Here is a 55,845-nt window from a genome sequence, read left to right as displayed (position 1 = left end):
CCGTCGCGATCGGGCCGCTCGCCCAGCTCTTCCTGCGTGTGTTCGCCGTCCGCCCGGCACCGGGCGGAAGCACCGTCGTCGCCGTCGGTCAACCGGAGCGAGCGATACTTCCAGGGTGAGCCCGCGCATACGCCACCCGTACCTCGACCACCCCGGCCCGATCGCCTTCGCCCACCGGGGCGGCGCGGCGGACGGTCTGGAGAACACCGTCGTCCAGTTCCGCCGCGCCGTGGAAACGGGCTACCGCTACATCGAGACGGATGTGCACGCGACGTCGGACGGCAAGCTCGTCGCCTTCCACGACGCGACCCTGGACCGGGTGACCGACGGCGCGGGCCGGATCGCGGACCTCCCCTGGGCGGACATACGCCACGCGCGCGTGGCGGGCAAGGAACCGGTCCCCCTCTTCGAGGAGCTCCTCGAAACCTTCCCCGACGTCCGCTGGAACGTCGACGTCAAGACCGAGCCCGCCCTGCACCCCCTGCTGAACCTCATCGGCCGTCTCGACGCCTGGGACCGCGTCTGCGTCGGCTCGTTCTCCGAGGCGCGGGTCTTCCGCGCCCAGCGTCTGGCCGGACCTCGTCTGGCGACCTCGTACGGCACCAAGGGTGTCGTGGGGCTGCGGCTGCGCTCATACGGCATCCCGGCCGCGCTGCGCGACTCGGCGATCGCCGCCCAGGTGCCCGAGTCCCAGTCGGGCGTGCCGGTGGTCGACCGGCGCTTCGTGCGCGCCGCCCACGCGCGCGGCCTGCAGGTCCACGTGTGGACGGTCAACGAAGCCGATCGGATGCACCGGCTCCTGGACCTGGGCGTCGATGGCATCATGACCGATCACATCGACACGCTGCGCAGGGTCCTGGAGGACCGGGGCACCTGGGTCTGAGCCCTCTCGCGCGGTCCGTTCAGCGGGAAGCGAGGGGGCACGGGTGGGCACCGAAACCGTGCGGGCACGGGCGACCGACGAGGTCACCGAACGGCGGCGCGAGCAGCGCGGCTGGTACTTCTACGACTGGGCGTGCTCCGTCTACTCGACGAGCGTGCTCACCGTGTTCCTGGGCCCCTATCTCACGTCCGTCGCCAAGCACGCGGCGGACGCGGACGGCTTCGTCCATCCTCTGGGCATCCCGGTCCGCGCCGGCTCCTTCTTCGCCTACGCGGTCTCGGCGTCCGTCATTCTGTCGATCTTCGTGATGCCGATGGCCGGCGCGGCCGCCGACCGCACCGGCCGCAAGAAGCCCCTGCTCGCGCTCTGCGCCTATCTGGGCGCCGCGGCCACCACCGGCATGTTCTTCCTGGACGGCGACCGCTATCTGCTCGGCGGTCTGCTGCTGATCGTCGCCAATGCCTCGGTGGCCGTGTCGATGGTGCTGTACAACTCCTACCTGCCGCAGATCGCCCCGCCCGAGGAGCGTGACGCGGTCTCGTCCCGCGGCTGGGCCTTCGGCTACGCGGCGGGCTCGCTCATGCTGGTCGTGAACCTGGTCCTGTACTCGGCCCACGACTCCTTCGGTGTCTCCGAGTCCACGGCCGTCCGCATCTGTCTGGCCTCGGCGGGCATCTGGTGGGGCGCCTTCACCCTCGTACCGCTGAAGCGACTGCGGGACCGGCCCACGGCAGCCGCGGGTCAGGCGCCGGGGCACGGATGGCGGCAGTTGGCGGCCACCGTTCGCGACATGCGGGGCAAACCGCTCACCCTCGCCTTCCTGTTCGCCTACCTCGTCTACAACGACGGCATCCAGACGGTCATCTCGCAGGCGTCGGTGTACGGATCGGAGGAGCTCGATCTGAGCCAGTCGACCCTGATCGTCGCCGTGCTGCTGGTGCAGGTGCTCGCGGTCGGGGGCGCCCTGGGGATGGGACGGCTCGCACGGACGTACGGCGCGAAGCGCACGATCCTCGGCTCGCTCGTCGCCTGGACCGTGACGCTGGGCGCCGGGTACTTCCTGCCGGCGGGCGCGCCCGTCTGGTTCTTCGTCCTGGCCGCCGGGATCGGCCTGGTCCTGGGCGGCAGCCAGGCGCTCTCGCGCTCGCTGTTCTCCCATCTGGTTCCGAGCGGGAAGGAGGCCGAGTACTTCTCCGCGTACGAGATGAGCGACCGGGGGATGAGCTGGCTCGGCCCGCTTCTGTTCGGTTTGACCTACCAGCTGACGGGAAGTTATCGGGACGCGATCATCTCGCTCGTGGCCTTCTTCGTCATCGGATTCGTGCTGCTGGCGAGGGTTCCGGTGCGGCAGGCCGTGCACGACGCGGGTAATCCCGTACCGGACAGGATTTAGCACCTGAGGCCAAAGGCCGGTAGTGTACGCGTTTGGCCTGCCAGGCGTACCGTTACTGCGCGTCAAAGATACTGAAGCGTTGGGTGACATCTGCTGCCAGATGTGACAAACCGGGCGCCGGTGGGTACAACAAGGGGCGGCTACGACGGCGACGCATGACCCGGAACGGGAATCTTTACCGCCGACCGGACGTTGACCGGATGACGACGACAGCGACACCTGTCCTGTGGGCGACAAGCCCGGGAGGCACGATTCATGAGTGAGCGAGCTCTTCGCGGCACGCGCCTCGTGGTGACCAGCTACGAGACGGACCGCGGCATCGACCTGGCCCCGCGCCAGGCCGTGGAGTACGCATGCGAGAAGGGGCACCGGTTTGAGATGCCCTTCTCGGTCGAGGCGGAGATTCCGCCGGAGTGGGAGTGCAAGGTCTGCGGGGCCCAGGCACTCCTGGTGGACGGCGACGGCCCTGAGGAAAAGAAGGCCAAGCCCGCGCGTACGCATTGGGACATGCTGATGGAGCGGCGCACCCGAGAGGAGCTCGAAGAGGTCCTCGAGGAGCGCCTGGCTGTTCTGCGCTCCGGCGCGATGAACATCGCGGTGCATCCGCGGGACAGCCGCAAGTCCGCGTAACCCCTCCGGGGGTTGGGCGGCATACCACGCACGCAGCCGCGAGCCCCGTACGCAAGTCGTACGGGGCCCGCGGCTCTGTGCGTTGTGCGCGTGACGGTGCCCCCGTCCGAGCCCGTGGGTCTCACCCGCGGGCCGGTGGGGGCTGGTCGCGCGGTTCCCCGCGCCCCTGAAGGGGCGCGATGGCCGGCGCCGGTCAGCGATTCAGCGGCGGACGCGGGCCCGGGTCCGCCGTCGGGTGCTCTTCCCTGATGACCTCGCCCTGGACGACCTTGCCGTCGGGGCGATGGATACGGGCCTGCTGGAAGGCGTCACCGACGCTGCCCGGCGCGGCCTCACGGATCTTGCGGTCGATGGTGCGCTCGGCGTAACGGCTCAGGGCCTTCTGGACGGGCGGGATCAGCAGGAGCAGGCCCAGCGCGTCGGAGATGAGCCCGGGGATCATCAGGAGCAGACCGCCGAGCATCATCAGCCCGTTGCCGTTGCCGCCCCCGCTCGTGGGGGCGGCCCCGCTCTGCTGCTGTTGCAGCGTCTCAGTGAGGTTGCGGAAGGCACGGCGGCCGGCCCGCTTGATGACCACGGAACCGAGGATGAAACCGGCGACCAGCAGCAGGAAGACCGCGAAACCGCTCGCCGCGCCCGCGACCACGGTCAGGAGCCAGATCTCCAGCACCAGCCAGACGGCGATGCCGAGCGGCAGGTAGCTGCGCAGCCGGGATCGCCGCGGCCGCGCGGGGTATGTGGGAGTCGGTGCGCCAGTCGTCATGCACCCAGTGTGCCTGGGCACAGCTCAGTATGGGATAAGCGGATGATCAGCCGTAGCTGTGGAGTGAAGTGAGGGCGAAGTGGGAGTGGGGGGCGGGCCCACCCGGGCCGCCCCCCACTCCACAAGCGCTCCTACGACATGCGCTTCCGGCCGGTGATCCGGCCGACCCGCTCCCCCACGCCCCACGTGGTGACCCGCCACAGCGCCTCCACGAGGATGTCGCGGCTCATCTTGGAGTCGCCGAGCTCGCGCTCGACGAAGGTGATGGGCACCTCGACGACGTGGAAACCGGACTTGACCGCGCGCCGGGCCAGGTCCACCTGAAAGCAGTACCCCTGGGACGCGACCTCACCGAGTCCGAGACCTTCGAGGGTCTCGCGGCGGAAGGCGCGGAAGCCTCCGGTGACGTCCCGGATCGGCACGTCGAGCATGAGCCGGGAGTACATGCTGCCGCCGCGCGAGATGAACTCGCGGGACTTGGGCCAGTTCACGACCCGCCCGCCCGGCACCCAGCGCGACCCCAGCACGAGGTCGGCGCCCTTGAGCGCGGTCAGCAGCCGGGGCAGTTCCTCGGGCTGGTGCGAGCCGTCCGCGTCCATCTCCACGAGGACGCCGTAGCCGTGCTCCATGCCCCAGGCGAAGCCCGCGAGATACGCGGCGCCCAGGCCTTCCTTGCCCTTGCGGTGCAGCACCTGGACGTGGTCGTCCTCGGCGGCCAGCTCGTCGGCGAGCTTGCCCGTGCCGTCCGGGCTGTTGTCGTCCGCCACGAGAACGTGTGCATCGGGCACCGAGGCTCGTACCCGGCCGACGATCTTCTTGATGTTCTCCGCCTCGTTGTAGGTCGGGATGATCACCAAGGCCGTGCCGAGCGGGCCGAACTGCCTCCCCTTGGCTCCTGCCGCGAGGGTCCCGTCGCCGTCGTTCACTACTGCCCCTTCATGTCCGTACGCAGGGGTCCACCATAGTGGCCGCAGCCTGCACTGACGCGTCGGCGCGTTAGTACGGGGGTGTCGATTCGGCAAGAGCCGGGTAAGAGTGAGCCCGTCGCGCCGGAGCACCGTACTGCGGATCGGGGCCCGGCGCCCTTCGGGCCGACCTGGGACCCGCTGGCTGCGGGTCGACCGAAAGCCGTTGTCTACTGGACGTCCGGGCCCCACCCGGGTCACACCCTTCCGACAGGCATGAACGTTCCCTCGCCGTCGCACTGGCGCTGAGCCTGGCTCCCAGTGGTGGTGCGCCGGTGCGGCACACCACCCCTGACCCAGCGGCGCTCCGGCGACTGCGTGGAAGTTCTCCGGTCGGACGTCCGGTGGTGGACCCGGCCGAACCTACCGGCCCCCCGAGGCCAGCTGTCAACACTCGTCTGACCTGCTGGTTTTCCCTCAATTACCTGGTCAGCGCAGAGGATGCGCAGGTCGCGCGACGGAGCGGCGGCGGATGATCACCGCAGCGCCACCCCGGGAGATCACTCGCCCGGCCGTACGTAGACCATCCGCCCGCCGACGACCGTACGCAGGCATACCGGCAGGTCGCCGCCGGGGCTCAGATCGGGCAGTCCAGGAGTACCCGAACGAGGGTCGGTCGACCAGCGGGCGACCCTGTCGTCGGGGGCTTGCACGACCAGTTCCTCGGTGCGCCACACGGCGTAGTCGGCGGGTGCGCCCGGCACCAGGACTCCCGCGTCGTCCCGTCCGATCGCCCGCCACCCGCCACGCGTATGCGCCGTGAACGCGGCACGCACGGAGACCCGGTGCTCCGGCGTGCGGTGGAAGGCGGCGGCGCGTACGGTGCCCCACGGGTCGAGGGGGGTGACGGGGCTGTCGGAACCGAAGGCCAGTGGCACGCCGGTGCGCAGCAGGGCCGCGAACGGGTTGAGGGCGCGGGCCCGCTCGGCACCCAGGCGCTGGGCGTACATGCCGTCCTCGCCGCCCCACAGCGCGTCGAAGGCGGGCTGCACGGAGGCGGTGAGGCCGAGCTCGGCGAAGCCTGCGATGGTCTCAGGGGTGAGCATCTCGGCGTGCTCGACGCGGTGCCGGGCGGCGCGCACGCGGGTCAGACCGACCTTCTCGGCGGCTGCGCGGACTCCCTCCACCACGGCGGTCACGGCTGCGTCCCCGATGGCGTGGAAGCCCGCCTGGAGGCCCGCTTCGGTACAGGCGACCACATGCGCGCAGACGGCGGCGGCGTCCAGGTAGGCGGTGCCGGTGTGGTCGGCGTCGGCGTACGGCTGGTGCAGGCAGGCGGTGTAAGAACCCAGGGACCCGTCGACGAAGAGGTCGCCCGCGGCGCCGATCGCACCCAGCGCCAGGGCCCTTTCGACATCCTGTTCGGCCCAGTAGCCGATGACCCGGGGCCCGGCTTCCTCTGCGGCGAGGCGCAGCAGTCCGGTGAAGTCGTCCTCGGAGGAGATCTCGGGGCCCGCGCACTCGTGCACGGATCCGATGCCGAGCGAGGCGGCGTGGGCGAGCGCGGCGCGCTGGGCCTCGGTGCGCTGGGCCGGGGTGACGGCGCCGAGCGCGGCGGCGCGCACGGCGTGGTGGGCGTCCCGGGTCAGGGGGCCTTCGGCGGCGTACCCCGCTCGTGCGGTGACCCCCGGGACCAGGTCCAGGAGCGCGGTGGTGACCACGGCGGAGTGCACGTCGATGCGGGAGAGGTAGAGCGGGCGGCCGGCGGCCGCCTCGTCGAGTTCGGCGCGCGACGGGGGCCGGCCGCCGGACCAGCGGGCCGCGTCCCAGCCGTGGCCGAGCAGCACCCGGTCGGCGGGACGGGCGGCGGCGAACTCGCGTACGAGGGCGAGGGCGGCGTCCAGGGAGGGCGCGCCGGACAGGTCGAGGCCGGTGAGCGCGAGCCCGGTGGAGGTGGTGTGGACGTGGGCGTCGGTGAACGCCGGGGTGACCAGTGCGCCTTCCAGGTCCACGACCTCGGCGACCCCGTCGGCGAAGGCGTCGGCCGCGCCCTCCGAGCCGACCCAGGCGATCTGTCCGCGTTCGACGACCATCGCCGTGGCGAAGGGATCGGCGGGGCTGTGGACTTCTCCACCGCGCAACAGCACGGTGTCCGACGTGGCGGTGCTCTCACTCATGGGGAACAGTCTCGCGCCTGCCGGTGTCCGGTCGGTCCCCGGGTAGGTCAGATGCGGGGCGGCCGCGCCTCGTACGGTGTCGACAGCACCACGGTCGTGCGGGTCGAGACACCTGCCAGGGTGCGCAGGCGGGCGAGGAGCTCCTCCAGTTCGTGCGGGGTCGAGACCCGTACCTTCAGGATGTAGTTCTCGTCGCCGGCCACGCTGTGGCAGGCCTCGATCTCGGGCACGCCCGCGAGGCGTTCCGCGATGTCGTCGGGGGCGCTCGGGTCGAACGGTTTCACCGAGATGAAGGCCGTCATGGGCAGCCCGACGGCCTCGGGGTCCACGACCGCGGCATAGCCGCGGATGACACCGCGTTGTTCGAGCCGGCGCACCCGCTGGTGCACGGCGGACGTGGACAGGCCCGTGGCCTTGCCCAGGTCGGTGTAACTCATCCGCCCGTCTGCGACGAGCAGCTGCACGATCTGTCGGTCCAGCTCCTCCATGACGCAAGAACCTACAGGGCCCTTGATCTCGTCGGATACCTCAGCGGCGCAGGTCATACCCGCTTTGTGATGTGGCAGAGTGCTGACTGTGAACCGCCTGGTGGACAAATCCACCGCGCCGGGCACCTGCGGGCGGCATGTGACGAACGACACAGTGCCGCAACCGGGTCCGTGATGTTCTCGTGATTACCGCAGAGACGGGACGGGAAATGCTTGCTGTGGTCGAGGCCGCAGCGCCTTGTCGGCCCACCCGAGGGGGAGAATCCCATGCAGAGTCTTAAGCGCCCTGGTCGTCCCGCATCCAGGCGGCCCAAGCTGGTCGTCGATCCCGAGCCGGAGAGTGTCGAACCCGACGCCGTCGACGGCGAGGAGCTCGACGCCTACGACACCTTCGAGATGTACCGGGTGATCTGCCCGGACTGCGCCCAGCCCATCGCGCTCCTCGCGGACGAGGAGAGCCTTCCCGAGCACGCGCTGTGCGCCTCGCCGTGGAACCCGTTCGGACTGACGGTCTGCGCCGGCACGGGCCGTGCCGCGGGCGACGCCCGGCCCGCCGACGAGTCGGCGGAGCCTCAGGAGCAGGACACCGCCCTTCTGTTGACGCTCCCTCAGGGACTCGACTGGCGGACGCAGCCGTTCTCGCACGTCGGCGGCCCGGGCTCGCGCCCCATGCGGGTCCCCGAGATGCGCCGTCAGGCCGCCTGACCGGCCCTCGCGTTCAGCGACCGGCGGCCGGTCCCTCCCAGTAACTGCCCTGCACCATGGCTCGCAGGCTGCCGTGGTGCAGGATCAGTGTGTCCGGGTCCGGCGGTACGGCGATCTCGCCGAAGTGCACCTGGCGGTAGGCGACGCGCAGCATGACGATCGCGTGCCGTAGTGCCGCGTACAGCGTGTGGAAGTCCATGTCCCGGGGTGTGTGGCCGGTGAGTTGGGCATAACGCCGCTCGACGCGGTCACGGCGCAGGAAGTCGGGCAGTCCGCGCTGGCCGAAGCTCGCCGTCAGGTCCTGGAAGAAGCGGTGCAGGTAGACCGTCCAGCCGAGGTCGACCTCACGCGGGGCGAGGGCCGCCATCTCCCAGTCGAGGACGGCCGCGGGTGCGAACCCGTCGTAGATGACGTTCCCGATGCGCGCGTCACCCCAGTTGAGCACCGCCTCGCCCTCGTCGCGCGGCCACAGTGCGTCGAGCCGGTCGAACGCGCTCTCTATCAGGGGTGAGCGTGACAATCCGTCAATCACCCATTCGTAGTAGGCGCGTTGGGCCTCGACATGACGGCGGAGGGGACTGCCCGCACCCGGAAGGGTCAGGAAGTCGGCTTCCGACAGCGGGGCTTGGTCGTGCAGCCGGGCGAGGAGACCCACCGAGGCCGCCTCCAGCCGTTCGCGTTCCTGATCGCTCGCCGCGTGCAGCCAGTTCCCCTCGTACGTGTAGGGCATGACGTCCGGCGGCACGCGCCCCTCGACCCGTTCCATGACGAAGAACGGCGCGCCGAGCGGGCCGGGGTCCTCCTCCAGCCACAGCACCCGCGGCACGGAGAGATCGGTGCGCTCGGCGACCAGTCTCATCGTGCGGTACTGACGGGGCATGTCGTAGACGGGGAAGACGGTGTACGCCGCCGGGTCCGCCGCCAGCCTCAACGCGCAGGCGGACAGCGGCGGTTCGGGGTGCTCGATATCGAAGAGCAGGGTCTCGCTGGACATGCCGTTGGACTCGGGGACGGTGACGTTGGCCGCCTTGGCGCCCGGGAGGCGGGCGGCGAGCCAGGCGGTCAGCCGGCGGCCCAGTTCCTCCGGGTCGCGGGTGGTCGTGCGCGGGCGCGGTGCCGTGGCCATCTCATTCCCCCTCAGGGCGCGACCGAGTCGAAGCCGGTGAAACCGCTCGGGTCGTGGCGGCCGAACGAGCCGTGTTCGAAGATCCCGTGGCCGACCTGCCCGTCCAGCGTGCAGCGGGCCGCGTGGTCGATCACCCCGTATGCGGCACGGGGGTGCGCGGCCGGGTCGGAGAGGTCGTAGGCGCGGCGGTCGGTCCAGTCGCGCCCGACCCAGGTGCCGTGCTGCCAGTCGTCGGCGGGCGGATAGCCGGCGCCGACGGCGAGCGGGGAGGAGGTGAGCACCTCCACGTCCAGCTCCATGGGCTTGCGGTCCCCCGGGCGGGTGAGGTGGATGACGGCGGACGTGGGGTGGCGGCTGCCGGAGCGATAGGTGATGTCGGCCTGGGGCCAGCCGAGTTGGAGGTCGCGCTCCGCGTTGCGTACGAGCGTCGCGTCGTTCAGCGTCCGGTAGCCGTCGGCGTCCTCCTGGACGACGACCATCAGGAACCGGTCCTCGAACCGGACCGGGCACCACAGCCAGTGGAAGCCCTCGGCCGGGTTCTCCTCCGCGAGCCGGCCGCCCTCCTCCCCCGGGATCGGGCGCACGCCCCAGCTGCGGTCGCGGGTGCCGGTCCAGCGTCCACGCTCCAGGCGTATCTCCTCGCCACCGATCCGGATCCAGCCCTCGCAGTGCCCCGCCTGCACGAAGCGTTTGCCCTCCAGGGTGAGCCGGCCGCCGCGCCGCTGGAGGTGGTGCGGCTCCCACAGGGCCGGGAAGTCGGCCGACCAGGTGATCTCGTACGACAGTCCCTCCGGGTCGGCGGGATCGGCCGCGCAGCTCAGCACGAAGGTCCTCAGGGGGCGCTCGACGAGGATGCGCAGCGGGCCGACGGCGAGGCGCATCCGGTCGTCCCCGAGCGCGTCCGAGGCACGCACCGCGTGCAGGCGGTCGCCGAGTCGCAGGGTGGCGTAGGCGTCGACGACCCCGACGTTCGGATAGACGCCGAGACCCAGGATCAGCAGCGCCCGGCCCTGGTGGTCGAAGACGTGGAAGATGCAGCGGTCGTACGCGTTCCGGTCCCCGGTCGCGAGGTGCTTCATGGACAGGGGCACCTGGTGCACGGGGTACTCGTCGAGGGCAACGGGGCGGTCGTCGGGCACGGCAAGCCTCCCTGGGGGCACGGCGGTTGACGTCCCCCGGAAGGGTGCGGCCCCCGGCGGCGCCAAGTTGACGGTACGTCAGATGGCGGCCCGGGGCCAGACACCCGCACGTCGGGGCGCCCCCCGTACGGACCCACCGCGAACCCACGCTCGATTACGCGGGCGGGTGACCTGGCCGCGCACCCGCGCGTTGCCCCGGTATGACCCCCACTTATGCGGCGACCGAGCGGCCTCGCCGGATCTTCGTCCCGGCTCCGGCAGAATCGGTTCGGCCGGCAGCCGCCGCGCCGGCGGCCCAGGATCCCCCCATCTACCGCGCGCTGATCCGCGCCTGGGCCGAGCGCGGCCGCACGCTGCCGGGGCGCCACGACCCGGAGTGGGTCCGGCTGACGGCGCCGCCGGTTCTCTACGGCTACGGGCAGTTCAGTGTGACTCCGGCCCCGCGAGGTGACGGGCGATGACCATCCGCTGGATCTGATTGGTGCCCTCGACGATCTGGAGGACCTTGGCCTCGCGCATATAGCGCTCGACCGGGAAGTCCGCGGTGTAGCCGTACCCGCCGAGCACCTGGACGGCGTCCGTGGTGACCTTCATCGCCGTGTCCGTGCACAGCAGCTTCGCCATGGCGGCCTGCTTGGCGAAGGGCCGCCCCGAGTCGCGCAGCCGTGCCGCGGCCAGGTAGAGCGCCCGGCCCGCCTCGATCTGCGTCGCCATGTCCGCGAGCATGAAGCGCAGGCCCTGGAAGTGGGAGATCGGCCGACCGAACTGCTCGCGCCCGGTCGCGTACGCGACGGCCTCGTCGAGGGCCGCCTGGGCGACACCGATGGCGCAGGCCGCGATGCCGAGCCGGCCGGAGTCGAGCGCGGCGAGGGCGATCGCGAAGCCCTGCCCCTCGTCGCCGATGCGCCGGCCGTCGGACACCCGTACGCCGTCGAAGTGGACCTGCGCGGTGGGCGAGCCCTTCATGCCCATCTTCCTCTCGGGCGGGGCGGCGCTCAGCCCCTCGGTGTGGCCGGGCACCAGGAACGCGGTGATGCCGCGCGGGCCCTCGCCGCCGCTGCGGGCGAGCACCGTGCAGAAGTCGGCGACGCCGCCGTGCGTGATCCAGGCCTTGGTGCCCGTGATCGCCCAGCCGTCACCCGTGCGCACGGCCCTGGTGCGCAGTGAGGCGGCGTCCGAGCCGGAGGAAGGCTCCGAGAGGCAGTAGGCCCCCAGGAGACCGCCGCCGAGCATCGCGGGCAGGTACTCGGCCCGCTGTTCCTTGGTGCCGTAGTTCGCCAGGGCGTGGCAGGAGAGGGTGTGCACACTGACGCCGAGGCCGACGGTGAGACGGGCCATGGCGAGCTCTTCCAGAACCTGGAGGTAGACCTCGTACGGCTGGTCGCCACCGCCGTACTCGGAGTCGTACGGCAGTCCGAGCAGTCCGGCGTCGGAGAGCAGGCCGAAGATCTCGCGCGGGAAGCGTCCGGCGTCCTCCTCCTCGGCCGCCTTCGGGGCTATCTCGCGGTGCGCGATGTCACGGACGAGGGAGATGAGATCCCGGGCCTCGTCCGTGGGCAGTTGACGGTCCACCGGCTGCGGGGCGCGGTCGGGCATGGCGACGCTCTCCTCCCTGTCGGGCGCATCGGCGCACGCGCGCCGGGGGTGGGGCGGCGGCGCCGGGTCTCACGGCCCAGCCGATGCTGCCGTTCCTGGGTGGAGAACGGCCTGATCAGCGGCTGTGGCGCTGTGAGTATGCCCGTTCGGGGGCACCGAGTCACCAGTTAACGATCGCTTACCTGAAGTGAGGGCAGCCGATCCGACCACTCCGTCCAATTGGTCCGAACCATTGACGCACTGGTCTAGTCCTCCTACTGTTCCGTCAACGCGTCACCGCGTTCATGCCAAACAGCACGCGCAGGTCCCGGCACGCCCCCCACGCTCCCCTCCCCCACGAGGAGAACCGATGCTCCGACCGCACCGCCCCCGCTTCCGAGCACTCCTGTCCGCCGCCTGTTGCGCCGCCCTCGGCGCCACGCTGCTCGCCGGCGCGGGCACGGCCACCGCGACCACCGCGACCCCCTCGACCCAGCAGGCCGCCGGTTCCAAGGTCGTCGGCTACTTCACGGAATGGGGCGTCTACGACCGGAACTACCACGTCAAGAACGTCGAGACGTCCGGCTCGGCCGCCAAGCTCACCCACATCAACTACGCCTTCGGCAATGTCACCGGCGGCAAGTGCGCCATGGGCGACGCCTACGCGGCGACCGACAAGGCGTACACCGCCGACCAGTCGGTGGACGGGGTCGCCGACACCTGGGACCAGCCCCTGCGCGGCAACTTCAACCAGTTGCGCAAGCTGAAGAAGAAGCACCCGAACCTCAAGGTCCTCTGGTCCTTCGGCGGTTGGACCTGGTCGAGCGGTTTCGCTGAGGCCGCCAGGAACCCGGCCGCGTTCGCGCAGTCGTGCTACGACCTGGTCGAGAACTCCAAGTGGGCGGACGTCTTCGACGGCATCGACATCGACTGGGAGTATCCGAACGCCTGTGGCAACACCTGCGACACCAGCGGCAGCGCGGCCTTCAAGAACGTGATGGCGGCGCTGCGGGCGAAGTTCGGCTCCGGCAACCTGGTCACCGCGGCGATCACGGCGGACGCGACCGCGGGCGGCAAGATCGACGCGGCGGACTACGCGGGCGCGGCGCAGTACGTCGACTGGTACAACCCGATGACGTACGACTTCTTCGGCGCCTGGGACACGGCCGGACCCACGGCTCCGCACTCTCCGCTGAACTCGTACACCGGTATCCCCAAGGCGGGTTACTACACCTCCGCCACGATCGCGAAGCTCAAGGGCCTGGGCATCCCGGCCTCGAAGCTGCTGCTGGGCATCGGGTTCTACGGGCGCGGCTGGACCGGCGTCACCCAGGCGCCCCCCGGCGGCACGGCCACCGGACCGGCGGCGGGAACGTACGAGCAGGGCATCGACGACTACAAGGTGCTGAAGACGAAGTGCCCGGCGACGGGGACGGTCGCCGGCACGGCGTACGCCAAGTGCGGTACGAACTGGTGGAGTTACGACACCCCGTCGACCATCGCGGGGAAGATGACCTACAAGAACCAGCAGGGTCTGGGCGGCACCTTCCTCTGGGAGCTCAGCGGTGACACCTCGAACGGGGAGCTGATCAAGGCGATCAACTAGCCGGTTTCGTAGGTGAGTCGGGGCGGGGGATCGGTTGCCCCCCGCCCCTCGCTCAGGTCTCCCGGCGGGCCGGCTGCGGGGCCCGGTAGGAGGGGTCGAGTTCCTCGACCGCGCGCATCGCGCCGCCCAGCATCTTCACCAGCAGCTCGCGGACCGTGTCGCGCGGCAGGGCCGGGTTGCCGATCCAGTCGAGGGTCGCGCCCTCGACGCCGTAGAGCCAGGCGAGCAGCGCCATACGGGGCAGCGGCGCTATCTTGCGCCTGCCGTACGCCCCTTCGGCGATGGTCTCGACGATGACCTCACGCACACCCTCGCGGATGGCCTGCACCTCGGTGTCGAAGCCGACTCCACCGGTGATGATCGTGCGGTATGCGGCCTGGTTGTGCTCGGCGTAGCGCAGATAGCCGTCGATGGTGCGGTGCACCCGCTCGACCGGGGGCAGCTCGAGGCCGCTCGCCGCCCGGGAGATCAGGTCCGCGACCGAGTCCTCGACGATCGCGAGGTAGTAGCCGCGCTTGGACTTGAAGTAGTAGTAGATCAGCCCTTTGGCGACATGCGCCTGGCGTGCGATGTCATCCATCGACAGCGCGTCGTAGGACGTGTCGGCGAACAACTTCCGCCCGATGGCGATGAGTTCGGCGCGGCGCGCCAGTGAGCGATCGGTGCCGCGCGCCCGGGGGCGGTCGACGGCGCGCTGTTGACTATGATTCAATTCCAGCCCTAGTCTCCGACTGCCAGCGGGACGTTGGCAGTATGGCAGACCGGTACCACCCGCTCGTTCGACTCTGATCGACCGGGCGCGGTCTTGGGGAGAACTGTCGTGTGGGCTCAGCTCATCCTGACGTCCGCCGGTTCATTGCCCAGCAGGTCCGCCGGTTCATTTCACAGCAGGCCGAGCTGGGTGACGAGCATCGCGAGGACCACGACGAAGGTCCAGCCCGCGACGTGTTCGAGGATCTTGGGGCCGTCGTCCTTGGGACCGCCGGTGCGGGCGCGGAGTCGGGTGGCGGTGGCGGAGCTCGCGGTCATGGTTTCTCGCTGACGTAGTGGTGCGGTGACATCCCCCGCCTCACGCCGGCTCCCCACCGGCCCGTCCACCTTGCCACCGGATCGGGTTTCAGCGGTAGAGACCCAGGTCACCCCGGGCACCTCGAACACCTCGACGGGACACGCCGGACGCTTCGACCACCTTCGAATACCTCGCCTTTCGGCAACGATGCGCCGGGGGTGTGGGTCTCCTCACAGGACAGTGGTCAGCCAACCGAAAGGTCCTCGATGAGCACGTTCCGGACGCCTCGCCGCAGAGCGCGCCTCGCTCTGGCGGCGGCGATCACGGTGGCAGCCGCCTTGACGGGGCCGGTCTCGCAAGCCGCCGGCTCCCCGTCCGCCCGCACGTCCCCGTCCGCCGCGCCCTCCCCGGGTGCGCCGGGCCTCGGCGACCCGATCTTCCCGCTCGACGGCAACGGCGGCTACAAGGTGAACCGCTACCTCCTCGACTTCGACTGGCAGGCGCCCAGGACGCCCTTCGAGGCCGCCACGACGATCAGGGCGACCGCCACCCAGGCCCTGTCCCGCTTCGACCTGGACTTCGCGGGCAACACCCTGCACTCGGTGACCGTGGACGGGACGACCGCCAAGGCCGTGCGCGACGGCGACGAACTGGTGATCACCCCGGCCAGGCCGCTCGCCAAGGGCAAGCCCTTCACCGTCAAGGTCACCTACACCGCCGACCCGACCCAGATACGGCACCGCGACGACGCCATCGAGGACTACGGCTGGATCCCCACGCCGGACGGCACGGTGCTGTACCCGCAGCCCAACGGCGCCAAGATGATCTTCCCGTCGAACGACCACCCGAGTCAGCGCGCCCCGATCACCTTCCGCATCACCACCCCGCCGGGCCTCACGGCCGTCGCGGGCGGCGAGCTCACGGGCCGCGCCGAGCAGGCGGACGGGCGCGTGAGGTGGACGTACGACTCCGAACAGCCCCTCGCCACCCAGCTCGCCCAGCTGGCGATCGGCAGGTTCACCTTCGTCGACAGCACCGGGCCGCACGGGCTGCCGATCCGCGATGTGGTCCCGGACGACCTGGTCGCCTCCACCGAGCAGTACCGCAAGCTCACGGCCGACCACATCGCGTGGCTGGAGGAGCGGCTCGGCCCCTACCCCTTCAACCGCTACGGCCTCCTCGTCGGCGACACCGACCTGGGTGTGGCCCTGGAGACACAGACGCTCTCCCTGATCCCGAAGGCCGACCTGCTCGGCGACCAGGTCAGCGCCGAGCGCAACCTCGTGCACGAGCTCACCCACCAGTGGACCGGCGACAGCGTCGGCATCAAGAGCTGGTCCGACCTGTGGCTGAGCGAGGGCCACGCCCGCTTCTACGAGCGGCTGTACTCGCAGGCGCACGGCGGCGACAGCTTCGAGGCCACGATGAAGACGGCGTACGCGAGCCACGACCAGTGGCGTCACGACTACGGCGCCCCCGCCGAACCGACCGAACCGAACCTCTTCAAGCGGATGCGGTACGACGGCTCGACGCTCGTCCTGTACGCGCTGCGCGAGAAGGTCGGCCAGGAGACGTTCGGGAAGATCGAGCGGGCCTGGGTCACCGAGTACCGCGGAAAGATCGCCAGTACCCAGGACTACGTCGACCTGGCGTCCAAGGTCGCGGGCCAGGACCTCGACGGCTTCCTGCACCCGTGGCTCTACGGCGCCAAGACCCCGCCGATGCCGAATCACCCGGACTGGGTGGTCGACCCGGTCCAGGGCTGAGGGACCAGCACCGAGGAACCGAGGCGCAGGCCCACGGCTGAGGGCCCACGGCTGGGTGAGGGGGCGGCACCACGGGGGTCGCCCCCTCGCTCAACGGACTCCGACCGCCTTGAGCGCGGCGCGCTGGCGCGCCGACGGATTCGCCGTGGCACGCGAGCCCGCAAGCACCCCGCTCTCGTTCTGGGGGCGGAGCGCATTCGTTGAAGGTTCATATTTCGTTACGGTTTCATCACCGTATCTCCGTGGCCCTTACATATTCTTCACCTGCCCCGTTACGGTCATCCCTCCATGAACCACCCTGGGGGGACACATGTCGCACAACCAGCCGCCGTCCGGGCCCAACTGGGGCCAGGTACCGCCGCCTCCGATGCCGCCGCAGCCCGCCGGCCGCCCGAAGTGGGCGCGTAAGCGGATCGCCATCCCCGCCGCCCTGGTCATCCTGTTCATCGGAGTCGGCATCGGCTCCTCCGGCAACGACCAGAAGACGGCCTCCAGCGCGAAGCCCGCGCCGCGCGTCACCGTCACCGAAACCGCCAAGGGCAACGCGAAGCCCGCGCCCGCCCCGACGGTGACCGTGACGAAGACCGCGAAGCCGGCCGCCGTGAAGGCCACGCCGAAGAAGAGCGAAGCCCCCGCCGACAAGGTCGTGTTCAAGGTGTGGGGCTCCGCGCCGGCCGGCGTGGACATCACCTACGGCAGCGATACCGACAACCTGCAAGGCCGCGGTCTGCCGATGACGAAGACACTGACGTTGAAGGATGACGCCATGTACTACAGCGTCACCGCGCAGCTGCAGGGTGGCGGCGACGTCCATTGCTCGGTGACCGTGGACGGCAAGACGAAGACGGGGCATGCCGCCGGCGGATACAACATCTGCTCGGCGCAGCTCAGCGGCGGCCTCTTCGGCGGCTGGAGCTAGAACCGCCCGCACGACGAAGCGCCCCCGCTCACCCGCCGGTTGGCGGGTGAGCGGGGGCATCGGTGTCTGGTCAGGCGGCCTTCGGCTCCGACGGCCAGTTGGCGTCGCGTCCTGCTTCGAGGAGCGGCACCATGCGGAAGGCGTGGTCGGTGAGGCCGCCGAAGGTGTGGCGGCCCGCGGTCCCGGAGGGCATGGCGCCGGGCTTGTAGCCGGCCATGTTCCACATGTAGACGGGAACCGTCTGCGGTACGAGGTAGTCGATCGCCGTCTCCCGCATACCGCCGAACCGCTCCATGTGGGAGGGGCTTGCGGACGAGCTGGGTGTACCGGTCGTCGCGGTCGCCGCCCTTTTCGTAGCAGGAGAAGTATCCGCGGCCTGCGCACCGGGAGGTGCGTGAAGTTGAGTGACCACCATATCTGCATCATCCGGTCACTCGTCCAGCAGATACCTCAACTGCCGCAGCGGGACAGGCGGATGTCACAGCTCCGCAACCCCTCCCCCCTTCCGTCCCGTCTGCCCTACGGTGTCCCGATCAGCTCAGCCCTGGGGGGAATCTGTGCGTACCCGCATGATCGGCGCCATCCTGCTCGCCACTGCGGCCGGCGGTGTTGTCGCCTGTCAGCCGGCCGACGGTAGCAAGGCCACCGGCGCCCCGGCGTCAGGCGTCACCGCGTCGACGTCGAAAGACGACAAGCCCGCCGCGGCCGGGCGCAAGGCGGTGCCCAACCTTGTCGGCATGGGCCTGCAGTCCGCGCAGGACGCAGCGCAGGAGCAGGGCTTCTACTCGCTGAAGTCGCACGACTCGCTCGGCCGGGACCGCATGCAGATCCTCGACCGCGACTGGAAAGTCTGCTCCCAGAACACGAAGGCCGGCACGACTGCAAGCACCGACACGACGCTCGACCTCGGTGCGGTGAAGCTCGCCGAGAAGTGCCCGTCGAAGGACGAGTCCGCGCCGTCTGCGGCCGGCGGCACGATGCCGGACTTCAAGGGGAAGTCGGTGAAGGCGGCACGCGCCGCGCTGGACCCAAGCACGTCGATCACGGTGAAGGACGCGTCGGCTTCGGATCGGCTGGTGCTGATCGAGAGCAACTGGAAGGTGTGCACTCAGTCGCCGTCCGCTGGTACCGCGCTCAGGGGGCAGCCGGTCGCGTTGACTGCGGCCAAGTTCGAAGAGTCCTGCTAGGCCCTGTCGTCACATTCCCGTCGTTCGCCCGGCGGGCGGGCCGCTCCCGGCAGTCCGGGAGCGGCCCTCATGTCATGCTCAGCGAATACCTACGAGGGCCAGTGCACGCTTCTGGCCTGGTGAAAGGCTCGCCGGGAAGTACAGGTAGCAGACCCCGCCGGTACCGGAGGCGACGTTCCCGGAGGCGTTGTACCTCTTGGTACGGAGCCAGATGTTCTCCCATTCGCGCCGCTTGTAGACCCGGCGCACGGCGTCGTCGCCCGGCGAGGCGGGGTCATTGGCGATCACATCGCCGTCCGCGGTGAATCCGATGACGGTCATGAGGTGGCCCGAGGTCCCGTACCCCGCCCCCGTCAGCTCCGACTTCAGGAACGACTGGGACGTTATGGCCGGGATGCCGGCGGCGATCAGCGTCTCCAGGTCGGTGAGCGAGCGGAGACGGGTGACCACCCCCTGGAGGTCCTTGTACGTCGCCGCGTACGCCGCGTTGAAGGGCCAGTTGCCGCAGCCGCCGTACTGGTAGTCGTAGGTGAAGCGGGCCGCGTGGCAGACCTGCGGGTCGGCGAAGGCCGGGTCGACCCAGGCGAGTTGCTCCGCCGTGGGCCTGCGCCCCCAGTGCTCGATGATCATCTGCGAGGAGGTGGGACTGCACCAGGCCTCGCCGCCGCTGTCGTACTCGGGGTACTGGCCCGCGTGGATCTCCTGGGAGTAGCGCGGGACCGTCAACTCCCGGGCGAGCCCGGGGGTGGAGGCCGGGACGGTGAAGCGGTCGGGGATGTCGGAGCCCATCGCGCCGAGCCGCCAGACGGTGGGCGTGAGCCGGGAGCCCGGGGTGCGGTACAGGGTCAGACGGAGCCGGTACGAGACGAGGCGCAGGCCCGATGCCGCGTCGTCGATCGAGAAGGTGTCCGTCCAGATACTGCTCTTGCCGTCCTTCTGGTCGTCCACGGAGGTCCGCTTGATGTCCTGGTCGCCGGCCGCCCAGCGGCCCATCACGTACCAGGGGGTGGCGGTGCCGTCGGAGTACGTGCCCGTGAGCTCGACCTGGAGCCAGGTGCCCGCCGGGGTGTGCGCGTTCCAGGAGGCGATGGCCTCGGTGGCGGGGACGGCGAGCCGGTGGACCGGGGAGGTCCAGGTCGCGTACTCCCAGGCCGCGGTCTTTCCGGTGTGCGGGTCGGTGTAGTCCGCGGTGCCGGCCGGGGTCGCGATCACCAGGCCGGGACGGGCGGCCGCCAGGGCCCGCGTGCCCCTCGCGGTGCCGGTGCGCCAGTCGGCGTACGTGGTCCAGGCCCGGTTGTCCACAAGGCCCGGACCCGCGTGCGTGCGCGCCGCCCCGGCCGGCGTGGCCGCGGCCGCGGTGCCCGCGGTACCGATCGCCGCCGCGGCGGCCGCCACGGCCAGGAGGGCTCTGCGGGACGGTTCTGAAGCTCTGGTCATGGGTGGGGGACCCCCAGTTCGTCCGGAAGCGACGGCTCCCCACTATGGACGGTGGAAGGCTGCTCCTGCCAGCACTTCGACCTGTGCCGCGCCCACCAATATTGGTCGGGACCACTGGCATGACCTGCGACGCCTCGGCTTCGGCGGGGGCGCGCCGGCCGCCACTAGAGTGTTCCCCGTACAGGGGTGCATGTGCCCGCCGGGCGGATGCGCCCGCACCTCACCGCACCTCGGGAACCGTCATTCGCGACCTCGCCGCGCGCCTGCGCGCTCTGCCACCCTCCTGCGGACCCGTCCGTCTGATCGGCGTCGACGGGCACGCCGGCTCCGGGAAGACCACCTTCGCCGGACGGCTGGCCGCGGCACTGGGCGACGCGCCCGTGCTGCACCTCGACGACATCGCGACGCACGAGGAACTGTTCGGCTGGACCAAGCGGCTGCTGCGCCAGGTGGTCGAGCCGCTGAGCCGGGGCGAAACGGCGCGCTACGCCCCGTACGACTGGACCGCCCGCGCCTTCGGTACGGTCCGCGAACTGCCGCCCGCGCCCGTGATCCTGCTGGAGGGGGTCGGCGCCGGGCGCCGGGCACTGCGCCCCTGTCTCGCACGGCTGCTGTGGATGGAACTGGCGCGCGACGAGGCCTGGACACGAGGGCGGCGACGGGACGGCGAGGGGCAGAACGCGTTCTGGGCCCGGTGGGTCGCCGCCGAGCGTCAGCATTTCGTCGAGGATCCCTCAAGGCCCTTCGCCGATCTTCTGGTGCGGCAGTGTTCTGAGGGATACGAGGTGTTTTCGGGACCCACTGAGACCGCTGGACCAGACCAGCTCATCACTCACAGTGACGGATCATCCGCAATGTGCTGAACTTGTGAAGACCCTTGCGAGGGAAGTTCCCTCAGTGCCTCAACTCGGCTTGACCCGGGGGCCGTACAGGACTTACGTTCTGAATGTGCGGTCTTTCGAAGCCGCCCGCAGTCGCGAAGCCCCCGGTTGTTCCCCCGTGATCGGGGGCTTCGTTCTGCCCACACCCTCTCTTTTCGGGCGCTCCGCGCCGCGATTCGCTCACCCTCGGTCACCGAGTCGAGTGCGCCCCATCTGCTCCCACCTCGTGCAACGGGGTGTGCGGCACCCTTCGGCACGCCCATGAACCGCAGGTACGATGCCTCTCGGTGCGACCTTCGGACGGCTGCTCTGCGCACCGGTGCAACTCCCGTCCGCGGCACAGGGGTTCGACCAAAGCTGCCGACGGGCACCGGCCCGTTCGGAGAACCATCGGGGGCACGGTTTGTGGGGGACGTGATGGACTTCGGCATGCAGGGCCCGGAGGCCCCGGCCGACCTCGCCTGGATGCGAGGTGTGGACGCCTACACCATGGGCGCCTATCCGCAGGCGGAGGAGGAGTTCCGCACCGCGGTCCGGATGGACCCGGGCATGGCGGACGGCTGGCTCGGACTGCACGCGCTGCGGGTGGACACGACGACCGCGCTGCTGCGGATGTTCCGGCACCGGGACCGCTTCGGTGAGCAGCGCTCGCGGCACCGGCGCACGCTCAACTCCTGGTACTGGCTGGGCTGGTGGGTGCAGCCGGTGCTGGAGAGCCCGCGCGATCTGCTGCTCGCGCACGCCTCGCACTGGCTGGACGGCCGCCATGTGCCCGAGCTGGACCGGGCGCTCGCGGGGCTGCCGCCGGTCGACGCCGATCATCAGGTGCGGTTTCTGCACGCCTGCCGGGCCTATCTGGTCAAGGACTGGGAACAGCTGGTCCGGCACACGGACCCGCTCATCGACGACCCCATGCTGGGCATAGAGGCCGGCCTCTTCGGCGGCATGGCCCGGGTCCGCCTGGAGATGTTCGGCCAGGCGGAGCCGCTCCTGTCCTCCGCGCTGATGCGCTGCCGCAGCGAGCAGCCCCAGCGCAAGGAGCTGCGGTACTGGCTCGCGCGGGCCCACGAGGGCACCGGGCGGTCGGCCGCCGCGCTGCCCCTGTACCGGGCGGTGCACCGGGTCGACCCGGCCTTCATGGACACCTCGGCCCGGTTGGCCGCGATCTCCGAGGGCGACGGGTACGACGATGCCGCCGCCGACCTCGCGGCGATCACCCTTGCCGGGGTCGGGCAGGACGTCATGGACGGCCCCGACGGGATCGATCCCCTCTTCGGCGCCGAGGGCCGCGACCTGAAACTCTCGGAACCCGATCCTCTCCCGCCGGGTGCGTTGCCGCCTGAGACCGACGTGGTGCGCGAGAAGGCCGTGGTGCCGGTGCGGCCGCTGCCGGCCGGGCCGACCGACCCCGCCTTACTTGACGAAGCGCTCGCCGAACTGGAGCGCATGGTCGGGCTGGAGCCGGTGAAGCGCCAGGTCAAGGCGTTGTCGGCGCAGCTGAACATGGCGCGGCTGCGGGCCGGACAGGGCCTGCCCGTCCAGCCGCCGAAGCGCCATTTCGTCTTCTCCGGCCCCTCGGGCACCGGCAAGACCACCGTCGCCCGCATTCTCGGACGGGTCTTCTACGCGCTCGGTCTGCTCGGCGGTGACCACCTCGTGGAGGCACAGCGTGCGGACCTCGTGGGCGAGTACCTGGGCCAGACCGCCGTCAAGGCCAACGAACTGATCGACTCGGCGATCGGCGGGGTCCTCTTCGTGGACGAGGCGTACGCGCTGTCGAACTCGGGCTACGGCAAGGGGGACGCGTACGGGGACGAGGCGCTGCAGGTGCTGTTGAAGCGGGCCGAGGACAACCGCGACCACCTCGTCGTCATCCTCGCCGGCTACCCGGAGGGCATGGACCGCCTCCTGGCCGCCAACCCCGGCCTCTCCTCCCGCTTCACCACCCGAGTCGACTTCCCCTCCTACCGGCCCCTGGAACTCACCTCCATCGGCGAGGTGCTCGCCGCCGAGAACGGTGACATCTGGGACGAGGAGGCGCTCGACGAGCTGCGCTCCATCGCCGGGCATGTGGTCGATCAGGGCTGGATCGACGAACTCGGCAACGGCCGGTTCCTGCGGACCCTGTACGAGAAGAGCTGCGCGTACCGGGACCTCCGTCTCTCCGGATATCCGAACACGCCCTCCCGCGACGACTTGTCGACACTCCGGCTGCCGGACCTTATGCAGGCGTACGGGGAGGTGTTGTCGGGCCGGGGCCCGCAGGACCCGTCAGCGATGTAACCAACGTCCCTCGTCCTCAAACGCCGGACAGGCAGGACACCGGGGCCGGCCGGGGCGGGTGGGGCATCGGCCTTCGGCCTCGGCCTCGAACGCCGGATGCGCCGAGGTTCTCAGGCGCGGGGAACAGCGCGATCAGCCCCCGCCGGGCCGCAGCCGAACAACCAGGCGCGGGGCCCCGGTCCGGGGGCGTGGGGAGCTGCGCGAGCGGCTCCCCACGCGGTGGCGTCAGGTCGCCAGGGCCTGCTCCGGGGTCTCGCTGAGGCGGGGTTCCGTGAGCGGCGTGGCCACAGCGGCAGCGCCCGCGTCCCGATGGGCCGGGTCGCGTACCTCGCCCACCAGGAGCTCCAGGACGTCCTCCAGCGCGACAAGACCCAGGACCTTCCCCGACGCGTCCGCGACCTGCGCGAGGTGCGTCGCGGCGCGGCGCATCACGGTCAGGGCGTCGTCCAGCGGGAGTTCCGAGCTCAGGGTGGTCATGTGCCGCCACAGGTGCTGGGGAACCGCTCGTTCGGACTCCTCCAGGTCGAGTACGTCCTTCACATGCAGATAGCCCATGAAGGCGCCGTTCTCCGCGACCACCGGGAACCGGGAGTACCCGGTGCGGGCGGTGAGCGCGACGACCTGGCCTGGAGTGACGGAGGGGCCGACGGTGACCAGGAATTCGTGGTCCAGGAGGACGTCGGTGACCGGGCGGGAGCCCAGTTCCAGGGCGTCTTCGAGGCGTTCCTGCTCCTCGGGGTCCAGCAGGCCCGCCTGCCCGGAGTCCTCGACGAGCCGGTTGAGCTGCTCGCTCGTGAAGACCGCCTCGACCTCGTCCTTGGGTTCGACCCGGAAGAGCTTGAGGATGAGGCGGGCGCAGGCGCCCAGGGCGACGGTGACGGGACGGCACAGGCGTGCGAAGGCCACCAGGCCGGGGCTCAGCCACAGCGCCGTCTTCTCGGGCGCGGCCATCGCCAGGTTCTTCGGAACCATCTCGCCGATGACGAGGTGGAAGAAGACGACGAGGGCGAGCGCGATGACGTATCCGAGGGGGTGGATCACCCCTTCGGGGAGGTGCACCGCCTCGAAGACGGGCTCCAGCAGATGCGCCACCGTCGGTTCGGCCACCGCGCCGAGCGTCAGCGAACAGACGGTGATGCCGAACTGGGCCGCCGCCATCATCTGCGGCAGCCGCTCCAGGCCGTACAGGACCTGACGGGCCCGCGCGGACCCGAGGGGTTCGATCTGACTGCGCCGCACGGAGACGAGCGCGAACTCGGCGCCGACGAAGAACCCGTTGGCGAGCACCAGCAACACGGCGAACAGGAGTTGGAGCACGCTCATCGGACGGCCTCCGGCGCGGCAACCGCGTCGGCGGTCCTGACCAGTCGGACCCGTTCGGCCCGGTAGTGCCCGACCTGGCGTACCGACAGACGCCAGCCGGGCAGTTCGGCCTTGTCGCCGGGGGCCGGGATCCGGCCGAGCAGATCGGCGACGAGGCCCGCGACGGTCTCGTACGGGCCCTCGGGCACGTCGAGGCCTATGCGCTGCAGGACGTCGACCCGGCAGCTGCCGTCCGCGTCCCAGGCGGGCCGCCCGTCCTCGGGCGGCACGGCGGCGAGCTCCGGCAGGTCCTTGGCGTCGTGCTCGTCGCGGACCTCGCCCACGAGTTCCTCGACGATGTCTTCCAGGGTGACCACGCCCGCCGTACCGCCGTACTCGTCGACGACGACGGCGATCGGCTGCTGCTTGCGCAGCTGTTCGAGCAGGGGCTGCACGGGCAGCGTCTCCGGGACGAGCAGCGGGGCCTGGGCGATCCGGCCGACGGGGGTGCGCAGCCGGTCCTGGGAGGGGATCGCCAGGGCGTCCTTGAGGTGCGCCATGCCGACGATCTCGTCGATCCGCTCCCGGTAGACGGGGAAGCGGGAGAGGCCGGTGGCGCGGGTGAGGTTGACGACATCCTCGGCCGTGGCGGAGGACTGGAGGGCGCTGACCCGTACCCGCGGGGTCATGACGTGCTGCGCGGTCAGGTCTGCGAGCGAGATGGTCCGTACGAAGAGATCCGCGGTGTCCTGCTCCAGGGTGCCGGCCTGGGCCGAGTGCCGGGCCAGGGAGACGAGCTCGCCGGGGGTGCGGGCGGAGGCCAGCTCCTCGGCGGGTTCGACGCCCAGGGCCCGTACGAGCCGGTTGGCGACCGTGTTGAGCGCGGCGATCACCGGCCGGAAGAGGCGGGAGAAGACGTGCTGCGGGCCCGCGACGAAGCGGGCGACCTGAAGCGGCTTGGAGACCGCCCAGTTCTTGGGCACGAGTTCGCCGATCACCATCTGCACGGCCGCGGCGAGCAGCATGCCGACCACCACGGCGACACCGGACACGGCGCCCTCGGGCAGTCCGAGCGCGGTGAAGGGTCCGTGCAGCAGTTCGGCGAGCGCGGGTTCGGCGAGCATGCCGACGACGAGCGAGGTGATGGTGATGCCGAGCTGGGTGCCGGAGAGCTGGAAGGACAGCTCCTTGAGCGATTCGACGACCGTACCGGCCCGTCGGTCGCCTTCGGCCGCCGCCTTCTCGGCGTCGGGCCGCTCGACCGTGACGAGGCCGAACTCGGCCGCCACGAAGAAGCCGTTGGCGAGAATCAGCAAGAACGCCGCCCCAAGGAGCAGCAGGGGGATGGTCATGATGCCGCCGCCTCGATATGTCGGGAGGGGGCGGCGCAGGTACTACAGGACGATCCGTCCATCGCTGGAGGGAGTCACTCCTCGGGTAGCAGGGGGCCTCTGAGTCACCACGTGGAACATCAGCGGCGGAGGCGCAACGAAAACGCCTCCGCCAACAGATTAATCAAGACATGGGCCCGGACGGCAGGGTGGAAGGCCGAGAGTCAGCCGTGATGTTGCTCCGGGTCGCCGATGGAGCGGGCCTCGGCGAGCGCGCGCAGGGCGCGGGCGTCCTCGATCGCGTGCTGTCTGGCGATGCCCGGCTGGATGCCGAGCGCGGGCAGGCTGGTGCCGTCGCTGAGGTTGAGGAACACCCAGGGGTCGCCGGGACGCAGGTTGACCTGAAGGATCTCCGCCCAGTCCAGGTGTCGCCTGCTGGTGATGTTGACCACTGTGACGCCGGTCTCGTCGGCGACGACCTTGGGCCGCGAGAGCATCAGCAGGACACCGAAGAGCAGCGCGCCGATGAAGATGAAGCTGAGCTTCTCCCCCGGGCTGAGCTGTTCGAGGAGCATCGCGACCGTCGCTATGACGACGAATATCGCGACGCCCGCGGTGAGCAGCACGGCCCGGGTGCGGGACGGCCGGAACGTGACGGGGAGCGTGGGAAGGTCGGACATGGCTTAGGTCGGAGTCCTCAGAGACGGCAGGCGTGGATGGCCGTGGTCAGGATGGCCCGCGCGCCGAGCGCGTACAGGTCGTCCATGATCTGCTGGGCCTCCTTGGCGGGCACCATGGCACGGACGGCGACCCAGCCCTCGTTGTGCAGCGGGGAGATGGTCGGCGACTCCAGGCCCGGCGTGAGGGCGACGGCCTTCTCCAGGTGCTCGGCGCGGCAGTCGTAGTCCATCATCACGTACGTCCGTGCGACCAGGACGCCCTGGAGGCGGCGCAGGAACTGCTGCACCTTGGGCTCGGCGTCCTCGGAGGTGTCGGCCCCGACGCGGCGGATGACGACGGCCTCGGACTTCATGATCGGGTCACCGAAGACCTCGAGGCCCGCGTTGCGCATCGAGGTGCCGGTCTCCACGACGTCCGCGATGACCTCGGCGACACCGAGTTCGATCGCGGTCTCGACGGCGCCGTCGAGGTGGACGACGGAGGCGTCGATGCCGCTGTCGGCGAGGTGCTTGGCGACGATGCCCTCGTACGAGGTGGCGACCGTCATGCCGCCGAGGTCCTCGATGCCCTTGGCGGTACCGGGCTTGGTGGCGAAGCGGAACGTCGAGCGGGCGAAGCCGAGCGGGAGGATCTCCTCCGCGCTGGCGCCCGAGTCGATGAGCAGGTCACGGCCGGTGATGCCGATGTCGAGGCGGCCGGAGGAGACGTAGATCGCGATGTCACGGGGGCGGAGGTAGAAGAACTCGACCTCGTTGCCCGGGTCGACGATGCGCAGTTCCTTGGACTCCCGGCGCTGCTGGTAGCCGGCCTCATGCAGCATCTCCGCCGCAGGGCCTGACAGGGAACCCTTGTTGGGGACGGCGATGCGCAGCATGAGGTCGGCTTCCTTCGTTGATGCGTACGAAACGTACGGGATGGCGGGGTTTACGGCTCAGAGGTGGGCGTACACGTCGTCGAGGGAGATCCCGCGCGCCACCATCATCACCTGAACGTGGTAGAGGAGCTGCGAGATCTCCTCGGCGGCGGCGTCCTTGCCCTCGTACTCGGCGGCCATCCAGACCTCGGCGGCCTCTTCGACGACCTTCTTGCCGATGGCATGGACACCCTTGCCGACCAGTTCGGCGGTGCGCGAAGTGGCGGGATCGCCGGTGGCGGCCTTGTGCTGGAGCTCGGTGAAGAGCTCCTCGAACGTCTTCTTGGACATGATGCTGCCCACCCTACGCGCTACCGCCCCTGCCTCAGTGCCAGGGTTCGGATACTGAGCGCAGTGTGGCCGCGGTCGCCACGGCGGCCGTCACCGCCTCGTGCCCCTTGTCCTCGTTGGAGCCCTCGATGCCCGCGCGGTCGAGGGCCTGCTCCTCGGTGTCGCAGGTCAGCACGCCGAAGCCGATGGGGACGCCGGTGTCGATGGAGACCTGGGTGAGGCCCTGGGTGACGCCCTGGCACACGTATTCGAAATGCGGGGTACCGCCGCGGATGACGACGCCGAGCGCGACGATCGCGTCGTAGCCGCGGCCCGCGAGGACCTTGGCGGCGACCGGCAGCTCGAAGCTGCCGGGGACCCTGAGCAGGGTCGGCTCGTCGATCCCGAGCTCGTGCAGGGCGCGCAGCGCGCCGTTGACGAGGCCGTCCATCACCTTTTCGTGCCACTGTGCCGCGATGACCGCGACGCGCAGGTCGCCGCAGTTGCGTACGGACAGTTCAGGTGCACCCTTGCCGCTCACGTCTCTCCTCAGTGCTTTCTTGTTACTGGTTGCCGCAGGCGGACACGGTGGCCGTGTCGAGCCAGGGCAGGTCGTGACCCATCCGGTCCCGCTTGGTGCGCAGGTAGCGGAGGTTGTGCTCGCCCGCCTGTACGGGCATCGGCTCACGGCGCGTGACCTTGAGGCCGTGCCGGACGAGCGCGTCGGTCTTGTCGGGGTTGTTGGTCAGCAGGCGCAGGCTGTGGACGCCGAGGTCCTGAAGGATCTGCGCGCTCGCGCCGTAGTCCCGGGCGTCGGCGGGCAGGCCGAGTTCCAGGTTGGCGTCGAGGGTGTCGCGGCCGCGCTCCTGGAGCTCGTAGGCGCGCAGCTTGGACAGCAGGCCGATGCCGCGCCCCTCGTGCCCCCGCAGGTAGACCACGACGCCCCGGCCCTCGGCCTGGATGCGTTCCATGGAGGTCTGGAGCTGGGGGCCGCAGTCGCAGCGCAGCGAGTGGAAGATGTCGCCGGTCAGGCATTCGGAGTGGACACGGACGACGACGTCCTCGCCGTCGCCGATCTCGCCGTGCACCAGGGCGACGTGCTCGACGCCGTCGACGGTGGAGCGATAGCCGTATGCCGTGAACTCCCCGAAAGCGGTGGGAAGTTGCGTCTTGGCCTCGCGGCGGACCGTGGGCTCCGCGGTCCGGCGGTAGGCGATCAGGTCCTCGATGGAGATGATCGTCAGGCCGTGTTTGCGGGCGAACGGGATCAGTTCGGGCAGACGGAGCATGCGTCCGTCCTCCCCGGCGATCTCGACGATCGCGCCGGCCGGACGCAGGCCCGCGAGCCGGGCGAGGTCGACGGCGGCCTCGGTGTGGCCGTTGCGGACGAGGACACCGCCGGGCTTGGCGCGCAGCGGGAAGATGTGACCGGGGCGCACGAAGTCGCCCGCCTCGGCCTCGCCGCCGGCCAGCAGCCGCAGTGTGGTGGCGCGGTCGGCCGCGGAGATGCCGGTGGACACGCCGTGGGCGGCGGAGGCGTCCACCGAGACGGTGAACGCGGTCTTCATCGACTCGGTGTTGTTCTCGACCATTTGGGGGAGCTGGAGGCGGTCGAGTTCGTCGCCCTCCATGGGTGCGCAGATCAGCCCGCGGCACTCGCTCATCATGAAGGCGATGATCTCGGGGGTCGCCTTCTCGGCGGCGATGACGAGGTCGCCCTCGTTCTCCCGGTCCTCGTCGTCGACGACCACGATCGGCCGGCCCGCCGCGATGTCGGCGATGGCCCGCTCGACCGGGTCGAGCGCGAAGTCCGAAGTGTCTTCATCGTGGCCCGTGCTGTACCAAACGGGTGCCGTGGTCATGCGGGGGCTCCTTCCAGGACGGGCTGCCCGGCCTTGCGGGAGCGCAGCCACCAGTCGCGCATGCCCGACAGGACGAGCGCGCCGTAGACGACGTAGACGAAACCGGAGAAGGCGTAGCCGTTGGCGAAGTTGAGCGGGACGCCCACCACGTCGACCAGCAGCCAGGCGAACCAGAACTCGACCATGCCGCGGGCCTGCGCGTACATGGCGACGATCGTGCCGACGAAGATGTACGCGTCCGGCCAGGGGTCCCAGGACAGGGTCGGGTACGCGTGGAACAGACCGCTGACCGCGAGAGTGCCGACGGCGGCGGCGCCCACCATGTAGGCGCGTTCGCGCCAGGTGGCGAACCGTACGGAGATGTGGCCGCCCTGGCCCTCCGCCTTGCCGCGGTTCCACTGCCACCAGCCCCACACGGCGACGACGATGACCACGACCTGCTTGCCGGCGCTGCCGGAGAGATGGCCGCTGGCGAAGGCCGCGAAGAGGACGACACCGGACAGGAGTTGCACGGGCCAGCTCCATATGGAGCGCAGCCAGCCGAGTGCGAGGCCGATCAGACCGATGATGTTGCCGATCATGTCCGACCACTTGATGTGCTGTCCGAGGAGCGTGAACGCCTCGGAGTTCAGCCAGTTCACCGACCGCTCCCCTGGGTGTCGGGCAGCGCGACCGGCTGCTCGCCACGGGCGCCGAGCAGTCGCTCGACGTACTTGGCGATGACGTCCACCTCGAGGTTGACCGGGTCGCCGGCCTGCTTGTGGCCGAGCGTGGTCAGGTCGAGGGTGGTGGGGATGAGGCTGACGGTGAAGAAGTCAGGGCCCGCGTCGACCACCGTGAGGCTGATGCCGTCGACGGTGATGGAGCCCTTCTCGACCACGTAGCGGGAGAGGTCCGCGGGGAGGGAGATCTTCACGATCTCCCAGTTCTCGGACGGCTTGCGCTCGATGACCGTGCCCGTGCCGTCGACGTGGCCCTGGACGATGTGGCCGCCGAGGCGCTCGCCCACGGCCATCGGGCGTTCCAGGTTGACGCGGGAGCCGACGCTCAGGGCGCCGAGGCTGGAGCGGTCCAGGGTTTCGGCCATGACGTCAGCGGTGAATTCGTCGCCTTCGTGTTCGACGACCGTGAGACAGACGCCGTTCACGGCGATGGAGTCGCCGTGCTGTGCGCCCTGCGTGACGACGGGGCCACGCAGACGGAAACGGGAGGCGTCGTCGAGAATTTCGACGGCGGTGACCTCACCCAGCTCTTCGACGATTCCGGTGAACACTTCCCGGGTCCTCCTGCCTCATGGGGCACGGACTCCGGGGCCTGTCGATGACGACAGAATGAGCGGACTGCGACACCGGGAGCGAGCCGCATGGGGCGACACGTCCCGAAGGACGCGCCGAAACAAACGGCAGCGCGCACGAATGCCCGCCCGCCGCGCACTGCCTCCCATCCGGACTTTAACCGTCGGTCCAGGAATTTCACCTGGTCAACCGGCCGCTGGAAGCGACCGGGTCGCGGACTATAACCGCCGGTTCGGACTTTCACCGACCCCGGAGTGCGCTGCTTCTGGTACAGCATCAGTGTGCCACGTCTGATCCACGTCCATGCGGGCGAACCTCTGTGGGGTGCCTCACAGGTCGTCCGAATGGACTTCTCCGGCGAATCGCGGGAGGTCAACTCCCGCGAGACTCCTCACGCTTGACGCGATCGCCCCTTGGTCCGTACCCATTGACCACCCTGGTCTAGTCCACTTAAGGTCCATGATCAATGGTTTGTCGAAGCCGAGGTGTCGCACTCGCCCCTTGAGCGACCCGGCGGCGGTGACGGAGGCCCTTGCCCCGCCGCCGGGTCTCCCCATCCGGGGCGCGCGCATCGAATCACCGGGAGCGCGGCGCGAAGAGGTCGTCCTGGGCTGATTCCCGGGACGTCAGGAGGGCTCCGCGGAGCACCGCGCCGCCGCCCAGCGCGCTCGCGCGCACCTCGACCGGGAGCGGGGACATCCGGGCGAGTCGCTCGCCGACCCGTGTGGCCAGTACCTCCCCGCCCGCCTGCCCCACCTCACCGCCGAGCACCACGCACCCGGGGTCGAGAACGGCCACGACGGACGCCGCGCCGATGGCGAGGCGGTCGGCGAGGGCGGAGAGGAAGCGGTCGGCTCCGGAGGAGGCCGAAGGAGAAGGAGAGCGAGAGGAAGAAGCGGCAGGGGGAGGGGCGGGTGAGGGAAGGGTCGCCACCGCTTGCCTCACCAGCGCCGCCGCCTCCGGTTCGCCGGGCCCCACCGCTGTCGCCACCAACCCGCAGCCGGCCGCGAGTTCCGCGATCGCGGCGGACCCCGCCAGGGAGTGGAACCCGCCCTCGCAGTCCGTCGCCGAGGGCAGCGTCGACGTGCCCGGCACCGGCAGGAAGCCGATCTCGCCCGTGCCGCCGGACGCACCACGACGGAGTCTGCCGTCGAGGACGACGGCCGCACCGGTGCCGTGGCCGAGCCAGAGCAGGACGAACGTGTCGCGGTCGCGGGCGGCACCGTCACGCTGCTCCGCGAGGGCGGCGAGGTTCGTCTCGTTCTCGACGATCACGCGGGCGGGCAGCCGTTCCTGGAGGGCGGCGACCAGGCGGCGGTGCCACTCGGGCAGGCCGGAGGAGTCACGGAGTTCGCCGGTCGCGGGGTCGATGAGGCCGGGGGCTCCGACGCCGACCGTGTGCAGGCGCTCCGCCCCGGCCTCCTTGGCCGCGCGTTCGACCAGCGTGACCGCCTGCTCGACGGCGGGCCCGGTGCCGGTGTCGTCCGCGATCGGCACCGACGCCCGGGCCAGTTCCCTGCCGAGGAGGTCGGCGACGACGACCGAGACGCCCTCGGTGCGGACGTCGAGGGCGGCGAGATGGGCCCGGTCGGCGACGATCCCGTACAGACGGGCGTTGGGGCCGCGGCGCTGCTCCCCGGACTCACCCACCACCTCGATCAGTCCGGCGGCGGCGAGGCGTTCGACGAGGTCGGCGACGGTGGGCCGGGACAGTCCGGTGAGCTGCTTCAACTGCCCTGCCGTCAGGGCGCCTTCCTGCTGGAGCAGACGCAGGGCGAGGCGGTCGTTGATGGCCCGGGCGGTGCTCGGTGATGCGGGCATGCCGGGATCCTCCCAGATCGGTCGCGCGGTCGGCGGCCAGTAAATCACCTATCTATCAGGCAGGGTTCCTGATAGTTTACGGCGGCAGCGCGGGAAGCGGAGCCTGGAGGGGCGGGAAAGATGGGTTACATGGTCTACGACCTGCGTGAGGTGAAGCGGGCGCGGTACGCCGTGGCCGCCGTCTTCGCGGTGCACGGAGCGGTGACGGGCTCGTTCGCGACCCGCGTCCCCTGGATCCAGGACCACGCGTCCGTCAGCACCGGCCAGCTCGGACTGGCCCTCGCGTTCCCGGCGATCGGGGCCTCCGTCGCGATGCCGCTGGCGGGCCGGATCAGCCACCGCTTCGGCGCCCGTACCGCGCTGCGCGGACTGCTGTCCCTGTGGACGCTGTCGCTGATCCTCCCGTCCCTCGCGCCGAACATCTACACGCTGTGCCCGGCCCTCTTCGTCTACGGCGCCTCGGCGGGCGTGGCGGACGTGGCGATGAACGCGCTCGGCGTCGAGATCGAGAGCCGCCTCGGCAGGTCGATCATGTCGGGGCTGCACGGCATGTGGAGCGCGGGCGCCCTGGTCGGCTCGGCGGGTGGCACCCTCGCCGCGCACCTCGGCTCGGACGCGCGCCTGCACCACGCGCTGGCGGCCGGGGTCCTGACGGTCCTGGGCCTCACCGTCTGCCGATGGGTCCTCGACCTGCGACCGACCGAGGACGAGGCCCCGCCGCCACGCTTCGCGCTGCCGCCCAAGTCCGCCCTGCTCATCGGCGCGGTCGGCTTCTGTGCGGTGTTCGCGGAGGGCGCCAGTCTGGACTGGTCTGCGGTCTATCTCAAGGACGAGCTGGGCAGCTCGGCCGGTCTGGCGGCCGCGTCGACGACCGGATTCATGCTGACCATGGCGGTGGCCCGGATCGTGGGCGACGCGGTGGTGAACCGGTTCGGCGCGGTACGCACGGTACGGGCCGGCGGCGGTCTCGCCGTGCTCGGCGGGCTGCTCGTCGTCGTCGCGAACCACCCCGCCCTGGCGATGAGCGGCTTCGCCCTGATGGGTCTCGGTATCGCGGTCGTCGTCCCGCTCTGCTTCGCTGCGGCGGGGCACAGCGGCCCCAACCCCAGTCAGGCCATCGCGGGCGTCGCCACCATCACGTACACCTCCGGCCTGGTCGCACCGAGCGCGATCGGCACGCTGGCGCAGGCGACGAGCCTGGTGGTGTCGTTCGGGCTGGTCACGGTGCTGGCGTGCGGCCTTGCCGCGTTCGCGGGGGTGCTGCGCGCGGGCGAGCGCGACCGGCCCAAGGTCAGTCCCGTGAACGCAGCAGTTCCCGACCCACGGCCCTGAAGCGGTCGCTCCAGGGCGTGGGGCGCAGCGTCGCGGCGTCGAGCCGGACGAGGACCCGCGTCCCGTGCGCGTATGTGAGCGTGCCGTCGGCCGAGCAGAAGCGGAAGCCGTACGTCAGTCCGGTGTTCCCCAGGCGCTCCAGCCAGAGGTGGACGGCGTACCCGCCGGGGCGGTTGACCGGGGCCTCGTAGCTGATCCGCAGTTCCTTGACCGCGTTGCAGAAGTCGCCCGCCGCCTCCCAGTCGCCCTCGTAGGCCAGGAAGCCCTGGTCGCTCCAGAGGGCCGTCCAGGCGCGTTCGACCATGACCGGGTAGCGGGCGTTGTGGAGCAGGCCGAGTGCGTCCAGGTCGTCGAAGTGGACGGTGACGGGGAGGAGCCGCCCGTAGGAGAGGGCGGGGGCGGCGGGGGCTTCGGCGGTCACGGGCGGGGCTCCTGAGGGTGCCGGTGGGGACGGTGGGGACACCCCCATCCTAAGCGGCCGCTCAGGAGCCCCTGATCAGGGTGTTCGTACGCCCTCCCGTCAGCCGGCGATCGAGTCCAGCTGTTCGGCGGCGGGCCGCAGTGTCCACAGGTCGCCGCCGGGCGGTGTCTCCAGCTTCGGCACCGCGGCCCGGGCCGCCCGGTCCCCCGCGTCGGCCGCCGCGTGCACGATGTCGCTCGCCGCGTAGCGGTGGAACTCCAGCTCCGGGTAGGGCCACGGCGCGGCGCCCGTCGCGGCGGGCAGCAGATAGTCGACCGCCTTGGCCAGGGTCTGGCCGTCCGGCCCCGTGTACCGCCACAGGTCCACGCCGACGTGCCGGCCGATGGCCGCGAGGCGGGTGTAGGCGACGAGGTCGAAGGTCGAGTAGTGCCAGCTGCGGGTGCGGGTGAGCTCCTGGGGCTGGCTGCCGTCGGCGGCGACCTGCGGGTCGATCCGCTTGGACTCCGCGCCGAGGACGGTCCGGCGGGCGAGGTCCTCGTCGCCGGTCGCGTACGCCAGGGCGGTGAGCTGCATGTCGTAGAAGGTGCCGTGGTTGTTCTCGGCGGCGGCCTCCTGGCCGCCGAAGGCGCTGTTCGCCAGCCAGTCGCGGAAGTCGGTGTTCCAGGCGCGCATGGCGGTGCGGTCGCTCTTCGACCAGCCGGGGGCGCCCGTCTCCAGGATCGCGATCGCGTCCAGGACGCTGGTGTAGGACTGCGAGAAGTCGATGATGCCGATGGCCCGGCCGTCGTACTTGCAGGGGATGAACTGCCCGTGGTCGAGGTTCGGGTTCATCCGGGTGGCCGGGGCGAGGAACCAGGTGCGCAGGACGGTGGCGGCCTTCTCGGCGTACTGCTTCCTGCCGGTGTAGTACCAGGCGAGCGCGAGGTCGTACGTCGAGTCGAAGACCTTCTCCACGTCCTGGCGGTCGGTGCCCGTGTCGACCTCGGGGTTGCGCTGGCCGTCGCGCTGGACGTACGGGCAGCCCCAGGGGTTGTCGGCGGTCTTCGGCTGGGAGGGCCACCAGTACGGGGCCTGGCTCAGGTAGTCGTGGACGTCGCCGCCGGGGGCGGGCTTGGGCTTGTCGACGACCGTCCAGGGGCCCTGAGCCAGCCAGTTGTCGGCGCGGGCCGTCAAGTCCTCGAGCGTGCGCTTCAGCTGGGGATCTCCGCGGTCGAGGCGGAGTCGGGTCTGCTGGAGCCGGGTGCCGTCGAGGACGGCGGTCCGGGGGGCCTTCGGCGCCGCGTGGGCCGAGGCGGCGGGGACGACGACCGCCGCGAAGGTGGCCATGGCGGCGAGGAGGACAGCCAGACGGGGTCGCGCACTCATCAAGCCTCCGATCAGAAACGTGAACGTAGTTCATGAGTAAGACCGTGCGAGCGTAGAACCGCCAGGTACCCGTGACAATGGTCCGGACAAAGTTTCACGTACGAAGAAAGCGAAACTCACCATGGACCTCGGTGTGCGCTGGAAACTGCACGGCGACGGGCGGACGCCCGCGCCCGGAGCGGTTGTCCGCCCCGATGAACGCCTCACGTGGCCGCGCACGATCGGGCTCGGCGCCCAGCACGTGGTGGCGATGTTCGGGGCGTCGTTCGTGGCACCCGTGCTCATGGGTCTGAACCCGAATCTCGCGATCATGATGTCCGGCTTCGCGACGGTCATCTTCCTGCTCGCCACCCGCGGCCGGGTGCCCAGCTACCTCGGCTGTTCGCTCTCCTTCGTGGGCGTCGCGGCGGTGATCCGCGCACAGGGCGGCACCAGCGCCACGGTCACCGGCGCGGTGTTCGTCGTCGGCGTCGCGCTGTTCCTGGTGGGCCTGGCCGTGCAGCGGTTCGGGGCGCGGATCATCCATGCCGCGATGCCACCGATCGTCACGGGCGCGGTCGTCATGCTGATCGGCTTCAACCTGGCGCCGGTGACGGCGTCCACGTACTGGCCGCAGGACCAGTGGACGGCCCTGCTCACCATGGTGCTCACCAGTCTGGCCCTCGTCTGCCTGCGCGGTTTCTGGTCACGGATCGCGATCTTCCTGGGCCTGGTCTTCGGGTACGGGATCTCCTGGGTCTTCGACCGGATCTTCGGAAAGATCCACTCGGTGGACGCGAGCGGCAAGCTCACCGACCACTGGCGGCTGAACCTCTCCGGCGTCGGCAAGGCGGACTGGATCGGGCTGCCGTCCTTCCACGGCCCGTCCTTCCAGTGGTCGGCGATCCTCGTCGCGCTTCCGGTGGTGATCGCGCTGGTCGCCGAGAACGCCGGGCACGTCAAGGCCGTCGGCGAGATGACCGGCGATCCGCTGGACGACAAGCTGGGCACCGCGATCTCCGCGGACGGCGTCGCCTCGATGCTCTCCACGGCGGTCGGCGGCCCGCCCAACACCACGTACTCCGAGAACATCGGCGTGATGGCCGCGACCCGCGTCTACTCCACGGCCGCCTACTGGGCCGCCGCGGGCTTCGCCCTCCTCTTCGGCCTCTGCCCCAAGTTCGGCGCGATCGTCGCCGCGATCCCGGGCGGCGTCCTCGGCGGCATCACCGTCATCCTGTACGGCATGATCGGCCTGCTCGGCGCCCAGATCTGGCTCAACGCCCGGGTCGACCTGCGCAATCCGCTGAACCTGGTGCCGGCCGCCGCGGGCATCATCATCGGCATCGGCGGCGTCTCCCTGAAGTTCACGGACACCTTCTCGCTCAGCGGTATCGCGCTCGGCACGCTCGTCGTGATCATCGGATACCACGCGCTGCGGTCGATGGCCCCGGCCCACCTGAAGACCGGGGGGCCGCTGCTGGACTCCGGCACATCCTCGTACGACGAACCGGACGATCAGCGCGCCAGCTCATAGGCGTACTCCGCCGAGAAGGTCCCCGGCGTGCCCTTGCACCCGTCCGACTCCCCCGGCAGCTTCACCCACAGATAGGCGTCGATCCCGGCCTCCCCGGTGTTCAGGGTCGGCGCCCGGCCGATCTTCCGGCCTGCCGGATCGCACCACTCCCCGTCGGCCGGGGCGCCGTTGCCGTTGCGGCTGGTGTCGATGACGGCGCCCATGCTCTCGGGGCCGCCCAGCGCGGACAGCACCTGCCGGGCGTACGCGATCTCCTCGCTCGTACGGTGGAAGTTGGACACGTTGGTGAAGACGCCGTCGGAGGAGGCGGCCGAGGCGGCGCCCGCCTGCGCGAGGAGCGCGGCCTGCTCGGCGGCCGGGTTCCAGGCGGAGTGGCCGGCGTCGTAGTAGACGCGGGCCCGGGGGTCGGCGGCCTTGAGGACGCGGCCGGCGCGGGCCAGCGCGGCGAAGCGGGCGGTCCGGTCGGTCGCGGGGAGGCAGCCGGCCTGGGCGACCGAGTCGGGCTCCAGGATGACGATGACCTCGTCGTCGCCGAGGCCCGCCGCGAAGTCGTCGATCCAGCGGCCGTACGCGGCGAGGTCGGGCGCGCCGCCCTGCGAGGCCCCGCCGCAGTCGCGCTGCGGGATGGCGTACGGCACGACGACCGGCACGCGGCCCTCGGCGGCGGCGCCCGCGGTCACCGCCCTGACCCGCGCGGTGATGGTGGCGGGCGTGAAGTCGGCGAACCAGACGGCGGCCGGGCGGTCGGCGATCCGGGACTCGATGACCGCACGCCGGTGGTCGCCGGGGTGGGACGCGACCCAGTCCAGGACCTGGGAGTCGGGGTGGCTGTAGAGCAGGGCGGGAGCGGCCACGGTCTGCGGCGCGCTCCCGCTCGGGGAGGGCGTCGGGCTCGGCTTCGGGGACGGGGACTGCGACGACGGGGACGGCGCGGCGAAGGTCCCGGTCGGGGAGGGAGTCGGGACGGCGGGCCCCGGCCGGAGGGCGGGCGAGCGGGTCACCAGCGGTTTGGCGTCGTCGGAGGGGCGCTCGCGGTCGAGGGCGGACATCGTCCCCGTCACCGCGCCGACCGCCACGACCACCGAGGCCGCCGCGGCCATGGCGGCGCGCCGGGCCGCCCGCCTGCGCTCGGCTCTGCGTGCGGCCAGGCGCTGCGCACGTAAGCCTGACACGTACGGCTCCCCCCCCGGTTCCCACCACGTTTCCGCCACTCCCGGCCACATCCGCTCCTCCCGACACGGGCGTTTTCCCTCGTTCTGGGGATGCGCCCGGCAAGGCGGCAACTCCAGTCAGCCTAGGACTGGGAACCTGCGCCCATGACGCAGTTGGAACAGTTCACCACCCCCGTGGACGCCATCGCCTCCCGGATGCGCGCCCTGGCGGCGAGCCTGCCGGAGCGGGACGGAATCGCGGTCTTCAACCGCGTCTACCTCACCGTCACGGAGGAGGTCGAACGGCGCCTGGACGCGGGGGAATTCCCGGACGGCGAGGCCGCGGTCACGCTGGATGTACGTTTCGCCGAGCGCTATCTGCGCGTGGCCGAGGAGGGGCCCCCGCCCGCCTGCTGGCGCCCGCTGTTCCAGTTCCGGCGCCATCCCGGAGTACGCCCGCTGCAGTTCGCGCTCGCGGGCATCAATGCGCACATCGGACACGATCTGGCGCTCGCCGTCGTGGACACCTGTCGTACGCTCCGCTGCGAACCAGCCGATCTGGAGGACGAGTTCGAGCGCGTGGGTGACCTCCTCGTCTCGCTGGAGGAGCGCGTCCGCGAAGATCTGATGCCGGGCCCCGACCTCCTCCAGATCGCCGATCCGCTCACCCATCTGCTCGGTTCGTGGAGTCTGGACAGGGCCCGCGACGCGGCCTGGTCGGCGGCGCGGGCCCTGTGGGCGCTGCGCGGACTCCCCGACCTCGCCGAGGAGTTCGCCGACCGTCTCGGCGCCGCGGTCGGTCTGGCCGGCCGGATGCTGCTCACGCCCCTGGGGGACTGATCCGGCCATATCGCCGCGTACAGCCTGGAACACACCCTCGTACGCGATACGTTCACGATTCAAGTGCCTGATGCGAAGGAGCACAAACATGGCTGCTCGGCTGGGTCTGAGTCTTCCTCAAACACGCCAGTACGACATCGGTCGTGACGTCCCGGACGTGGCGCGCACGGCTGAGGAGATCGGCTACGAGAGCCTGTGGGTGTTCGAGCGCGCGCTGTTCCCGGACCCCGCCACCCAGGGGCTGTACGGCGTCCCGAACCTGCCCTGGCCCGACTCGTACCGCGGCGTCGCCGAGCCGCTGGTGACCCTGACGCTGGCCGCGGCGGCCACGCAGCGGGCGCGGCTCGGCACCAGCGTCCTGGTCGCCCCGCTGCACGGCCCCTTCCAGCTGGCCAGGGCGCTGGGCACACTGGACGCGGCGAGCGGCGGCCGGGTCGTGGCGGGCCTCGGTACCGGCTGGTCGCTCGACGAGTACGCCGCGGCGGGTGTGGCGCCGTTCGAGGAGCGGGGCCGGGTCCTGGACGAGGTCCTCGACGTGTGCCGCGCGGTGTGGGGCCCGGACCCGGTGTCGTACGAGGGCCGACTGACCAGGATCGAGTCGGCCGTGGTCGCCCCGAAGCCGGCCCGGCCGATCCCGATCCTGCTGCCCGCCTTCAGCAAGAAGGCGCTGACCCGGCTCGTGGACCGTGGCGACGGCTGGCAGCCCGTGGCCCAGGGAGGCGCCGACCAGCTCGCCGCCCAGTGGCGGCAGGTGCAGGACTTCGCGGCCGAGCGCGGGCGCACCGAGCCGATCCAGACGGTGGCGCGGATCAACGCCCGCTACTCCGCCAAGGCCTACGACGGCGCGGACCGCCAGCCCTTCCAGGGCAACGTCGACCAGATCGTGTCGGACCTGGTGCCGTACGCCGGGATCGGCCTCGACGAGTACTTCGTCGACCTCCAGGACAGCCCGCGGGACGCCGAGGAGCTCAAGGACCTGGCCGCCGAGGTGTACGCGGCGGCGCGGGCGGCCGGAATCTGACCGGCCGCCCCACGAAGGCCGACTCGGATCAGTCCTCGGGCAGTTCCACCGGCGCGATCTCGTCGTAGACGTCGCCGGGCCCGGGGTTGGTCGGGTCGGTCGCCCCGCCCAGCTGGTGCATGACGCCCCAGACCGCGTTCAGCGCGGTCTGCACGGCGCCCTCGGCCCAGCCGGCCGTCCAGGAGATGTCGTCGCCGGCGAGGAAGATGCCCCGCTTGTCCTCGGGCAGCGCGTCCTGCATGAAGTGCGTGAACAGGCGGCGCTGGTAGCGGTAGTGGCCGGGCAGGTTGGCCTTGAACGCGCCCATGAAGTAGGGCTCGTTCTCCCAGGACACGGTCACCGGGTTGCCGATGATGTGCTTCCTGATGTCGACCTTCGGGTAGATCTCGCCGAGCGACTTCAGCATGACCTCCATCCGCTCGTTCGCGGACAGCGGCAGCCACTTCAGGCTGTCGTCGCACCACGTGTACGAGAGGCAGATGACGGCGGGCTTGTCCGGGCCCTCGTCGAGGAGGTAGGTGCCGCGGGTCATGCGGTCGGTGAGCGTCATCGACATGACGTCCCGGCCCGTCTGCTCGTCCTTGTCCAGCCAGAACGGCCGGTCGACGGGCACGAAGAGCTTGGAGCTCTCCATGTAGTGGGTCCGCTCCATCGCCGTCCAGTGGTCGATCGGGAAGAGCGAGTCGTCACAGGCGATCTTGGAGAGCAGCATCCAGGACTGGGCGGTGAAGATCGCCGCCTTGAAGGTACGGATGTCACCGTTCGCGTCCGTCACCGTGATCCGGTTGCCCGCGGTGCGGTGCAGCCGGGTCACGGCCGGGCGCGGGGTGCCGTCGTGCAGCTTCGCGAGTGAGGTGCCGTAGGCCCAGTGCACGATCTTCTGCGGCTCGCGCTCCCACAGGCGCAGCGGCAGCTGCTGGGAGCCGCCGACGATGCCGCGGTGGTGGTCGTCGGCCTCGGTGTAGACGACGCGCAGGATCTCGAGGATCGAGTTCGGGAAGTCGGTGTCCCAGCCGCCGGTGCCGAAGCCGACCTGGCCGAAGATCTCGCGGTGCCGGAAGGACTTGAAGGAGTCCGAGTCGCAGAGGAAGCCGTAGAAGGTCTGGTTGTCGAGTTTCTCGACGAGCTTCGCCCAGATCTCGCGGATGCGCGGCACATCGCGCTCGCGCATGGCCTGGTTCATGTCGGAGAAGTCGGCGCCCTCTTCGAGGCAGGCGTTCCAGGCGTTCATCACGTCGCGGTAGACCTGCGGCAGGTCGTCGACGGTGGTCGCGTAGTGCGACTCGCCCTTGAGGTCGACGACCGTCGAGGGCGTGGACTCCGCGAGGGGGTTGGGGAACGGCCGGGTCTCCAGACCCACCAGGTCGATGTAGTGCTGGAGGGCGGTGGAGGAGGGCGGGAAGCGCATGGCGCCCATCTCGGCGGTGAGCGACGGGTCGCACCCCTCGAAGCCCACGGTCCGCAGGCGACCACCGATCTCGTCGGCCTCGTAGACGACGGGCTTGAGGCCCATCTTCATCAGCTCGTAGGCGGCCACGATGCCGGACAGGCCGCCGCCGATGACCGCGACCTCGGTGCCGTGCTCGGTCGCGGGTATCTGGCCGAGGCCCGCCGGGTGGGCGAGGAAGTCGTCGTACGCGTACGGGAAGTCCGGGCCGAACATGGTGATCGGCGGCTGCTGCGCGTCGGCGTGCTGGACGGCGGTGGGCACCGTGGACGTCATGGGGTACGGACTCCTTGCGGGAAAGCTGGTGAGGGGAGGCGCCGGGGGGAGCGGCCGGATGTCAGACGAGCGACCCGTAGAGGCCGGGGCGGCGGTCCTTCAGATACGGGTTCGCCTCGCGCGAGGCCGCGAGGAAGTCGGGGTCGGCGTCGGCGAGGACGAGTTCCTCACCGCGTCCGGCCCGGGTGCGGGCGATCCCGTCGGGACCGGCCAGCGTGGACAGTCCGACGAACTCGAACTCGCCTTCCGGGCCGACCCGGTTGACGTACGCGACGTACATCTGGTTCTCGAAGGCGCGCACCGGGACGACGGACTCGGCGACGAACTGGAAGGGGTGCATCTGCGCGGTCGGCACGACGAGGAGGTCGGTGCCGGCGAGGGCGTGCGCCCGGACGTTCTCCGGGAACTCGACGTCGTAGCAGATCATGAGGCCGACGCGGAGGCCGTTCAGCTCCGCCTGGACGACGGGCTGCTCGCCGGGTGTGAAGTGGTCGCGCTCGAAGCAGCCGAAGAGGTGGGTCTTGCGGTAGTTCGCGAGGCGGGTGCCGTCGGCGGAGATGAGCTGCGCGGAGTTGTAGACCGTCGCGCCCTCGCGCTCGGGGTAGCCGTAGACGACGGCGACGCCGTGGCGGGTGGCGATCTCGGCGATCGCGTCCGCGCAGGCACCGTCGGCGGGCTCGGCGAGGCGGGCGATGTCGTCGCCGATCGCGTACCCGGTGAGGAACATCTCCGGCGCCGCCACGAGCCCGGCACCGGCAGCGGCGGCGCGGCCCGCGGCCTCGTCGAGGACCTTCAGGTTCTCGACGACCGAGCCGGGGCGGCCGGAGCTCTGGAGCAGGGCTGTGCGCATGCGTGGTCCTCACGGGTACGGAGGGGTATCGGGGGCTGTCTAGACGGTACGGGCGGGGGGCTCGGCGGGACAAGGAGGACCCGTTGCGCGCCGGTGGACGAATCGTTGCGTGCGCCCGGCCTCCGGCGGTGATTCGTTGCGCGCCCTCGGGCAGCGCCCGAAACCCCCTGAGGCGCAGGTCACAGCCGCCGTGACGAGCCGTCGCGAGCTCGCTGCGCCGAACCGTCAACCGGCCGCACGGCCCGCGTCCGGTACTCACAGCGCGCGCAGTCGCTCCACGATCTCGCGCAGCAGCTCAGGGTCGGCCGCCGGGCCGCCCTGCTCCGGCCGCCGCGGCGCGTCGATGCGTACGAGCCCGGCCTCGGCCAGATCGCCGAGCAGCACGCGTACGACGGTCAGGGGCAGGTCGGCGTCGGCGGCGAGCTCGACGACCGGCCGGGATCCGTGGCGCACCAGGGCCAGCAGCGCCGCGCCGGCGTGGTCGACACCCGGCCGGCCCTCGTCCGTCCGCAGGGCGGTGACCCGCGACATCAGATCGATCGTGTGCCGGTCCGAGGGCCGGGTCCGGCCCCGCGTCACGGTGTAGGGCCGCACCATCGACCCGGTCTCGTCCTCGTACCAGTGGTCGTCGGTCACGGCCGGTTCAGGGGCCCGCGGGGTCTGCGGCCGACCGTACGGCGGCGGCCATGTGGCGGCCGACGCGGCGGACCAGCAGCGCCATCTCGTGGGCGAGCTGTCCGACGTCCGTCTGCACCTCGCTCAGGACGGCCAGCCGGCTGCCGTCGCCCGCCGGGGTGATGAAGAGGTAGGCGTCGTCGAGCATCACCATGGTCTGGCGCACCTCCCCCGCGGCGAAACGTTCACCGGCCGAGCGGGCCAGGCTGTGGAAGCCGGAGCAGACGGCGGCGAGGTGCTCGATGTCCCGTCGGCGCATGCCGTCCGAGCAGCTCAGCGGGAGGCCGTCGGCGGTGAGGAGCACGGCCTGGCGGACGTGGTCGGTCCTGGCCACGAGGTCGTCGAGCAGCCAGCCGAGGTCCGTGCCTGGCGGTTCGGGGGTGCTGCCCGGGGGCTCGGGGGCCCGGTCGGAGGGCTCGGGGGTCTGGTCACGGAGCATCGTCGGCGTCCGTCCCTTCCTCGGTGTCGGTTCGCCGCTCGGAGCCGGGCCCGGTGGGCAGGCCCTTGCGGCCGCGGTCGAGGCCGCGCTGGAAGGCGCCGAAGACCGCGCGGACCTCCTCGGCGGTGACCTCGCGCTCCGGGTGCGCGTCGGCTGCCGGGCCCTCGGTGCGCAGTTCGGGGGCGAGGGAGGTCTGCCGGACGCGGGTGGGCAGCGCGGGCGGGCCCGCGGCGGGAGCGCTCTGCGGTGCACGGTCCGCGTGCCGCTCAGGTGCCTCCCTCTGTTCCTCGAGGACCGCGGCGCCCTTCCGGGAGATCTCGAAGGCCCGGGACGTCTCGAAGGCCCGGGACGTCTCGGAGGTCCGGGAAGTCTCGGAGGTCCGGGAAGTCTCGGAGGTCCGGGAGGTCCGGGAGGGAAGCGTCCGCCGGTCCGTGTCCGCCACCTGCTCCGGCCGCTCGGGGTCGACCGGCGCGAGGACCGCCTCCGGCAGCAGCACCACCGCCGTCGTACCGCCGTACGGCGAGCGGCACAGCGTGACCTCGATGCCGTGCCGTGCGGCGAGCCGCCCCACCACGTACAGCCCGAGCCGGTCGTGCCGGGTCGGGTCGAAGTCGTCCGGCGTGGTGAGGGTGCGGTGGGCCTCCTCGATCTGTTCGGGTTCGAGACCGAGGCCCCGGTCGTCGATCTCCAGGACGAACCCGCCCCCGGCCCGGCCGGTGCGCAGGGTGACCTGCGTCCGGGGCGGCGAGAACACGGTGGCGTTCTCGACGAGTTCGGCGATCAGATGGACGACGTCGGCGACGGCGTCCGCCGCCACACCCACCTCCGGCATCGGCGGGACCACGACGCGCGCGTACTCCTCGATCTCGCTCACCGCGGAGGCCACCACGCGGGCGACGGGCACGGGCCGGCGCCATCTGCGGCCGGGCGCCGCGCCGGAGAGGATGATCAGGCTCTCCGCGTGGCGCCGCATCCGGGTGGTGAGGTGGTCGATCCGGAACAGGTCGTCCAGGACGTCCGGGTCTTCGGTGCGTCGCTCCAGCGTGTCGACGAGTTTGAGCTGGCGGTGGACGAGGGCCTGGTTGCGGCGGGCGATGTTGAGGAGCACCGCGAACAGCCCGCGGCGCAGGGTGGCCTGCTTGACGGCGGCCTCGACGGCCGCGAGGCGGGCGGTGTTGAAGGACCGGCCGACCTGGCCGATCTCGTCGGCTCCCGCCTCCCCGTCGGCCAGGGGCGGCGCCTCGGTGGCGGCGTCCACGTCCTCGCCCGCGCTCAACCGCCGCATCACGTCGGGCAGTTGGCGGGCGGAGAGGAGGTCTGCGGCGTCCCGGAGGGTCTCCAGGCGGCGCGAGATGCGCCGGGCGCCACGCACGGCGAACCACAGGGACAGTCCCACGGCGGCGAGTCCGAGTACGCCGACGATCGCCGCCTTGGCCAGCTCCCGGTAGGCGAAGGCCCGTCCGCGTTCGGCGGAGTTGACGGCCGACCGCGTGCACAGCTGCATGTACCGCTTGACGGCCCGGTCGGTGGTGGTGCGCCAGGAGCCGGCCGCGACGGCCTCCCCCGCGCCCCGTGCGCCCGCCCGCAGCAGGGCGTCCTCGCCCCGGGTCAACTCCCGGTACAGGGAGCCGCGCTGGAACTCCTCGAAGAGGGCGCGCGAGTCGGCGGGAAGGTCGGGCACATACGTCCGCTCGAAGACCCGGCGGTCCTCGATCGTCGCGGTGAGCGTGTCGTACTGGCGGTCGGTGAGCGATCCGGCGGCCCGCGCCCCGGCGACGAGGGCGTCCTCCCGCGAGACGAACTCCCTCACCCGCACCAGTTCGATGACGACCTGGGCCTCGCGCGCCAGCTGTCCGGCCTGCAGCGCGGTGAGGGCGGACTGGACGTCGAAGCCCGGCTCCACGAGGGCGCCGTACTCGGTGACCGCCCGGTCCCAGCTGATGGCGCGGGACAGCACCCGCTCCCGCAGCCCCTCCAGCCCGTCGAAGGAGCGCAGCACGGCGTCGAGCACCTGCCGCTGTCTGCCGGAGAGCCGTCCGCGGTCGCCGTCCCGGATCGCCGTCCGCATGGCGGTCACGGCGCGGTCGGTGCGGCGCTGCTGTTCCATCAGGTCGAGGGCCGCCGCCGTGCCGTGGTCCGCGCCCAGGTAGGCGGCCGCGAGCCGCCGTTCGATCTGGACCTGGCCGACCGCCGTGTCGACCGGGGTCCCGAAGTCGTCGTACACCCCCTGGACCCGGACGAGCGCGCGCAGTTCGCCGGTGACGGACACCATGGCGAAACTCCACAGCACCATGAGGGCGACCACCGGTGCGAGCGCGAGCGCCACGATGCGCGTACGGACCGTGGTGGGGCGGCCGAAGGACCAGCGCATGGATTCCCCAGGACGACGGGACGGTTGGTGGCCGGGCGACGGTTGGGTGGCCATCGGTGTTACTCGCTGGTAGCGGGCGCGGATCAACCTACGGGATGGCGCGCCCGCACCGCAATGGCTTCCTGGACCGACGCTCGGTTCAGTGCGGGAACGTGCCCGGCCGGTCGGCGCGGTCGGCGGCGTCGGCGCGAGGCACGGCGAAGGTGGTGACGACCGCGGCGTGGTCCGAGGGCCAGTCGTTGTCGGCTACGTCGGGCCAGGGTCGCGGCGTGCCGGTGACGAGCGCCCGGGAGTCGAGCACGGTCAGCCCCCGGTGCAGCACGAAGTCGATCCGGTCCTGCGGCTCGGGCCGCCCGCTGCCGTCCTCGTGCTCCACGTGGATCGGCGACCAGGTGTGTCCGGGCTCCCGCACGGGGTCGGGGTGGGCCTCACGGTAGGAGTCGCGCAGGCCGGCCTCCTCGGCGGCCCTGGTCACAGGCCACTCGACGTCCGGCCAGTCCAGGTGCGAGGGCGCGTTGAAGTCACCGACCAGGACCACGGGCACGGCCTCGGTCGCGGACTCGGTGATCCGCCGCAGGATCTCCCGCATCTGCTCCAGCCGGACACCCTCGTGGGCGATCAGCTCGGCCGCCGGGAGCCCGTCGAAGCGGGCCTCGTAGGGGCCGTACGGCGTGTAGTCGAGGTGGGCGCTCCAGACGTCCACCTCCTGGCCGCCGTCCAGCCGGACGCGCACTCCGGTGCCGCCGTAGAAGCCGACGTCCGGGTCGCCGTGGCGGGCGGTGATCGGATAGCGGCTGATGACGCCGAGGTTCTCGCCGGCCCGGTGGTGGTGCCAGCCCAGGGCCTCGGCGAGAACCTGGGCCGAGGTGCCGTACGTCTCCTGGAGGCCGACCACGTCCGCGCCGGTCTCGGCGATGACCTTGAGCTGCTTCTCGCGGTGGTCGTCGACCTTCGTCCCGCCGTACCAGAGGTTCCAGCTCATCACCCGCAGCTCGCGGGGCGCGACCATGGCGCGCAGCCGGGCCGGGGTCACCTCCTCCAGGCTGGTCAGGACGGTGCGTCCGGGTACGGAGTCGATCGGCGCGAGCGAGGGCACGGCGAGCACGGCACACCCCGCGGCCTCGGCGGACGCCACGCCCGTCGCGGTGTCCTCCACGGCCACACACGCGGCGGGATCGACGCCGAGGGCGCGGCAGGCGGCGAGGTAGGGGTCGGGGGCGGGCTTGGTGCGTTCGGTGTCGTCGGCCGTGACGGAGACCGCGAAGTGTTCGGCGCCGAGGGCCGCGAGGACGGTGTCGGCGACGGCGCGCGGCGACGCGGTCACGAGGGCGGTGGGGACACCCTCGCGGACCAGTTCGCCGAGGAGCCGCAGCGCACCGGGGCGGGGCACGATGCCGGTGCGGACCCGGTGCGCGAATTCCCGGTGCAGCTCGGTGGCGATCTCCCCCGCCCCGGTGCCCGTGATCCCGCCCAGCCAGGCCGCGGTGTACTCGACGGGCCGGCCGAGCACCTCCGGCTGGTCGGCCACGGCCAGCCGGCGTCCGAGCCCGTCGGCCACCCGCTCCACCGCCTCCCACCACAGTCGCTCGGTGTCCACGAGCGTGCCGTCCATGTCGAACAGGACGGCCTGGAGGGAGAGTTGGGGGGAGGTGGCGCGGAGGGTCACGGTGCTCTCTTTCACTCGGCGTAACTCAGTGGGGGGATGCGTCTGTCAACGGGTGCGCTCGGCGACCAGCACCGGCCGTTCCGGGAGGCTCACGGTCACGGCGGCGCCCGAGCCGAGCCCGGCGGCCTCGTGCGTGGGCAGGTCGGCCTTGACCTCGGTGGCGTCCGCGAGCCGGACGGTGACGCGGGTGGCGGCGCCGAGGAAGGCGCTGGCGACGACGCGGGCGGTTCCGGCGTCGTCCGCCCGTACCCGCACCGCCTCGGGCCGCACCAGCACGTCGATCTCCGTCACGGCGGGCGCGTCCCCGTCGACCGGCAGCCGCTGTCCGAGCACCTCGGCCACGCCGGAGTCCAGCCGACCCGGAATCCGGCTCATCGTGCCGACGAACTCGGCGACGAAGGCGGTCGCGGGCCGCCCGTACAGCTCGGCGGGCGAGGCGCACTGTTCGAGCCGCCCGGACCGCATCACGGCGACGCGGTCCGCCATGGACAGCGCCTCTTCCTGATCGTGCGTCACGAACAGCGTGGTGATGCCGAGTTCCTGCTGAAGCCGGCGGATCTCCTCGCGCAGGGTGAGACGCACCTTGGCGTCCAGGGCGGAGAGGGGCTCGTCGAGCAGCAGCACGCGCGGACGCAGGGCGAGCGCGCGGGCCAGCGCGATGCGCTGCTGCTGGCCGCCGGAGAGCTGGTGCGGGAACCGCTCGCCCTTGTCGGCGAGGCCCACCAGGTCGAGCAGCTCGGCCGCGCGGGAACGCCGTTCGGCGGTACGCACCTTGCGCATCCGCAGCCCGAAGGCCACGTTGTCGAGGGCGCTGAGGTGCGGGAAGAGGCTGTACGACTGGAAGACCATCCCCGCGTCGCGGCGGTGGGCCGGGACCCGGGTGACGTCCTCGCCGTCGACCAGCACCTCGCCGGAGTCGGGGTGTTCGAACCCGGCGAGCATGCGCAGCGCGGTGGTCTTGCCGCAACCGGAGGGACCGAGCAGGGCGAGGAGTTCACCGGGCCGGACGCTCAGGTCGAGGCCGTCGAGGGCTACGGTCGGGCCGAACTTCCGCCGCAGGTCCCGGAATTCAACGGTGGCGGCCTTGGCGTCGGCGGCCTTCTCAAGCGTGGTGACGGTCATGGTTCATCCCTGGGAGGCGGAAGCGGAACGGGAGCGCCCGCCGAGCCCGGCGAGCGAGAGAAGCAGGGCCCAGGTGACGAGCAGGCTGAGCACGGAGACGGCGACGGAGAGCTGGGCCTGCGAGCCGCCGACGCTGTAGATCCACACGGCGAAGGGCTGGAAGCCGAGCAGCTGGGCGACGGTGAACTCGCCGAGCACCAGGGCCAGCGTGAGGAAGGAGGCGTTGAGCAGCGCACCGCGGAGATTGGGCAGCACGACCCGGACCAGCGCCTGCGGCCAGTTCGCCCCGCAGCTGCGCGCGGCCTCGACGAGGGTGCGTACGTCGACGGCGCGCAGCCCGGCGTCCAGCGCCCGGTACACGAACGGCAGCGCCATCACGACGTACGCGAGGACGAGCACCGCGGGGAAGTCCGGGTTCTGGAGGGCCACGAACGTCTCGAACAGCGGGGTGCGGGAGAGGTGCTCGGGTCCCCACTTGAGGACCGTGGCGATCCCGGCGACGAAGGCGATCGGCGGCACGACCAGCGGCAGCGAGCAGATCACCTCCACCACCGGCCGCAGCTTCGGCGCGCCGAGGCGCAGCGCGACCATCGCGGGCACCATCAGCAGCAGGACCACGACGATGGTGGCGGCGGCCAGTTCCAGCGAGAGCAGCAGGCTGGAGCCGAAGCCGTCGGCGGAGACGATCTGGCGGTACGCGTCGAAGGTGATCCCCTGGTTCGGCACGTCGACCGTGAAGATCACGGATGCGGCGAGCGGGACCAGGAAGTAGAGCCCGGCGAGGACGAGGACGATCCCGCGCCAGGGACGTACGCGTACGGACTTGTTCGCCCCGCGGGCGGGCCTTGGGACCCGAGCGGGATCGTTCAGGCTTCCAGCCATCGCGCGCTCCGTCGTTGCAGGGGCAGGTACACGGCCATGACCAGGCCCGCGATGAGGACCATGTCGAGGCTCAGGGCGAGCGCCACGTTCTCCTGGCCGACCAGGACGTTGCCGGAGATGGCGTCGGCGATCTGCAGGGTGACCAGCGGGACCGCACTGCCCACCATGGCCGCCGCGGTGGCGTACGCGGCGAAGGCGCTGCCGAAGAGCAGCACGAGGCCGCCGAGCAGGGAGGGCGTGAGGACGGGGAGGGCGACGTGCCGCCAGTACTGGATTCCGGTGGCGCCGTTGTTCTGTGCGGCCTCGCGCCACTGGGAGCGCAGGCCGTCCAGGGCGGGCGTGATGGTGAGGACCATCAGCGGGATCAGGAAGTACAGGTAGACGATGACCAGGCCCCAGAAGCTGTAGAGGTTCCAGCCCTTGTCCTTCAGGCCCAGGTGCTGGGTCAGGACACCCGCGTTGCCGAGGGTGGCGACGAACGCGAACGCCAGCGGGACGCCGCCGAAGTTGGCGAGGACGCCGGACGCGGTGAGGACCGCCTCGCGCAGGGCGCGGAAGCGGGAGGTCACCACGGCCTGGGCGAGCGGCAGTCCGAGGACGGTCGCGATGCCCGCGGAGACCGCGGACAGCTTGACGCTGCCGATCAGGGCGGTGAGGTAGGCGCCCTGGAGCGAGTCGGTCAGGTTGGCCGTGGTGTACGAGGTGGCGCCGGTCGTCTGGTCCTTGACGGTGAAGGCGCCGTTCAGCATCGCCAGGGCGGGGATGCCGAAGGCGATCGCGACGAAGACGAGCAGCGGGAGCACGGCGAGCCAGCCGGGGGCGCGGTGCCGCCGCCGCTGGGAAGCGGCGGCGGCGGGCGTCACGTCGGCCCCGGCCTCGGTGAGGACGGTGGTCATCCGGAGACGGCCTTGCCCCAGCCCTGCGCGAGGGCCGTCTTGGCCTTGGCCTGCTGGGCCTCGGTCGGGAAACTCGGCGTGCCGGAGACCGCGGGGAGCTTGGCGGCGGCGCTCTTGTCGAGGGTGCCGGCCGTCTGCATGGCGGTCATCAGGGCCGGGCGGGCGTAGCCCTTGAGCCAGAGGTTCTGGCCCTCGGTGCTGTAGAGGTACTCCTGCCACAGGCGGGCGGCCGCCGGGTGCGGGGCGTCCTTGTTGATGGCCTGGGAGTAGTACTGGGAGAACTTGCCGTCCGAGGGGACCGTGACCTTCCAGTCGACGCCCTTGGACTTGAACTCGTCGGCGTAACCGGCGTTCAGGTAGTCCCAGTCGATGCTGATCGGGGTCTCGCCCTTCTCGACGGTGGCCGGGGTCGACTCGACGGGCGTGTAGTTGCCGTTCTTCTTCAGCTTGGCGAAGAAGTCCAGGCCGGGCTGGATGTCGTCGAACGAACCGCCGCTTGCGAGTGAGGCCGCGTAGACGCCGCCGAAGGCCGAACCGGACTTGGTGGGGTTGCCGTTGAGGGCGACCTGACCCTTGTACTCCGGCTTGAGCAGGTCCTTGAAGGTCTTCGGGCACTCCTTGACCCTCTTGGCGTCGCAGCCGATGGAGATGTAGCCGCCGTAGTCGTTGAACCAGCGGCCCTGCGCGTCCTTCTGCCCCTCGGGGATGTCGGCGAAGCCGGTCACCTTGTACGGCGCGAGCAGCCCCTGCTGGGCGGCGCTGAGCGCGAACGAGCTGCCCAGGTCGAGGACGTCCGGGGCGCGGTCCTGCCCCTTCCTCGACGTCACGGCGTTGATCTCGTCCTGACTGGTGCCGTCCGGGTTCTCCACCTCGATCTTGATGCCGTACTTCTTCTTGAAGCCGTCGATCAGGGCGCCGTAGTTGGCCCAGTCGCGGGGCAGCGCGATCGCGTGCAGCGTGCCCTCCTTCTTGGCGGCCTTGACCAGGGCGTCGAGGCCGCCGAAGTCCGCGGCGGAGGTCGCGGTGGCCGCGCTCTTGCCGTCGGCGGTGGTCGACTTGTCGTCGGGGGCCGCGCCACAGGCGCTGAGGGCGAGGGCGGCGGCGACGGCGAGGCCGCCGGTGAGGACGGCGGTCCTCGGCAGGAACACGGTCACGGTCTCTCCAGGAGTACGCACGAGGGTTCGGGTAGTGCGGAGAACTTGTCTGAACAAGTTGGCCCCAGTAGGCCCGCCATTGGTGTCTTGTTCGTAAACTTTGGCGAAACCGTGACCCTTGATTCTCTGCACAATCCCGGGCCGCGCAGATCACCGTCCGATCTCGATTAGGCTGGTCACGCTGTGCACAGCAGTCGAATCAGAGGGGAAGCATGCCGGCGCTACACGAGGAGATCGCCGACGAGCTGCGGCGGGCGATCGACCGCGAGGAGTACACGGTGGGCAGTCTGCTGCCCGCGGAGACGGACCTCGCGGCCCAGTACGGCGTGGCGCGCGGCACGGTCCGCCAGGCGGTCGCGGCCCTGACCGCCGAGGGCCTCATCGGCTCCCGCCAGGGCGCCCGCCGGGTGGTCCTCGCCAGCCGCCGCAGCCAGAGCTTCGCCGAACTGCGCAGCTTCGCCCAGTGGGCCCGCGCGATGGGCCGGGAGGCGACGGGACACGTCGTCGAGCAGGAGCGCCGCCCGGCGACGGCGGAGGACGCCGTACGCCTCCAACTACCCGAGAGGACACCGGTGTTGCACGTCCTGCGGGTCCGCGGCCTGGACGGCGAGCCGGTCCTCCTGGAGCGGACCGTGTACGCGGACTGGATCTCCCCCGCCGTCGAGGCCATCGAGCCCGAATGTCCCTCGGTCACCCAGCGGCTCTACGAGGACACCGGCCTGGTCTTCGCCTACGGCGAGCACGTCATCGACGCGGTGGCGGCGGGCGCCCAGGACGCCGACCTCCTCGGCGTCCGCCGCACCAGTCCCCTGCTGAGGGTCCGCCGCGTCACCACCACCCGCGAAGGCCGCCCGGTGGAATGGTCCGACGACCGCTACCGCTCGGACGCGGTGAGCTTCAGCGTCCACAACTCGATCGGCAACAACGCGCTGGCGAGGAAGACAGCGGAATGAGGCGGCTCGTAGTCGGGCCCAGGAGGCGGCTTTTAGGGGCGCGGGGCTGTGACATACAGCGGCTCCGCCGCGGGGCGCGCCCGGCCACAACGAACCCGCAGCCGCCTACGAACCCCCGCGCCCCCTACGTAGGCGATCCCGACGAAAACCGCCGCAGCAACGGAGACAAAACCAGCACCGACTTGGTCCGTTCAACGAACGGCTCCCCGGCGATCCGCTCCAACACCCGCTCGAAGTGCCGCATGTCGGAAGCGAACACCTGCACCACCGCGTCCGCCTCCCCCGTGACGGTGGACGCGGCCACCACCTCCTGATACCGCTCCAGCCCCCGCTGGATGGTCTCCGGCGAGGTGTTCCGGCGGCAGTAGATCTCGACGAACCCCTCCGTCTCCCACCCCAGCGCCGCCGGATCCACCCGCACGGTGAACCCGGTGATGGCGCCCGTGGCCCGCAGCCGGTCCACGCGGCGCTTCACGGCGGGCGCGGACAGGCCGACCAGTTGGCCGATGTCGGCGTAGGAGCGGCGGGCGTCCTCGGCGAGGGCGTGCACGATGCGTTCGTCGAGATCGTTCAGCACTGCGGGTGTTTCACTTTTCTGATGGCGCGAGACGGGAGCGGCGGTAGCCGTAACTGAAGTAGAACACGAGCCCGGCGGCCATCCAGACTCCGAAGACCACCCAGGTGACGGCCGAGAGGCTGCCCATCATCCACACGCACAGGGCGAAGCCGATCGCGGGCAGCACCGGCGACAACGGCACCCGGAAGGTGCGCCGCATCTCCGGGCGCGTCCGGCGCAGCACCACGACGGCCACATTGACCAGCGCGAAGGCGAAGAGGGTGCCGATGCTGGTGGCGTCGGCGAGCTGGCCGAGCGGGATCGCGGCGGCGAGGACACCGCAGAACAGCGAGACGATCACGGTGTTGGCGCGAGGTGCGCCGGTCTTCGGGTGGACGCGCGAGAACACCTTGGGCACCAGCCCGTCGCGGGACATGGCGAAGAGGATGCGGGTCTGGCCGTAGAGCACGGTCAGGACGACGCTGGCGATGGCGATGACGGCACCGGCGGCGAGCAGCGTGCCCCAGAAGGTCTGCCCGGTGACGTTCTTCATGATCTCGGCGAGCGCGGCCTCCGAGTCGTTGAACTTCCGCCAGGGCTTCGCGCCGACGGCGACGGCCGCGACGACGACGTACAGGGCCGTCACGATGACCAGCGAGAGCATGATCGCGCGGGGCAGGTCACGCTGCGGGTTCTTGGCCTCCTCACCCGCGGTGGAAGCGGCGTCGAAGCCGATGTACGAGAAGAACAGCGTGGCACCGGCGGCGCTGACTCCCGCCATGCCGAGCGGCATGAAGTGCTCGTAGTTGCCGGACTTGAAGCCCTGGATGCCGATCGCGCAGAACAGCAGCAGCGCGACGATCTTCACGGCCACCATGATCGTGTTGGCGCGTGCGGACTCCTTGGCGCCGCCGAGCAGGAAGGCCATGGCGAGCAGGACGACGATCAGGGCGGGCAGGTTGAAGATGCCGCCGTCGCCGGGGGGTGCGGAGAGCGCGTTCGGGATGGTGACGCCGATCGTGCCGTTGAGCAGTTCGTTGAGGTACTCGCCCCAGCCGACCGCGACGGCGGCCACCGACACGCCGTACTCCAGGACCAGACACCAGCCGCAGATCCAGGCGATCAGCTCACCCATCGTTGCGTACGCATACGAGTACGAGGAGCCGGCGACCGGGATGGTGCCCGCCAGCTCGGCGTACGAGAGGGCCGAGAAGAGCGCCGTGAGACCGGCGATCACGAAGGAGAGGGTGACCGCGGGTCCGGCCTTGGGGACGGCCTCGCCGAGGACCACGAAGATGCCGGTGCCGAGAGTGGCACCGATGCTGATCATGGTGAGCTGCCACAGCCCGAGGGAACGCCTGAGCGAGCCTCCCTCGCCCTGGCCGCCCTCGGCCACCAGGCGTTCCACGGGCTTGCGACGCATCAGGCGCGCGCCGACACCCGGGGACGGTGCGGCGGACTCTGAGCGGGACTGCGGGGGTGCGCCTTGATCGAGCACGCGGTGGCTCCTTCATCGCTGCCGGTCGATACGGCGGGGACCGGCGGCACCCCTGGCAGCAGGGACCCGCCGAGCGGGGTCCCCGCCACGCCATGTACAGCGCTTGACCCTACGAGTCCGGGCTTCACGGGCGTAATGCAGCAACCTTGCGCGTCTTCGCAAGATCGTTGCGTTCATCGCACCTCGGCGCGTGTTCGTTGCGCGGGGCCTTTCGATGGTTGCGCACGCCCCCGTACGGCCGTCCGCGGCAGGTACGCCGACGGCCCCCGTGGGCGCACCACGGGGGCCGTACGACGATGGAAAAGGTCAGCTCCAGCTGGCGTGCAGGGGCTTGCCCTCCGCGTAGCCGGCCGCGCTCTGGATACCGACGATCGCGTTCTCGGCGAACTCCTCCAGGGAGCCCGCACCCGCGTAGGTGCAGGAGGAGCGGACGCCCGCGATGATCGAGTCGATCAGGTCCTCGACGCCCGGGCGCCCCGGGTCGAGGAACATCCGCGAGGTGGAGATGCCCTCCTCGAAGAGGGCCTTGCGGGCACGGTCGTACGCCGACTCCTCGCTCGTCCGGTTGCGGACCGCGCGCGCGGACGCCATGCCGAACGACTCCTTGTACAGGCGCCCGCTGGCGTCCTGCTGGAGGTCGCCCGGGGACTCGTACGTCCCCGCGAACCAGGAACCGACCATGACGTTGGACGCGCCCGCGGCCAGCGCCATGGCCACGTCGCGCGGGTGGCGGACGCCGCCGTCGGCCCACACGTGCTTGCCGTACTTCTTCGCCTCGGCGGCGCACTCGAGGACGGCCGAGAACTGCGGCCGGCCGACGCCGGTCATCATGCGGGTGGTGCACATGGCGCCGGGGCCGACGCCGACCTTGATGATGTCCGCGCCCGCGTCGATGAGGTCCTTGACGCCCTCGGCGGCGACGATGTTGCCCGCGACGATCGGGACCTGCGGGTCGAGCGCGCGCACGGTCCTGACCGCGCTGATCATCGACTCCTGGTGGCCGTGCGCGGTGTCGATGACGAGCGTGTCGACGCCCGCGTCGAGGAGCTGCTTGGCCTTGCCCGCGA

The 55,845-nt window shown here is 71.0% G+C and carries 52 protein-coding genes, 1 pseudogene and 1 riboswitch (2 of these 54 running past the window's edge); of the genes and pseudogenes, 16 read left to right on the top strand and 37 right to left on the bottom strand.

Going from position 1 to position 55,845, the window contains the following annotated elements:
• The 4 genes from ACIQTP_RS09885 to ACIQTP_RS09870 form a co-directional block, all read left to right on the top strand.
• A protein-coding gene (locus tag ACIQTP_RS09885) for a YitT family protein (RefSeq protein ID WP_403398021.1) crosses the window boundary here: on the top strand, positions 1–119 show its 3' end. Its footprint begins 571 nt before the window's first position; 119 of the gene's 690 nt are visible here — the last part of the coding sequence; its start codon lies off the left edge, out of view; the stop codon is at positions 117–119.
• Positions 116–883: a glycerophosphodiester phosphodiesterase gene (locus tag ACIQTP_RS09880; protein ID WP_403398020.1), complete on the top strand. Its 768-nt coding sequence runs from the start codon at positions 116–118 to the stop codon at positions 881–883. The genes ACIQTP_RS09885 and ACIQTP_RS09880 overlap by 4 nt, the downstream gene beginning before the upstream one ends.
• A 43-nt stretch (positions 884–926) precedes the next feature.
• Positions 927–2,276 carry an MFS transporter gene (locus ACIQTP_RS09875; protein WP_403398018.1) on the top strand — a complete coding sequence of 450 codons (1,350 nt, stop codon included), beginning with the start codon at positions 927–929 and terminating at the stop codon, positions 2,274–2,276.
• 255 nt (positions 2,277–2,531) lie between these two features.
• On the top strand, positions 2,532–2,906 hold the full coding sequence (locus ACIQTP_RS09870; RefSeq protein ID WP_003977404.1) for an RNA polymerase-binding protein RbpA: 375 nt from the start codon (positions 2,532–2,534) through the stop codon (positions 2,904–2,906).
• A 193-nt stretch (positions 2,907–3,099) separates the two neighbouring features.
• Here ACIQTP_RS09870 and fxsA read toward each other — a convergent pair whose 3' ends face one another.
• The 4 genes from fxsA to ACIQTP_RS09850 all read right to left on the bottom strand — a co-directional run bounded on the left by fxsA (position 3,100) and on the right by ACIQTP_RS09850 (position 7,239).
• Complete coding sequence (gene fxsA / locus ACIQTP_RS09865) at positions 3,100–3,669, bottom strand: FxsA family membrane protein (protein ID WP_403398016.1); 570 nt, start codon at positions 3,667–3,669, stop codon at positions 3,100–3,102.
• Positions 3,670–3,800: 131 nt separating this feature from the next.
• Positions 3,801–4,595 (bottom strand): polyprenol monophosphomannose synthase, encoded by a 795-nt coding sequence (locus ACIQTP_RS09860; RefSeq protein ID WP_403398013.1) that lies wholly within the window; start codon positions 4,593–4,595, stop codon positions 3,801–3,803.
• Between the two features lie 539 nt (positions 4,596–5,134).
• A complete protein-coding gene (locus ACIQTP_RS09855) occupies positions 5,135–6,751 on the bottom strand; it encodes an amidohydrolase (protein WP_403398011.1) in 1,617 nt (538 codons plus the stop codon).
• A 47-nt stretch (positions 6,752–6,798) separates the two neighbouring features.
• Positions 6,799–7,239 carry an Lrp/AsnC family transcriptional regulator gene (locus tag ACIQTP_RS09850; RefSeq protein WP_067366187.1) on the bottom strand — a complete coding sequence of 147 codons (441 nt, stop codon included), beginning with the start codon at positions 7,237–7,239 and terminating at the stop codon, positions 6,799–6,801.
• Between the two features lie 267 nt (positions 7,240–7,506).
• Between ACIQTP_RS09850 and ACIQTP_RS09845 the strand changes: the two genes are divergently transcribed.
• Positions 7,507–7,944, top strand: coding sequence for a hypothetical protein (locus tag ACIQTP_RS09845; RefSeq protein ID WP_403398005.1), 438 nt, complete (start codon positions 7,507–7,509; stop codon positions 7,942–7,944).
• A 13-nt stretch (positions 7,945–7,957) separates the two neighbouring features.
• Here ACIQTP_RS09845 and ACIQTP_RS09840 read toward each other — a convergent pair whose 3' ends face one another.
• From ACIQTP_RS09840 to ACIQTP_RS09830, 3 genes are all read right to left on the bottom strand, one after another.
• Positions 7,958–9,070: a phosphotransferase family protein gene (locus ACIQTP_RS09840; protein ID WP_403398003.1), complete on the bottom strand. Its 1,113-nt coding sequence runs from the start codon at positions 9,068–9,070 to the stop codon at positions 7,958–7,960.
• An 11-nt stretch (positions 9,071–9,081) separates the two neighbouring features.
• Positions 9,082–10,209, bottom strand: a complete 1,128-nt coding sequence (locus ACIQTP_RS09835; RefSeq protein WP_403398001.1) for a hypothetical protein — start codon at positions 10,207–10,209, stop codon at positions 9,082–9,084.
• A gap of 423 nt (positions 10,210–10,632) precedes the next feature.
• The gene (locus tag ACIQTP_RS09830; protein WP_403397999.1) at positions 10,633–11,805 is read right to left on the bottom strand and encodes an acyl-CoA dehydrogenase family protein; all 1,173 of its coding nucleotides are present in this window, start codon (positions 11,803–11,805) and stop codon (positions 10,633–10,635) included.
• A gap of 349 nt (positions 11,806–12,154) precedes the next feature.
• Here ACIQTP_RS09830 and ACIQTP_RS09825 point away from each other — a divergent pair, with 349 nt between their 5' ends.
• Positions 12,155–13,390: a glycoside hydrolase family 18 protein gene (locus tag ACIQTP_RS09825; RefSeq protein ID WP_403397997.1), complete on the top strand. Its 1,236-nt coding sequence runs from the start codon at positions 12,155–12,157 to the stop codon at positions 13,388–13,390.
• Between the two features lie 52 nt (positions 13,391–13,442).
• On the opposite strand, the gene ACIQTP_RS09820 is transcribed toward ACIQTP_RS09825, so the two are convergent.
• Both ACIQTP_RS09820 and ACIQTP_RS09815 read right to left on the bottom strand, forming a co-directional pair.
• A complete protein-coding gene (locus ACIQTP_RS09820) occupies positions 13,443–14,102 on the bottom strand; it encodes a TetR/AcrR family transcriptional regulator (RefSeq protein ID WP_403397994.1) in 660 nt (219 codons plus the stop codon).
• 170 nt (positions 14,103–14,272) lie between these two features.
• Positions 14,273–14,419, bottom strand: a complete 147-nt coding sequence (locus tag ACIQTP_RS09815) for an SCO1431 family membrane protein (RefSeq protein WP_107096575.1) — start codon at positions 14,417–14,419, stop codon at positions 14,273–14,275.
• 246 nt (positions 14,420–14,665) lie between these two features.
• On the opposite strand from ACIQTP_RS09815, the gene ACIQTP_RS09810 reads away from it, so the two are divergent.
• Together ACIQTP_RS09810 and ACIQTP_RS09805 are read left to right on the top strand one after the other, a co-directional pair.
• A complete protein-coding gene (locus ACIQTP_RS09810; RefSeq protein ID WP_403397991.1) occupies positions 14,666–16,165 on the top strand; it encodes a M1 family metallopeptidase in 1,500 nt (499 codons plus the stop codon).
• A 310-nt stretch (positions 16,166–16,475) separates the two neighbouring features.
• Positions 16,476–17,084, top strand: coding sequence for a hypothetical protein (locus ACIQTP_RS09805; RefSeq protein WP_403397989.1), 609 nt, complete (start codon positions 16,476–16,478; stop codon positions 17,082–17,084).
• Positions 17,085–17,154: 70 nt separating this feature from the next.
• Here the strand turns inward: ACIQTP_RS09805 and ACIQTP_RS09800 are convergent.
• A pseudogene (locus ACIQTP_RS09800) lies at positions 17,155–17,334 on the bottom strand (TROVE domain-containing protein); the annotation flags it as partial.
• A 319-nt stretch (positions 17,335–17,653) separates the two neighbouring features.
• Here ACIQTP_RS09800 and ACIQTP_RS09795 point away from each other — a divergent pair.
• Positions 17,654–18,271: a hypothetical protein gene (locus tag ACIQTP_RS09795; protein ID WP_403397986.1), complete on the top strand. Its 618-nt coding sequence runs from the start codon at positions 17,654–17,656 to the stop codon at positions 18,269–18,271.
• A 78-nt stretch (positions 18,272–18,349) separates the two neighbouring features.
• Here the strand turns inward: ACIQTP_RS09795 and ACIQTP_RS09790 are convergent, their stop codons facing one another.
• Positions 18,350–19,708, bottom strand: coding sequence for a peptidase C39 family protein (locus tag ACIQTP_RS09790; RefSeq protein WP_403397983.1), 1,359 nt, complete (start codon positions 19,706–19,708; stop codon positions 18,350–18,352).
• A 119-nt stretch (positions 19,709–19,827) separates the two neighbouring features.
• Between ACIQTP_RS09790 and ACIQTP_RS09785 the strand changes: the two genes are divergently transcribed.
• Both ACIQTP_RS09785 and ACIQTP_RS09780 read left to right on the top strand, forming a co-directional pair.
• Positions 19,828–20,571: a uridine kinase gene (locus ACIQTP_RS09785; protein WP_403397981.1), complete on the top strand. Its 744-nt coding sequence runs from the start codon at positions 19,828–19,830 to the stop codon at positions 20,569–20,571.
• 435 nt (positions 20,572–21,006) lie between these two features.
• The gene (locus tag ACIQTP_RS09780; RefSeq protein ID WP_403397978.1) at positions 21,007–22,872 is read left to right on the top strand and encodes an AAA family ATPase; all 1,866 of its coding nucleotides are present in this window, start codon (positions 21,007–21,009) and stop codon (positions 22,870–22,872) included.
• A 225-nt stretch (positions 22,873–23,097) separates the two neighbouring features.
• On the opposite strand, the gene ACIQTP_RS09775 is transcribed toward ACIQTP_RS09780, so the two are convergent.
• The 10 genes from ACIQTP_RS09775 to ACIQTP_RS09730 form a co-directional block, all read right to left on the bottom strand.
• On the bottom strand, positions 23,098–24,195 hold the full coding sequence (locus ACIQTP_RS09775; protein ID WP_403397975.1) for a hemolysin family protein: 1,098 nt from the start codon (positions 24,193–24,195) through the stop codon (positions 23,098–23,100).
• Positions 24,192–25,526 (bottom strand): hemolysin family protein, encoded by a 1,335-nt coding sequence (locus ACIQTP_RS09770; protein WP_402048042.1) that lies wholly within the window; start codon positions 25,524–25,526, stop codon positions 24,192–24,194. Before ACIQTP_RS09770 ends, ACIQTP_RS09775 begins: the two co-directional genes overlap by 4 nt.
• Before the next feature lie 203 nt (positions 25,527–25,729).
• Positions 25,730–26,185 (bottom strand): PH domain-containing protein, encoded by a 456-nt coding sequence (locus ACIQTP_RS09765; RefSeq protein ID WP_403397973.1) that lies wholly within the window; start codon positions 26,183–26,185, stop codon positions 25,730–25,732.
• Between the two features lie 17 nt (positions 26,186–26,202).
• Positions 26,203–27,060 (bottom strand): ATP phosphoribosyltransferase, encoded by an 858-nt coding sequence (hisG, locus tag ACIQTP_RS09760; protein WP_403397970.1) that lies wholly within the window; start codon positions 27,058–27,060, stop codon positions 26,203–26,205.
• Positions 27,061–27,117: 57 nt separating this feature from the next.
• Positions 27,118–27,390: a phosphoribosyl-ATP diphosphatase gene (locus tag ACIQTP_RS09755; protein ID WP_015661856.1), complete on the bottom strand. Its 273-nt coding sequence runs from the start codon at positions 27,388–27,390 to the stop codon at positions 27,118–27,120.
• 34 nt (positions 27,391–27,424) lie between these two features.
• The gene (ribH, locus tag ACIQTP_RS09750) at positions 27,425–27,910 is read right to left on the bottom strand and encodes a 6,7-dimethyl-8-ribityllumazine synthase (RefSeq protein ID WP_402048032.1); all 486 of its coding nucleotides are present in this window, start codon (positions 27,908–27,910) and stop codon (positions 27,425–27,427) included.
• A gap of 22 nt (positions 27,911–27,932) precedes the next feature.
• A complete protein-coding gene (locus ACIQTP_RS09745; protein WP_403397967.1) occupies positions 27,933–29,231 on the bottom strand; it encodes a bifunctional 3,4-dihydroxy-2-butanone-4-phosphate synthase/GTP cyclohydrolase II in 1,299 nt (432 codons plus the stop codon).
• Positions 29,228–29,872, bottom strand: coding sequence for a nicotinamide riboside transporter PnuC (gene pnuC / locus ACIQTP_RS09740; protein ID WP_382240365.1), 645 nt, complete (start codon positions 29,870–29,872; stop codon positions 29,228–29,230). The genes ACIQTP_RS09745 and pnuC overlap by 4 nt, the downstream gene beginning before the upstream one ends.
• On the bottom strand, positions 29,869–30,504 hold the full coding sequence (locus tag ACIQTP_RS09735) for a riboflavin synthase (protein WP_403397963.1): 636 nt from the start codon (positions 30,502–30,504) through the stop codon (positions 29,869–29,871). Before ACIQTP_RS09735 ends, pnuC begins: the two co-directional genes overlap by 4 nt.
• Before the next feature lie 153 nt (positions 30,505–30,657).
• A riboswitch (FMN riboswitch) is annotated at positions 30,658–30,788 on the bottom strand.
• Positions 30,789–31,102: 314 nt separating this feature from the next.
• Positions 31,103–32,347, bottom strand: coding sequence for an ROK family transcriptional regulator (locus ACIQTP_RS09730; RefSeq protein WP_403397960.1), 1,245 nt, complete (start codon positions 32,345–32,347; stop codon positions 31,103–31,105).
• A 129-nt stretch (positions 32,348–32,476) separates the two neighbouring features.
• Between ACIQTP_RS09730 and ACIQTP_RS09725 the strand changes: the two genes are divergently transcribed.
• A complete protein-coding gene (locus tag ACIQTP_RS09725) occupies positions 32,477–33,679 on the top strand; it encodes an MFS transporter (protein ID WP_403397958.1) in 1,203 nt (400 codons plus the stop codon).
• Here the strand turns inward: ACIQTP_RS09725 and ACIQTP_RS09720 are convergent.
• Positions 33,639–34,100, bottom strand: coding sequence for an acyl-CoA thioesterase (locus ACIQTP_RS09720; protein WP_403397955.1), 462 nt, complete (start codon positions 34,098–34,100; stop codon positions 33,639–33,641). The two genes, ACIQTP_RS09725 and ACIQTP_RS09720, sit on opposite strands and share 41 nt — an antisense overlap.
• Before the next feature lie 99 nt (positions 34,101–34,199).
• Positions 34,200–35,465: an alginate lyase family protein gene (locus ACIQTP_RS09715; protein ID WP_403397952.1), complete on the bottom strand. Its 1,266-nt coding sequence runs from the start codon at positions 35,463–35,465 to the stop codon at positions 34,200–34,202.
• A gap of 121 nt (positions 35,466–35,586) precedes the next feature.
• Here ACIQTP_RS09715 and ACIQTP_RS09710 point away from each other — a divergent pair, with 121 nt between their 5' ends.
• Complete coding sequence (locus ACIQTP_RS09710) at positions 35,587–36,981, top strand: uracil-xanthine permease family protein (protein ID WP_403397950.1); 1,395 nt, start codon at positions 35,587–35,589, stop codon at positions 36,979–36,981.
• Here the strand turns inward: ACIQTP_RS09710 and ACIQTP_RS09705 are convergent.
• A complete protein-coding gene (locus ACIQTP_RS09705; protein WP_403398163.1) occupies positions 36,963–38,081 on the bottom strand; it encodes a glycoside hydrolase family 6 protein in 1,119 nt (372 codons plus the stop codon). The two genes, ACIQTP_RS09710 and ACIQTP_RS09705, sit on opposite strands and share 19 nt — an antisense overlap.
• A gap of 216 nt (positions 38,082–38,297) precedes the next feature.
• On the opposite strand from ACIQTP_RS09705, the gene ACIQTP_RS09700 reads away from it, so the two are divergent.
• Both ACIQTP_RS09700 and ACIQTP_RS09695 read left to right on the top strand, forming a co-directional pair.
• Positions 38,298–38,972, top strand: coding sequence for a DUF5995 family protein (locus tag ACIQTP_RS09700; protein ID WP_403397948.1), 675 nt, complete (start codon positions 38,298–38,300; stop codon positions 38,970–38,972).
• Between the two features lie 88 nt (positions 38,973–39,060).
• Positions 39,061–39,993: an LLM class F420-dependent oxidoreductase gene (locus tag ACIQTP_RS09695; RefSeq protein WP_403397945.1), complete on the top strand. Its 933-nt coding sequence runs from the start codon at positions 39,061–39,063 to the stop codon at positions 39,991–39,993.
• A gap of 28 nt (positions 39,994–40,021) precedes the next feature.
• On the opposite strand, the gene ACIQTP_RS09690 is transcribed toward ACIQTP_RS09695, so the two are convergent.
• The 10 genes from ACIQTP_RS09690 to ACIQTP_RS09645 form a co-directional block, all read right to left on the bottom strand.
• Positions 40,022–41,716 carry a flavin monoamine oxidase family protein gene (locus ACIQTP_RS09690; protein ID WP_403397943.1) on the bottom strand — a complete coding sequence of 565 codons (1,695 nt, stop codon included), beginning with the start codon at positions 41,714–41,716 and terminating at the stop codon, positions 40,022–40,024.
• Between the two features lie 61 nt (positions 41,717–41,777).
• Positions 41,778–42,566 carry a carbon-nitrogen hydrolase family protein gene (locus ACIQTP_RS09685; RefSeq protein ID WP_403397940.1) on the bottom strand — a complete coding sequence of 263 codons (789 nt, stop codon included), beginning with the start codon at positions 42,564–42,566 and terminating at the stop codon, positions 41,778–41,780.
• Between the two features lie 255 nt (positions 42,567–42,821).
• Positions 42,822–43,202, bottom strand: coding sequence for a DUF742 domain-containing protein (locus ACIQTP_RS09680; protein ID WP_403397938.1), 381 nt, complete (start codon positions 43,200–43,202; stop codon positions 42,822–42,824).
• A gap of 7 nt (positions 43,203–43,209) precedes the next feature.
• The gene (locus ACIQTP_RS09675) at positions 43,210–43,680 is read right to left on the bottom strand and encodes a roadblock/LC7 domain-containing protein (protein WP_402047995.1); all 471 of its coding nucleotides are present in this window, start codon (positions 43,678–43,680) and stop codon (positions 43,210–43,212) included.
• Entirely contained in the window at positions 43,670–46,051 is a 2,382-nt protein-coding gene (locus ACIQTP_RS09670; protein WP_403397936.1) for a nitrate- and nitrite sensing domain-containing protein, read from the bottom strand. The genes ACIQTP_RS09675 and ACIQTP_RS09670 overlap by 11 nt, the downstream gene beginning before the upstream one ends.
• A gap of 139 nt (positions 46,052–46,190) precedes the next feature.
• Positions 46,191–47,717, bottom strand: a complete 1,527-nt coding sequence (locus ACIQTP_RS09665) for an HAD-IA family hydrolase (protein WP_403397934.1) — start codon at positions 47,715–47,717, stop codon at positions 46,191–46,193.
• A gap of 45 nt (positions 47,718–47,762) precedes the next feature.
• A complete protein-coding gene (locus ACIQTP_RS09660; protein WP_403397932.1) occupies positions 47,763–48,839 on the bottom strand; it encodes an ABC transporter ATP-binding protein in 1,077 nt (358 codons plus the stop codon).
• A 3-nt stretch (positions 48,840–48,842) separates the two neighbouring features.
• The gene (locus ACIQTP_RS09655) at positions 48,843–49,721 is read right to left on the bottom strand and encodes an ABC transporter permease (RefSeq protein WP_403397930.1); all 879 of its coding nucleotides are present in this window, start codon (positions 49,719–49,721) and stop codon (positions 48,843–48,845) included.
• Positions 49,706–50,617: an ABC transporter permease gene (locus tag ACIQTP_RS09650; RefSeq protein ID WP_403397928.1), complete on the bottom strand. Its 912-nt coding sequence runs from the start codon at positions 50,615–50,617 to the stop codon at positions 49,706–49,708. Before ACIQTP_RS09650 ends, ACIQTP_RS09655 begins: the two co-directional genes overlap by 16 nt.
• Positions 50,614–51,771: an ABC transporter substrate-binding protein gene (locus ACIQTP_RS09645; RefSeq protein WP_403398161.1), complete on the bottom strand. Its 1,158-nt coding sequence runs from the start codon at positions 51,769–51,771 to the stop codon at positions 50,614–50,616. The genes ACIQTP_RS09650 and ACIQTP_RS09645 overlap by 4 nt, the downstream gene beginning before the upstream one ends.
• Before the next feature lie 212 nt (positions 51,772–51,983).
• On the opposite strand from ACIQTP_RS09645, the gene ACIQTP_RS09640 reads away from it, so the two are divergent.
• Positions 51,984–52,724 carry a GntR family transcriptional regulator gene (locus ACIQTP_RS09640; RefSeq protein WP_403397926.1) on the top strand — a complete coding sequence of 247 codons (741 nt, stop codon included), beginning with the start codon at positions 51,984–51,986 and terminating at the stop codon, positions 52,722–52,724.
• Positions 52,725–52,848: 124 nt separating this feature from the next.
• On the opposite strand, the gene ACIQTP_RS09635 is transcribed toward ACIQTP_RS09640, so the two are convergent.
• The 3 genes from ACIQTP_RS09635 to ACIQTP_RS09625 all read right to left on the bottom strand — a co-directional run.
• A complete protein-coding gene (locus tag ACIQTP_RS09635; RefSeq protein ID WP_015661832.1) occupies positions 52,849–53,301 on the bottom strand; it encodes an Lrp/AsnC family transcriptional regulator in 453 nt (150 codons plus the stop codon).
• A 10-nt stretch (positions 53,302–53,311) separates the two neighbouring features.
• Positions 53,312–54,778, bottom strand: a complete 1,467-nt coding sequence (locus tag ACIQTP_RS09630; protein WP_403397923.1) for an amino acid permease — start codon at positions 54,776–54,778, stop codon at positions 53,312–53,314.
• 306 nt (positions 54,779–55,084) lie between these two features.
• Positions 55,085–55,845, bottom strand: partial view of a GuaB1 family IMP dehydrogenase-related protein gene (locus tag ACIQTP_RS09625; protein WP_403398159.1) — the 3' portion only. Its footprint extends 682 nt past the window's final position; only the last 761 of its 1,443 coding nucleotides appear in the window; the start codon falls outside the window, past its right edge; its stop codon occupies positions 55,085–55,087.

This window comes from Streptomyces sp. NPDC090798, from assembly GCF_044768965.1.
Lineage (GTDB): Bacteria > Actinomycetota > Actinomycetes > Streptomycetales > Streptomycetaceae > Streptomyces.
Note: the sequence above shows the minus strand (reverse complement) of the source record. Positions and strands in the feature narration are given on the sequence as shown.

Coding starts and splice junctions, on each gene's coding strand:
- ACIQTP_RS09840 (WP_403398003.1), bottom strand. CDS start 9,070: ATGGCCACGGCACCGCGCCCGCGCACGACCACCCGCGACCCGGAGGAA.
- ACIQTP_RS09675 (WP_402047995.1), bottom strand. CDS start 43,680: ATGCTCCGTGACCAGACCCCCGAGCCCTCCGACCGGGCCCCCGAGCCC.
- ACIQTP_RS09755 (WP_015661856.1), bottom strand. CDS start 27,390: ATGTCCAAGAAGACGTTCGAGGAGCTCTTCACCGAGCTCCAGCACAAG.
- fxsA (WP_403398016.1), bottom strand. CDS start 3,669: ATGACGACTGGCGCACCGACTCCCACATACCCCGCGCGGCCGCGGCGA.
- hisG (WP_403397970.1), bottom strand. CDS start 27,060: ATGCTGCGCATCGCCGTCCCCAACAAGGGTTCCCTGTCAGGCCCTGCG.
- ACIQTP_RS09815 (WP_107096575.1), bottom strand. CDS start 14,419: ATGACCGCGAGCTCCGCCACCGCCACCCGACTCCGCGCCCGCACCGGC.
- ACIQTP_RS09660 (WP_403397932.1), bottom strand. CDS start 48,839: ATGACCGTCACCACGCTTGAGAAGGCCGCCGACGCCAAGGCCGCCACC.
- ACIQTP_RS09810 (WP_403397991.1), top strand. CDS start 14,666: ATGAGCACGTTCCGGACGCCTCGCCGCAGAGCGCGCCTCGCTCTGGCG.
- ACIQTP_RS09725 (WP_403397958.1), top strand. CDS start 32,477: ATGGTCTACGACCTGCGTGAGGTGAAGCGGGCGCGGTACGCCGTGGCC.
- ACIQTP_RS09805 (WP_403397989.1), top strand. CDS start 16,476: ATGTCGCACAACCAGCCGCCGTCCGGGCCCAACTGGGGCCAGGTACCG.
- ACIQTP_RS09650 (WP_403397928.1), bottom strand. CDS start 50,617: ATGACCACCGTCCTCACCGAGGCCGGGGCCGACGTGACGCCCGCCGCC.
- ACIQTP_RS09640 (WP_403397926.1), top strand. CDS start 51,984: ATGCCGGCGCTACACGAGGAGATCGCCGACGAGCTGCGGCGGGCGATC.
- ACIQTP_RS09870 (WP_003977404.1), top strand. CDS start 2,532: ATGAGTGAGCGAGCTCTTCGCGGCACGCGCCTCGTGGTGACCAGCTAC.
- ACIQTP_RS09850 (WP_067366187.1), bottom strand. CDS start 7,239: ATGGAGGAGCTGGACCGACAGATCGTGCAGCTGCTCGTCGCAGACGGG.
- ACIQTP_RS09780 (WP_403397978.1), top strand. CDS start 21,007: ATGGACTTCGGCATGCAGGGCCCGGAGGCCCCGGCCGACCTCGCCTGG.
- ACIQTP_RS09700 (WP_403397948.1), top strand. CDS start 38,298: ATGACGCAGTTGGAACAGTTCACCACCCCCGTGGACGCCATCGCCTCC.
- ACIQTP_RS09785 (WP_403397981.1), top strand. CDS start 19,828: ATGACCTGCGACGCCTCGGCTTCGGCGGGGGCGCGCCGGCCGCCACTA.
- ACIQTP_RS09795 (WP_403397986.1), top strand. CDS start 17,654: ATGATCGGCGCCATCCTGCTCGCCACTGCGGCCGGCGGTGTTGTCGCC.
- ACIQTP_RS09790 (WP_403397983.1), bottom strand. CDS start 19,708: ATGACCAGAGCTTCAGAACCGTCCCGCAGAGCCCTCCTGGCCGTGGCG.
- ACIQTP_RS09830 (WP_403397999.1), bottom strand. CDS start 11,805: ATGCCCGACCGCGCCCCGCAGCCGGTGGACCGTCAACTGCCCACGGAC.
- ACIQTP_RS09855 (WP_403398011.1), bottom strand. CDS start 6,751: ATGAGTGAGAGCACCGCCACGTCGGACACCGTGCTGTTGCGCGGTGGA.
- ACIQTP_RS09670 (WP_403397936.1), bottom strand. CDS start 46,051: ATGCGCTGGTCCTTCGGCCGCCCCACCACGGTCCGTACGCGCATCGTG.
- ACIQTP_RS09695 (WP_403397945.1), top strand. CDS start 39,061: ATGGCTGCTCGGCTGGGTCTGAGTCTTCCTCAAACACGCCAGTACGAC.
- ACIQTP_RS09745 (WP_403397967.1), bottom strand. CDS start 29,231: ATGACCACGGCACCCGTTTGGTACAGCACGGGCCACGATGAAGACACT.
- ACIQTP_RS09825 (WP_403397997.1), top strand. CDS start 12,155: ATGCTCCGACCGCACCGCCCCCGCTTCCGAGCACTCCTGTCCGCCGCC.
- ACIQTP_RS09705 (WP_403398163.1), bottom strand. CDS start 38,081: ATGGCCGCGGCGGCCTCGGTGGTCGTGGCGGTCGGCGCGGTGACGGGG.
- ACIQTP_RS09845 (WP_403398005.1), top strand. CDS start 7,507: ATGCAGAGTCTTAAGCGCCCTGGTCGTCCCGCATCCAGGCGGCCCAAG.
- ACIQTP_RS09655 (WP_403397930.1), bottom strand. CDS start 49,721: ATGGCTGGAAGCCTGAACGATCCCGCTCGGGTCCCAAGGCCCGCCCGC.
- ACIQTP_RS09690 (WP_403397943.1), bottom strand. CDS start 41,716: ATGACGTCCACGGTGCCCACCGCCGTCCAGCACGCCGACGCGCAGCAG.
- ACIQTP_RS09765 (WP_403397973.1), bottom strand. CDS start 26,185: ATGTCCGACCTTCCCACGCTCCCCGTCACGTTCCGGCCGTCCCGCACC.
- ACIQTP_RS09770 (WP_402048042.1), bottom strand. CDS start 25,526: ATGACCATCCCCCTGCTGCTCCTTGGGGCGGCGTTCTTGCTGATTCTC.
- ACIQTP_RS09730 (WP_403397960.1), bottom strand. CDS start 32,347: ATGCCCGCATCACCGAGCACCGCCCGGGCCATCAACGACCGCCTCGCC.
- ACIQTP_RS09715 (WP_403397952.1), bottom strand. CDS start 35,465: ATGAGTGCGCGACCCCGTCTGGCTGTCCTCCTCGCCGCCATGGCCACC.
- ACIQTP_RS09775 (WP_403397975.1), bottom strand. CDS start 24,195: ATGAGCGTGCTCCAACTCCTGTTCGCCGTGTTGCTGGTGCTCGCCAAC.
- ACIQTP_RS09685 (WP_403397940.1), bottom strand. CDS start 42,566: ATGCGCACAGCCCTGCTCCAGAGCTCCGGCCGCCCCGGCTCGGTCGTC.
- ACIQTP_RS09710 (WP_403397950.1), top strand. CDS start 35,587: ATGGACCTCGGTGTGCGCTGGAAACTGCACGGCGACGGGCGGACGCCC.